The organism is Paraniabella aurantiaca (assembly GCF_050309965.1).
Classification (GTDB): domain Bacteria; phylum Bacteroidota; class Bacteroidia; order Chitinophagales; family Chitinophagaceae; genus Niabella.
Genome location: NZ_JBLOSY010000003.1, coordinates 57,672 through 115,342, shown reverse-complemented (window position 1 = coordinate 115,342; position 57,671 = coordinate 57,672). Strand labels below are relative to the sequence as shown.

52 protein-coding genes (2 of these 52 cut by a window edge) are annotated in these 57,671 nt (G+C 42.2%); 39 read left to right on the top strand and 13 right to left on the bottom strand.

Going from position 1 to position 57,671, the window contains the following annotated elements; translation table 11 throughout:
• The 6 genes from ACLOAU_RS23720 to ACLOAU_RS23695 all read left to right on the top strand — a co-directional run.
• A protein-coding gene (locus tag ACLOAU_RS23720) for a glycosyltransferase family 4 protein (RefSeq protein ID WP_427864411.1) crosses the window boundary here: on the top strand, positions 1-893 show its 3' portion. It extends 253 nt beyond the left edge of the window; 893 of the gene's 1,146 nt are visible here — the last part of the coding sequence; the start codon falls outside the window, past its left edge; it ends in the stop codon at positions 891-893.
• Between the two features lie 70 nt (positions 894-963).
• Positions 964-1,527: a ribosome recycling factor gene (gene frr / locus ACLOAU_RS23715; protein WP_427864410.1), complete on the top strand. Its 564-nt coding sequence runs from the start codon at positions 964-966 to the stop codon at positions 1,525-1,527.
• Between the two features lie 10 nt (positions 1,528-1,537).
• Positions 1,538-2,290 (top strand): PPK2 family polyphosphate kinase, encoded by a 753-nt coding sequence (locus ACLOAU_RS23710; protein ID WP_427864409.1) that lies wholly within the window; start codon positions 1,538-1,540, stop codon positions 2,288-2,290.
• A 61-nt stretch (positions 2,291-2,351) separates the two neighbouring features.
• Positions 2,352-2,729 (top strand): large conductance mechanosensitive channel protein MscL, encoded by a 378-nt coding sequence (gene mscL, locus ACLOAU_RS23705; RefSeq protein ID WP_427864408.1) that lies wholly within the window; start codon positions 2,352-2,354, stop codon positions 2,727-2,729.
• Between the two features lie 74 nt (positions 2,730-2,803).
• Positions 2,804-3,598 carry a segregation and condensation protein A gene (locus tag ACLOAU_RS23700; protein ID WP_427864407.1) on the top strand — a complete coding sequence of 265 codons (795 nt, stop codon included), beginning with the start codon at positions 2,804-2,806 and terminating at the stop codon, positions 3,596-3,598.
• Between the two features lie 68 nt (positions 3,599-3,666).
• Positions 3,667-4,080 carry an OsmC family protein gene (locus tag ACLOAU_RS23695; RefSeq protein ID WP_427864406.1) on the top strand — a complete coding sequence of 138 codons (414 nt, stop codon included), beginning with the start codon at positions 3,667-3,669 and terminating at the stop codon, positions 4,078-4,080.
• A gap of 76 nt (positions 4,081-4,156) precedes the next feature.
• Here ACLOAU_RS23695 and ACLOAU_RS23690 read toward each other — a convergent pair whose 3' ends face one another.
• Both ACLOAU_RS23690 and ACLOAU_RS23685 read right to left on the bottom strand, forming a co-directional pair.
• The gene (locus tag ACLOAU_RS23690) at positions 4,157-5,692 is read right to left on the bottom strand and encodes an OmpP1/FadL family transporter (RefSeq protein ID WP_427864405.1); all 1,536 of its coding nucleotides are present in this window, start codon (positions 5,690-5,692) and stop codon (positions 4,157-4,159) included.
• Between the two features lie 57 nt (positions 5,693-5,749).
• Positions 5,750-6,757: a hypothetical protein gene (locus ACLOAU_RS23685; RefSeq protein ID WP_427864404.1), complete on the bottom strand. Its 1,008-nt coding sequence runs from the start codon at positions 6,755-6,757 to the stop codon at positions 5,750-5,752.
• A gap of 281 nt (positions 6,758-7,038) precedes the next feature.
• Between ACLOAU_RS23685 and proS the strand changes: the two genes are divergently transcribed.
• Complete coding sequence (gene proS, locus ACLOAU_RS23680; RefSeq protein ID WP_427864403.1) at positions 7,039-8,517, top strand: proline--tRNA ligase; 1,479 nt, start codon at positions 7,039-7,041, stop codon at positions 8,515-8,517.
• 137 nt (positions 8,518-8,654) lie between these two features.
• Here proS and ACLOAU_RS23675 read toward each other — a convergent pair whose 3' ends face one another.
• Positions 8,655-9,479 (bottom strand): DUF3108 domain-containing protein, encoded by an 825-nt coding sequence (locus tag ACLOAU_RS23675; RefSeq protein ID WP_427864402.1) that lies wholly within the window; start codon positions 9,477-9,479, stop codon positions 8,655-8,657.
• Positions 9,466-10,461, bottom strand: a complete 996-nt coding sequence (locus tag ACLOAU_RS23670) for a lysylphosphatidylglycerol synthase transmembrane domain-containing protein (protein ID WP_427864401.1) — start codon at positions 10,459-10,461, stop codon at positions 9,466-9,468. The genes ACLOAU_RS23675 and ACLOAU_RS23670 overlap by 14 nt, the downstream gene beginning before the upstream one ends.
• 29 nt (positions 10,462-10,490) lie before the next feature.
• Here ACLOAU_RS23670 and ruvC point away from each other — a divergent pair, with 29 nt between their 5' ends.
• From ruvC to ACLOAU_RS23630, 8 genes are all read left to right on the top strand, one after another.
• The gene (gene ruvC, locus ACLOAU_RS23665) at positions 10,491-11,048 is read left to right on the top strand and encodes a crossover junction endodeoxyribonuclease RuvC (RefSeq protein WP_427864400.1); all 558 of its coding nucleotides are present in this window, start codon (positions 10,491-10,493) and stop codon (positions 11,046-11,048) included.
• A 45-nt stretch (positions 11,049-11,093) separates the two neighbouring features.
• A complete protein-coding gene (locus ACLOAU_RS23660; protein ID WP_427864399.1) occupies positions 11,094-11,318 on the top strand; it encodes a hypothetical protein in 225 nt (74 codons plus the stop codon).
• Between the two features lie 15 nt (positions 11,319-11,333).
• Positions 11,334-11,819, top strand: a complete 486-nt coding sequence (locus ACLOAU_RS23655; RefSeq protein WP_427864398.1) for a nucleotidyltransferase — start codon at positions 11,334-11,336, stop codon at positions 11,817-11,819.
• A gap of 99 nt (positions 11,820-11,918) precedes the next feature.
• On the top strand, positions 11,919-13,067 hold the full coding sequence (atpB, locus tag ACLOAU_RS23650) for a F0F1 ATP synthase subunit A (RefSeq protein ID WP_427864397.1): 1,149 nt from the start codon (positions 11,919-11,921) through the stop codon (positions 13,065-13,067).
• 39 nt (positions 13,068-13,106) lie between these two features.
• Positions 13,107-13,358: an ATP synthase F0 subunit C gene (gene atpE / locus ACLOAU_RS23645; RefSeq protein WP_114792401.1), complete on the top strand. Its 252-nt coding sequence runs from the start codon at positions 13,107-13,109 to the stop codon at positions 13,356-13,358.
• A gap of 214 nt (positions 13,359-13,572) precedes the next feature.
• Entirely contained in the window at positions 13,573-14,067 is a 495-nt protein-coding gene (atpF, locus tag ACLOAU_RS23640; RefSeq protein ID WP_427864396.1) for a F0F1 ATP synthase subunit B, read from the top strand.
• A gap of 68 nt (positions 14,068-14,135) precedes the next feature.
• Positions 14,136-14,699 carry an ATP synthase F1 subunit delta gene (gene atpH / locus ACLOAU_RS23635; protein WP_427864395.1) on the top strand — a complete coding sequence of 188 codons (564 nt, stop codon included), beginning with the start codon at positions 14,136-14,138 and terminating at the stop codon, positions 14,697-14,699.
• A 110-nt stretch (positions 14,700-14,809) separates the two neighbouring features.
• Positions 14,810-15,388: a hypothetical protein gene (locus tag ACLOAU_RS23630; protein ID WP_427864394.1), complete on the top strand. Its 579-nt coding sequence runs from the start codon at positions 14,810-14,812 to the stop codon at positions 15,386-15,388.
• A 4-nt stretch (positions 15,389-15,392) separates the two neighbouring features.
• Here the strand turns inward: ACLOAU_RS23630 and ACLOAU_RS23625 are convergent, their stop codons facing one another.
• From ACLOAU_RS23625 to hemH, 4 genes are all read right to left on the bottom strand, one after another.
• Positions 15,393-16,625, bottom strand: a complete 1,233-nt coding sequence (locus ACLOAU_RS23625) for a purple acid phosphatase family protein (RefSeq protein ID WP_427864393.1) — start codon at positions 16,623-16,625, stop codon at positions 15,393-15,395.
• A gap of 171 nt (positions 16,626-16,796) precedes the next feature.
• Positions 16,797-17,354, bottom strand: coding sequence for a CopD family protein (locus ACLOAU_RS23620; protein ID WP_427864392.1), 558 nt, complete (start codon positions 17,352-17,354; stop codon positions 16,797-16,799).
• Positions 17,347-17,823, bottom strand: a complete 477-nt coding sequence (locus ACLOAU_RS23615) for an OsmC family protein (protein WP_427864391.1) — start codon at positions 17,821-17,823, stop codon at positions 17,347-17,349. Before ACLOAU_RS23615 ends, ACLOAU_RS23620 begins: the two co-directional genes overlap by 8 nt.
• A gap of 30 nt (positions 17,824-17,853) precedes the next feature.
• A complete protein-coding gene (gene hemH, locus ACLOAU_RS23610) occupies positions 17,854-18,903 on the bottom strand; it encodes a ferrochelatase (RefSeq protein ID WP_427864390.1) in 1,050 nt (349 codons plus the stop codon).
• A gap of 313 nt (positions 18,904-19,216) precedes the next feature.
• Between hemH and hemA the strand changes: the two genes are divergently transcribed.
• The 21 genes from hemA to ACLOAU_RS23505 all read left to right on the top strand — a co-directional run bounded on the left by hemA (position 19,217) and on the right by ACLOAU_RS23505 (position 47,203).
• A complete protein-coding gene (hemA, locus tag ACLOAU_RS23605; protein ID WP_427864389.1) occupies positions 19,217-20,458 on the top strand; it encodes a glutamyl-tRNA reductase in 1,242 nt (413 codons plus the stop codon).
• Positions 20,458-21,396 carry a hydroxymethylbilane synthase gene (gene hemC / locus ACLOAU_RS23600; protein ID WP_427864388.1) on the top strand — a complete coding sequence of 313 codons (939 nt, stop codon included), beginning with the start codon at positions 20,458-20,460 and terminating at the stop codon, positions 21,394-21,396. The genes hemA and hemC overlap by 1 nt, the downstream gene beginning before the upstream one ends.
• Positions 21,386-22,081, top strand: a complete 696-nt coding sequence (locus ACLOAU_RS23595; RefSeq protein WP_427864387.1) for a uroporphyrinogen-III synthase — start codon at positions 21,386-21,388, stop codon at positions 22,079-22,081. The genes hemC and ACLOAU_RS23595 overlap by 11 nt, the downstream gene beginning before the upstream one ends.
• A 30-nt stretch (positions 22,082-22,111) precedes the next feature.
• Positions 22,112-23,152, top strand: a complete 1,041-nt coding sequence (hemE, locus tag ACLOAU_RS23590) for a uroporphyrinogen decarboxylase (RefSeq protein ID WP_427864386.1) — start codon at positions 22,112-22,114, stop codon at positions 23,150-23,152.
• A 68-nt stretch (positions 23,153-23,220) separates the two neighbouring features.
• Positions 23,221-25,077: a M1 family metallopeptidase gene (locus tag ACLOAU_RS23585; protein WP_427864385.1), complete on the top strand. Its 1,857-nt coding sequence runs from the start codon at positions 23,221-23,223 to the stop codon at positions 25,075-25,077.
• Between the two features lie 9 nt (positions 25,078-25,086).
• On the top strand, positions 25,087-26,049 hold the full coding sequence (hemF, locus tag ACLOAU_RS23580) for an oxygen-dependent coproporphyrinogen oxidase (protein WP_427864384.1): 963 nt from the start codon (positions 25,087-25,089) through the stop codon (positions 26,047-26,049).
• 28 nt (positions 26,050-26,077) lie between these two features.
• Entirely contained in the window at positions 26,078-26,947 is an 870-nt protein-coding gene (locus ACLOAU_RS23575; protein ID WP_427864383.1) for a hypothetical protein, read from the top strand.
• A gap of 136 nt (positions 26,948-27,083) precedes the next feature.
• Positions 27,084-27,434: a four helix bundle protein gene (locus ACLOAU_RS23570; RefSeq protein WP_427864382.1), complete on the top strand. Its 351-nt coding sequence runs from the start codon at positions 27,084-27,086 to the stop codon at positions 27,432-27,434.
• A 69-nt stretch (positions 27,435-27,503) separates the two neighbouring features.
• Complete coding sequence (hemB, locus tag ACLOAU_RS23565; protein ID WP_427864381.1) at positions 27,504-28,487, top strand: porphobilinogen synthase; 984 nt, start codon at positions 27,504-27,506, stop codon at positions 28,485-28,487.
• A complete protein-coding gene (hemN, locus tag ACLOAU_RS23560) occupies positions 28,487-29,845 on the top strand; it encodes an oxygen-independent coproporphyrinogen III oxidase (RefSeq protein WP_427864380.1) in 1,359 nt (452 codons plus the stop codon). The genes hemB and hemN overlap by 1 nt, the downstream gene beginning before the upstream one ends.
• 10 nt (positions 29,846-29,855) lie before the next feature.
• Positions 29,856-30,380, top strand: coding sequence for an STM3941 family protein (locus ACLOAU_RS23555; RefSeq protein ID WP_427864379.1), 525 nt, complete (start codon positions 29,856-29,858; stop codon positions 30,378-30,380).
• A gap of 47 nt (positions 30,381-30,427) precedes the next feature.
• On the top strand, positions 30,428-31,717 hold the full coding sequence (gene hemL / locus ACLOAU_RS23550) for a glutamate-1-semialdehyde 2,1-aminomutase (RefSeq protein WP_427864378.1): 1,290 nt from the start codon (positions 30,428-30,430) through the stop codon (positions 31,715-31,717).
• An 86-nt stretch (positions 31,718-31,803) separates the two neighbouring features.
• Positions 31,804-32,151, top strand: coding sequence for a hypothetical protein (locus ACLOAU_RS23545; RefSeq protein WP_427864377.1), 348 nt, complete (start codon positions 31,804-31,806; stop codon positions 32,149-32,151).
• Positions 32,152-32,266: 115 nt separating this feature from the next.
• On the top strand, positions 32,267-33,160 hold the full coding sequence (locus ACLOAU_RS23540; protein WP_427864376.1) for a hypothetical protein: 894 nt from the start codon (positions 32,267-32,269) through the stop codon (positions 33,158-33,160).
• Positions 33,161-33,560: 400 nt separating this feature from the next.
• Positions 33,561-36,356, top strand: coding sequence for a TonB-dependent receptor (locus ACLOAU_RS23535; RefSeq protein WP_427864375.1), 2,796 nt, complete (start codon positions 33,561-33,563; stop codon positions 36,354-36,356).
• A 452-nt stretch (positions 36,357-36,808) separates the two neighbouring features.
• Entirely contained in the window at positions 36,809-39,994 is a 3,186-nt protein-coding gene (locus ACLOAU_RS23530) for a SusC/RagA family TonB-linked outer membrane protein (RefSeq protein ID WP_427864374.1), read from the top strand.
• 10 nt (positions 39,995-40,004) lie between these two features.
• Positions 40,005-41,876: a RagB/SusD family nutrient uptake outer membrane protein gene (locus ACLOAU_RS23525; RefSeq protein ID WP_427864373.1), complete on the top strand. Its 1,872-nt coding sequence runs from the start codon at positions 40,005-40,007 to the stop codon at positions 41,874-41,876.
• A 267-nt stretch (positions 41,877-42,143) separates the two neighbouring features.
• A complete protein-coding gene (locus tag ACLOAU_RS23520; RefSeq protein ID WP_427864372.1) occupies positions 42,144-43,574 on the top strand; it encodes a Gfo/Idh/MocA family protein in 1,431 nt (476 codons plus the stop codon).
• Between the two features lies 1 nt (position 43,575).
• Positions 43,576-44,961 carry a putative oxidoreductase C-terminal domain-containing protein gene (locus tag ACLOAU_RS23515; RefSeq protein ID WP_427864371.1) on the top strand — a complete coding sequence of 462 codons (1,386 nt, stop codon included), beginning with the start codon at positions 43,576-43,578 and terminating at the stop codon, positions 44,959-44,961.
• A gap of 1 nt (position 44,962) precedes the next feature.
• Positions 44,963-46,231: a DUF6807 domain-containing protein gene (locus tag ACLOAU_RS23510; protein ID WP_427864370.1), complete on the top strand. Its 1,269-nt coding sequence runs from the start codon at positions 44,963-44,965 to the stop codon at positions 46,229-46,231.
• 135 nt (positions 46,232-46,366) lie between these two features.
• Positions 46,367-47,203, top strand: coding sequence for a ThuA domain-containing protein (locus tag ACLOAU_RS23505; RefSeq protein ID WP_427864369.1), 837 nt, complete (start codon positions 46,367-46,369; stop codon positions 47,201-47,203).
• Positions 47,204-47,213: 10 nt separating this feature from the next.
• Here ACLOAU_RS23505 and ACLOAU_RS23500 read toward each other — a convergent pair whose 3' ends face one another.
• On the bottom strand, positions 47,214-48,218 hold the full coding sequence (locus ACLOAU_RS23500) for a LacI family DNA-binding transcriptional regulator (protein WP_427864368.1): 1,005 nt from the start codon (positions 48,216-48,218) through the stop codon (positions 47,214-47,216).
• Positions 48,219-48,345: 127 nt separating this feature from the next.
• Here ACLOAU_RS23500 and flxA point away from each other — a divergent pair, with 127 nt between their 5' ends.
• Positions 48,346-49,893 (top strand): flexirubin biosynthesis tyrosine ammonia-lyase FlxA, encoded by a 1,548-nt coding sequence (flxA, locus tag ACLOAU_RS23495; protein ID WP_427864367.1) that lies wholly within the window; start codon positions 48,346-48,348, stop codon positions 49,891-49,893.
• A 122-nt stretch (positions 49,894-50,015) separates the two neighbouring features.
• Positions 50,016-50,744, top strand: a complete 729-nt coding sequence (gene flxB / locus ACLOAU_RS23490) for a flexirubin biosynthesis SDR family reductase FlxB (RefSeq protein WP_427864366.1) — start codon at positions 50,016-50,018, stop codon at positions 50,742-50,744.
• Positions 50,745-50,846: 102 nt separating this feature from the next.
• Here the strand turns inward: flxB and ACLOAU_RS23485 are convergent, their stop codons facing one another.
• The 4 genes from ACLOAU_RS23485 to ACLOAU_RS23470 form a co-directional block, all read right to left on the bottom strand.
• Positions 50,847-51,899 (bottom strand): 3-oxoacyl-ACP synthase III family protein, encoded by a 1,053-nt coding sequence (locus ACLOAU_RS23485; protein WP_427864365.1) that lies wholly within the window; start codon positions 51,897-51,899, stop codon positions 50,847-50,849.
• A gap of 89 nt (positions 51,900-51,988) precedes the next feature.
• Positions 51,989-52,648, bottom strand: coding sequence for a gluconate 2-dehydrogenase subunit 3 family protein (locus ACLOAU_RS23480; protein ID WP_427864364.1), 660 nt, complete (start codon positions 52,646-52,648; stop codon positions 51,989-51,991).
• A gap of 63 nt (positions 52,649-52,711) precedes the next feature.
• Complete coding sequence (locus ACLOAU_RS23475; RefSeq protein ID WP_427864895.1) at positions 52,712-54,391, bottom strand: GMC oxidoreductase; 1,680 nt, start codon at positions 54,389-54,391, stop codon at positions 52,712-52,714.
• A 206-nt stretch (positions 54,392-54,597) separates the two neighbouring features.
• On the bottom strand, positions 54,598-56,493 hold the full coding sequence (locus ACLOAU_RS23470) for a beta-N-acetylhexosaminidase (RefSeq protein ID WP_427864363.1): 1,896 nt from the start codon (positions 56,491-56,493) through the stop codon (positions 54,598-54,600).
• Positions 56,494-56,649: 156 nt separating this feature from the next.
• On the opposite strand from ACLOAU_RS23470, the gene ACLOAU_RS23465 reads away from it, so the two are divergent.
• Positions 56,650-57,671 carry the 5' portion of a TraB/GumN family protein gene (locus ACLOAU_RS23465; protein ID WP_427864362.1) on the top strand. It continues 262 nt past the right edge of the window, so 1,022 of the gene's 1,284 nt are visible here — the first part of the coding sequence; the start codon lies at positions 56,650-56,652; its stop codon lies beyond the right edge, outside the window.

Genomic DNA, 57,671 nt, shown 5'->3' with positions numbered 1-57,671 from the left:
TCATCGGGTTGAAAGATGATATCATCGCTTTATCAGCGTTTAAGAAATTTATCGTTCAGATTATTGCAGCAGCCATTATCATCCATCTTGGTGGAATTAGGATAGAAAGTTTATATGGCTTCCTGGGAATCGAAACGCTGGAGCCCATGTATGGCATACCGCTTACCTATATTGTAATTGTTTTACTGGTAAATGCTTTTAATCTTATTGACGGAATTGACGGACTTGCAGGTGGACTGGGTTTGATGGTTACTTTGCTGCTGGGTACTTATTTCTACCTGGCTGCCCTGCCGGCCTACGCCATGTTCTCTTTTGCCTTATCGGCCGCCTTGCTGGCATTTCTTATTTTTAATTTTCATCCTGCAAAAATCTTTATGGGTGATTCGGGATCTTTATTAATAGGAATGGTTGCGTCGATACTGGTGTTGAAATTTGTTTCGGTAGCGTCAAACCCTTCGGCTGTTTTACCTATTTCCTCTGCTGCGGCAATAGGAGTATCTATTTTATTGATACCTCTGGCAGATACGATCCGGGTTTTTGCAATAAGAATATTAAAAGGACGCTCACCGTTTTCACCCGATCGAAATCACATACACCATATATTATTAGATAAGGGATTGAATCACTCCTCTATAGTATTAGTTTGCGTGTCTGCCAATATTATTATTATAGGCGCTGTATATTTTGGCAGGGCCATGGGTAATACGGTCCTTTTACTATCTGTTTTTGGTTTAACCTTTTTAACAATGGGTGTGTTGTACATTACATTACCACGGAGGAAACTTGTACTTCAACGCCAGATTATCTCAAGTTTAAAGGCTAAAAAGGCTAATTCCAGGGTGATAGATCTTTCTACCAAGCAGCATATTCCTATTGAGAAAGTGCAAGGCTAATTATTCTGTTCTGCGGGCTTCTTAAATTTATTGCATTTTGTTAGCTTTGCCACACTTCAAAATATAATATATGCAAGATCAAATCGATAAGATTGTAGCCGCAGCGGAAGAGAGTATGAAAAAGGCCATTTCGCACCTGGAGTCCGAACTGGTAAAAATCCGTGCCGGAAAAGCTACCCCCCAGATAATTGATGGAATAGTAGTTGATTATTATGGATCTGCTGTACCTATCAGCCAGGTGGGTAATATCACGGTAATGGATGCCCGTACATTAAACATTCAGCCATGGGAGAAAAATATGCTGCAACCTATCGAAAGAGCCATTATTGCTGCCAATATTGGTATTAATCCACAAAATGATGGCATTAATATCCGTTTGTTTTTACCCCCATTAACCGAAGAAAGAAGAAGAGAGCTGGTAAAAAAGAGCCAGGGAGAGGGGGAGAACTCGAAGGTTGGAGTTAGAAGTGGCAGAAGGGATGCCATTGAAGCTATTAAAAAACTGCAAAAAGACGGCTTGAGCGAAGATGCCTCTAAAGACGCGGAAGCGAGTGTACAGCAACTTACAGATGGTTATATTGCATTAGTAGAAAAACATCTCGCAGCTAAAGAAAAAGAGATCATGTCCATTTAATTAATATTACATGAGTAATTACAATCTTGCTAAAATAAGTACAAGAGCCCCTGAAAATATCAGCAAGGAAGATTGTAAAAAGAAAACCCAGTTAATTGTGGAAGAGCTGGATGAGCTTCAGAACTTATTATTTGCCGAAGGCAAACATGCAGTGCTTATTATATTGCAGGGAATGGATGCCAGTGGTAAAGATGGTGCTATTAAGAATGTATTCGGTCGTATGAACCCGCAGGGCGTACAGGTTACTTCATTTAAAGTACCAACAGAGGAAGAGCTGGCTCATGATTTTTTATGGCGTATTCATAAAAATGTGCCGGCTAAGGGACATATTCAGGTCTTCAACCGGTCGCATTATGAAGATGTGCTCGTAACCCGGGTCCATGGCTGGTGTAGCGACAAATTAGCCAGGCAGCGTTTCGATGCGATTAATCATTTCGAAAAACTGCTACAGGAGCACAGTAGTACCAGCATTTTAAAATTCTATCTCCATGTTTCTGCTGAAGAGCAGGCCGAACGCTTGAATGAAAGAATGAGCAACCCGGCTAAGATGTGGAAATACAATAAAAAAGATTTTGAAGAAGCTGCACTACGGAATCGATATTACAAATATTATAAAGAATGTTTTGTAAATTGTAACCAGCCTGAGTGGCAGATTGTGCCTGCAGATCAGAATTGGTATAAGGAATATTGCATTGCAAAAGCGTTAAAAGAGCATTTGCAAAAACTGAAAATGAAATACCCTCTTCTAAACAGCGAAAGTTAAACCATGTATTACAGGGAGAAGATGGCGCTATATTTGTTTATATAAACTAAATTTATAAATTATGGGATTCTTAAAGGAGTTTAGAGAGTTTGCACTAAAAGGCAACGTAATAGACCTGGCTGTGGGTGTTATTATTGGTGCTGCTTTCGGAAAAATTGTAACATCTTTAGTGGAAGATGTGATCACCCCTTTGTTATTGAACCCGGCGCTAAAAGCTGTGGGGGCTGAAAATATTGCGCAACTTTCCTGGAACGGGGTAAAGTACGGTAATTTTCTATCTGCAACGATAAGCTTTATATGTATTGCATTGGTATTATTTATGATTATTAAGGGCGCCAATAAGCTGAAAAAGGCAGAAGCTCCGGCTCCTCCTGCAGGCCCATCATCAACAGACCAATTGTTGATTGAAATTCGCGATGAATTGAAAAAAAGACCCTGATTGTCTGTTTAAATATTAATTTCGTGAAGTCCTGCTTTTACGGCAGGACTTTATTATTCTAAAATAGAGAAGTTGTGACCAATTCCACTTACCAGATAAAGCTTTCTCAATTTGAAGGTCCTTTCGACCTTTTGCTTTTCTTTATTGAAAGGGATGAACTGGATATATATAATATACCCATTACTCAAATTACGAATGATTTTCTTGATTACATACATAACCAGGACGCGCTGAATATTGAATTGTCTAGCGAGTTTATATTGTTTGTGTCTACATTGATGCGTATTAAGGCTAAAATGCTGATACCGCGCAAAGAGCTTGATGCATTAGGTAATGAGATTGATCCGCGTGAAGAATTAGTAAGCAAATTACTGGAGTACAAGAAATTTAAAGAAGCCGCAGCTTTAATGGCAGAAAAGGAAGCCCTGCGCATGTTGATGATCAAGCGGGGTAATATTCAGAAAGAACTCTCGAATGTTGGGGAAGAAGCAGGCGAGGGTACTGAAATCCAGGCTTTGTCTCTTTTTAAATTAATGAAGGCTTTTGAAAAAGCTATGCAAAAATATAGCGATCGTGTCAATAAGCCTGTGCATACAGTAGTGCAATACAGCTATACCATGGAAACCAGTCGTGGCCAGGTCATTAGTTTAGCCCAGTCGGAAAAAAATATTTCTTTTGAGAAATTGTTTGAAATAGCCGAAAACCGGGTACAGGCTATCTTTATGTTTCTGTCGGTATTAGAGTTAGTGCAGCAAAGTTTTTTGAAAATCATGATAGGGGAGGGCAAGAATAATTTTATCCTGGAATTTGTGGAACCCGAAGACCGCGATCCGGATATCGAAGTAAGTGATGTTTCTTCTTTTGATTAACCGGAATAACTTTTAATTATCCAACGAACTAATTCTCTAAACATTATACAAAAATAAAATAGTAACAAATGAAACGCTTCGCAACAGCCAACTGGCAAGGATCAGGGAAAGAAGGTAAAGGAACCAATTCTACCCAATCGGGTGTGTTAAACAATGCCCAGTACTCTTTCAAAACCCGCTTCGAAGATGGAAATCCGGGAACTAATCCCGAAGAACTGGTAGCTGCCGCTCATGCCGGCTGTTTTACCATGAAGCTGAGTTTTGTATTAAACGAAGCAGGATTTACTGCCGATAATATTGATACCAAATGCACCATCGATTTCCAGGATGGGGCTATTGTTGAAAGTCATTTGGATATTACAGCTACTATTCCAGGCATTGATGATGCGCAATTCCAGGCAGCGGTAAAAAATGCAGAAGAAAACTGCCCGATCAGTAAGTTGCTGAATACAAAAATTACGTCAACAGCTTCTCTGGCTTAATATATTTTGCATACGGCATAAAAAAATCCCCCATCTTAATTAAGTGGGGGATTTTGGTATATAAATGTTTGATTGCCTAAATCTTGAAGCCCAGGGTCAACAATACTCTTGAGCCATTGGTTTTGATGCTCGCCGGATTGTTAACATAACCAGGACGCTGGCCTGCTCCGTAAAAGTCTGGGTTAACCCGGTAAGGGAAAAGCACATCTTTGCCAAAGCTTTGTACATAAGCTAAATCTATAAAAAAGCCTTTGTTACGATAGCCTAAACCACCGGTACCCTGAATGAGTTCACCCTTTTCGCCTGCAATATTTTTGTAAGGATTGCCATAGTAAGCGCCACCCAAACGTACTGCAATGGTATTGAACTTAAGTTCAGCTCCCAATCTGGCATTAACAGCGCCTTTATAGGCGGCATCAATGGCCTGGTTTAAACCCCGAAATTGGTTGTTATCCGCACCCCTGTTATCACGTGTAGTTCTAAAATTAGATGCCATATGGTTTACATATTCAACATCACCCGATATAAAGCCTTTCTGGCTGCTAACATCATTCACATTGCCAAACAACAATGAGAAGCTACCCATTAATTTGTAAGGGGTGTTAAGGTTATAATCATAAATCAGTTCAGAACTGGTGTTTTCCGCGTCAAAATCATCCAGGTTGGCTCCCGCTGTCGCTATATAGCTATCGCTTAAAGAATAAAAAGTAGGAGAGTGGGCTGCAAATCCAAGTCTCAGGTTATCTGTAGCTTTAAAAACAACACCCGCTTTTACATTAATACCAACCCCTTTTGTAACCAAATCATCATCAAACCAGGCAGCGTCAAAGCCATTAGCGGTAGTGCCCGGATCCTGCTCCGTATACTGCCGGGTTGCGCCATATCTCAACATTGGGATACCTATTGCTCCTCCTAAATACACTCTTTCATTTAAATTAGCGGCACCGGCAAAAGCTATCTCAGTGATGCCTCCATTTGTAACTATTGTCTGTTGTTGCTCAAGGCCTCCACCTGCATCGATCAAATCAACAGCGGGCGAGACAAGATCTATATTATTGTTAGTGCCATTAACTTCCTTAACCCAACCAGATTTTACCGCAAGATCAGACCCATGAGGATTACGGCCATTATTTGCCACTATATCCTCTATAAAATAATCTGCCATGGAGGTACGGCTCAGCTGCCCGCCTTTATTGCTGTAAAAAACACGATTATTAAAATCAGCTACCCGGTTAACTGCAATACCAAAGGCTGAGCTTTTCAAAGATCCTCCGCCATAGGAAGGTTTCCCTAAAACAAAACCGGTTGTGCCTAAAAAGCCCGCCGCTTTATTGTCTTTTTGAGAAACACCCAGGTAAGTACTGTTATTATTTAAAAAATTAGCGCCACCGGTTATAACAAAGTCACCGGTTTTATAAAAGCCAATATTGGCCGGGTTGGAGAAGATCGTTGATATCTCTCCACCAATAGCGCCGTTAGCGTTACCAATAGCCTGCGAGCGCGCGGTACCTGAAGCCTGAAGCCAGGAGTAACGCAATGCATCTTCAGGCGTTTGTGCCTGAGAAGCGCTATATATAGCTACAAGCGTTGCAGCCAGGAAAACTTTTTTCATGTATAAAATTTAATAGGTTTAAAGTAGTAATAACAGTCAATACATTAAGGCGCAATATTAAAATCTTCTGCCGCTTCCGCCGCCCCCACCAGCTCCACCGCCGCCGCCCCGGCTGCCACCACCGCCGCCACCTGAAGGCGCCGAATAAGATGGTGATGAGGACGGTTGAGAATAGCTGGGTTGGCTATTATTATTACTTCTCGGTGCTGAGTAGGTTTCGCGGCTATAAGTTTGCCCCTGGTTATAAGAGCGATTATAGCTGCCCGTATTTGTAGCACGCCCATAAGAGCCAGAGTTACTTGTATTAGTACTCACGCTGGCGTTGTTTCTTACCCCATAAGTACTTCTGTAGGTACCGCCTGTTGGATTAATATATCCTGGTGTGGTACCGCGACCACCAGTCACCGTACCGCCAACCATATTGCCTCTGCCATAACTATTTAAGTTACTGTTGGCTCTTGGTCCGTAATCAGCCCTGCGCCCTGCTATTACGCCACCGCCATACCAGCCGCCCCAGCCCCAACCGGGTCCATACCAGCCATTATACCAGGGGTCGTACCAGCCACCCCAGCCCCAGCCGGCGCCCATGCCCCAGCCGCCCCAGCCAGCATACCAGGGACTATTCCATCCCCAGCCCATACCCCAGCCGAATCCGCCGCCCCAGCCGGAATACCAAGGGTTATACCACATGTTCCAGTAGCTAACAGGGCTCCAGGGATTGTTCCAATACCAGGGGTCGTTCCAATAAGCCCAGTTATTGTAATAGCTGAAATTATACCGGTCACCATAATAATACCAGTCATTTAAGTCGCTCCAACGGTTACGATTGCGCACTTTCATACGCAGGTAGCGGTCATCATAGTCTTCATACTCCTCATCCGCATCATCGTAGGTGCGGTACCTTCTTTCATCGGTTTTCTTGATTTTTGCATACTCCTCCTGTGTAGGGGCGGGCGAACTGTACACATCATCCGGTGTTTGCCCGGTTCGGTAGGCAGTAGAACAGCTGGCTAGCGCCACCATTATACCTACCAGAAACAGTAAGGTTGTAGATTTTATTTTCATTTTGGCCATTTATATATTTAATAATTGTTTTAATTAGGCTTAAAATTTACATTTGCGATCCTTAAAATAGCAATTTGTAAAAATACATATTCTCCCTTAAATGGTGTGACGCTGAAATGTTATAAAAGGATGCACAATTTGCTTTTAATTCACAACATTTTTTGTTAAAAAAAGTTGGTGTTTGATAAAGGGGTATAAAAGAGGGGTAAAAAGTTGTTTAAACAAACAGAAATATATATAACCAACTTATTATTAGCAGGTTTTTAAAACATAATATAATTATGAGTAAAGAAATTACATCAAGACAACAGGATTACTCGCAATGGTACAACGACCTGGTTCTGAAAGGAGGGTTGGCCGATTACTCTGCAGTGAGAGGTTGTATGGTAATTAAGCCTTATGGATTTGCCCTTTGGGAGAATATGCGTGATACGTTGGATAAAATGTTTAAGGATACGGGGCACATGAATGCTTATTTCCCGTTATTTATACCTAAAAGTTTTTTAAGTAAAGAAGCTGCCCACGTAGAGGGTTTTGCGAAAGAATGTGCAGTAGTTACCCACTACCGTCTCAAAAATGATCCGGATGGAAAGGGAGTAATAGTAGATCCCGAAGCAAAACTTGAAGAGGAATTGATCGTGCGTCCTACCAGCGAAACAATTATCTGGAATACTTACAAGGACTGGATCCAGTCTTACCGTGACTTACCTATTCTGGTAAACCAGTGGGCCAATGTGGTAAGATGGGAAATGCGTACCCGCCTGTTTTTACGCACCGCCGAATTTTTATGGCAGGAAGGACATACAGCGCATGCAACACAGGAGGAAGCGGAAATTGAGGCAAGAAAAATGCTGGATGTTTATGCTGAGTTCGTAGAGGAATTTATGGCCGTTCCGGTAATAAAAGGTGTAAAAACTGAAAGCGAACGCTTCGCAGGCGCTGTAGATACCTATTGCATAGAGGCTTTGATGCAGGATGGTAAGGCCTTGCAGGCTGGCACCTCGCACTTTTTGGGACAGAATTTCGCCAAGGCATTTGATGTACAGTTTTTAAGCAAAGAAAATAAACAGGAATACGTTTGGGCTACCAGCTGGGGTGTGAGCACCAGGTTGGTGGGCGCATTGGTAATGGCGCATAGCGACGATGAGGGATTAGTGCTGCCTCCGAGAATTGCTCCATTACAGGTTGTAATTGTACCTATTTACAAAGGCGAGGAGCAAAAAGCATTGATTGATGCCAGGGCCAGTGAAATTCTGGCAAACCTTAAGGCCATGGGTATCAGGGCTAAATATGATGATAATGACAATAACAGGCCGGGATGGAAATTCGCCGAGTACGAATTAAAAGGGGTTCCCGTTAGGGTTACTTTGGGAGCGAGAGACCTGGCGAATAACCAGATTGAGATTGCACGCAGGGACACAAAGGTTAAAGAGCTGATTCATGCAGACGGCATAAGTCAGTATATCGATGGTCTTTTACTGGATATACAGAACAATATGTTTAAAAAGGCAAAAGCCTACCGCGATGAGCATATTACCAGGGCCGACTCATGGGATGAGTTTGTGCAGTTGCTGGATAATAAAGGCGGTTTTATATTAGCTCATTGGGATGGTACTGCTGAAACGGAGAACGAGATAAAGGAAAAAACGAAGGCAACTATTCGTTGTATCCCTATTGACGATATGGGATTGGAAGAAGGTGTGTGTATTTTGAGTGGCAAACCATCCACGCGTCGGGTGCTTTTTGCGAGGGCTTACTAACTTGTATCAAAAGCCTAATATACTTTGATGTATTTATTTAGCCGGGAAATTCAAATTTTCCCGGCTAAATTATTTTTAAGTGGGGTGCTAACAAAAAAAGATCCCCTAAAGGATCTTTTTTTTGGGGGATAGTACCCTTAATTCTTTTTGATTAAAGCAGTCATGGGATTACGAAGGTTTTCAAAGCTGGTCATGTCAATCCGCACTTTACCTACGATGATCGGACTTTCAATTCTCACCGGAACATGATTGGCATCGTCGGTTACCCAAACGGTCATTTGCTCACCTCCTTCAAAAATAGTTCCCTTAATAGTTAAAGGTTTGAATTTGATAGTATTGAATTTGCCATACTTGGTACTAAGCACTTCTTTACCCAGGTAGCGAACATACATTGAGTGCACCTCATTATCAAGAAAAACACTGAAGGGAATTCTGTCGTTTACTTTTAACCCGTTAAAATTGATGTTCCTGGCATAAAAAACAGCGCTTACTACATCATGTGCACAGGCCGGTATTTTAAAAACGCCCTCGCTGCTGACAGCGGTATTGGCAGCCCGGTTAAAGTTTACGTTCTGATATTTTTTATATCCACCCTCGTCTATGTTTCGTACAAATTTTAGTGGTAGCAAACTTTCTGCATCCATATAAGTCTCGTATGTATCTTTAGCTCTATAGGCCCATTCATAAGATGGTAATGTATGCCCTTCGCCAACCACATGAAACACGTTTTTGCCGTTTAGCTTTTCCAACGTTGTGGTAAAAGATCCGGCTCCGGCACTCACATTGATCAGCTTGGATGCTGTGTAGTAAACAACAAAGCCTACTTTTTCTCCGGCTTTAAAAGCCGTATTGGTAATGCCACATTTTTGAACAGGTTCGGTTTCTTTAACAGCAGGCAACTTCGTATTAGCCAAGGCGGCAATAGCGAACAGGGAGAGTACAGATAATTTAAGTGCTTTCATTTCTATTTTTAAAAATATTTTTAATACCCAGTATCAGCAAGCTCCCGATCAGGGCAGGAAACACCAGGTTTATTAACCATATACTTAACGAAGTTAAGCTTACACCCAAATGGTTGGTTGTAAATAATCCCATAAGCTGGATGCTCAATTCGTTTTTTAAGCCCATATCAGTAAAAAGTGCAACGGTAGGGATGATCGCCATCACTAAAAACATCACACTCATTCCCATCCAGCTTTGTAATACGCTGACATTTACATCAAACAGCTGAAACAGCAAAAAATACTGCAGGCTGAATATTGTAAAACGTAGTACAGACAAAGACAAGAACTTCACAAGTAACGTTGCATTGATGTGCTCAATAGCCTCAATGGCCCAGGCAAACTTACTGACCTGTGGCAATTTATCAATAATTTTTATTAGCCAGGGTAAACGGAAATAAAATAACAGTAGTGTAACAGTAACAATGGCCGAAACCCATATAAAAGCGTTCACAAATGCTTGTGTTGCAATACCCGCTAATACCAGATCCTGTCTGATAAATAACAGGGCTGCTAGTCCTGCAGCAAATGTGATGATCAATTGGCTCATATTGGCAACCACAGTTAGCGAAATTGCCTTGATCCTGTTGCCTTCACTCATGTAAAGTACCCTGCCAAAGTATTCCCCGATACTATTGGGGGTACTTATAGAAAATGAAATGCCGGAAAGAACCGCCTTAAATGCCCTGCCGAAGCTGATATCCTGTATACGTTTTACTGCAAGCATCCATTTGTATGCTTCCAGGCTCCAGTTTACCACCATCAGGGCAACAGTGATTACAAGAAACCATATGTTGGAGCTGGCCAGTGATAGTTTAATCCGTGAAAGTGATTCTTCCAGTCCTCTTTGGCTACTGATTTGGTTATAAATAGACCATGCCAGCCAAATAAACAGTACCGGACCTAAAAAATAGTTGATGAATATTTTGATATTTTTGTTCACCTTCACAAGGAGGTAAAAATAATATCTGTTTGCAAGAATCTTCCAAAATAATATTGGGTATCGATCCGGGAACCATTATAATGGGGTATGGTATCATTTCTTGTCATCGGCAAAAAGTAGAGCTTTTGGAGATGCATGCACTGAAGTTGCCGGCTAAAAAGAGCAATTACGAAAGACTAAATCTAATACATCAGAAGGTGACAGAATTGATTAAAACATACCGGCCTACCGAATTTGCTATTGAAGCCCCATTTTTTGGAAAGAACGTACAAAGTATGTTAAAGCTGGGTCGTGCACAGGGAGTAGCCATTGCTGCTGCCATGCATCACAACCTGCCAATAACTGAATATTCTCCCAAAAAAGTAAAGCTGGCCGTAACAGGCAATGGTAATGCCGATAAGGAACAGGTGTGGAAAATGCTGCAACAAACTATGAATATCAAAGAATTACCAAAATATTTTGATGCCACTGATGCCCTTGCTGTGGCCGTTTGTCATCATTACCAAATCTTATCACCTATTCCTGCTGCCGGGAACTTTAAAGGTTGGGATGATTTTATTAAGAAGAATCCTGAAAGGGTAAAGTAGCTTGCTGTACCAACTACCCGAAAAATTGAGTAAATTGCAGATGAGATGGTTGGTGACGAAAAAAAATATACAATAGAGGAAGAAGATGATTTGTCTTCGGTAGTAAATGAGCCTGAGGTAGAGTTTATGAAGTCTTTTTCATCTCAGGAGGAAGCTGAACGTTACAATTTAAAAAAACGCCTTGAAAAATCTGACATGGAACGTTTGCAAATCCTTTGCCGGCTAATACGCATTGGCCAAATGCTATCCGGGGCCAAAACTGTTAGATGACCTTAATATCTTACTATGGATCTATTAGATGAGGAGCTGATCAAGTTCTGGGATTTATTAAACCGGAATAATGTTTCTTATATTATGGTGGGAGGTTTCGCCGTAAACCTGCAGGGGTTTTCGAGAGCTACGGAAGATTCAGATCTATGGCTAATGGATGAATTGGGAAACAGAAAAAGCCTTCGAAAAGCATTTCGAGAACTGGGGTATGGAGATTACCCTTCCATTGAAACAATGCCATTTTTGCCCGGATGGACTCAGTTTTATATAGCAAAAGGATTAGTTTTGGATATTATGACCTCTATGAAGGGGCTAGAAAACTTTACTTTTGAAGAGTGCTTACAACGCGCCAAAATAGCTGAATTTAACGGAATAGAAGTGCCGTTCCTGAGTGTTGATGATTTGATAGCTAACAAAAAAGCAGTTGGCCGGCCCAAGGATCAGATAGATGTTATTGAGTTAGAAAAAATCAAAAGAATTCAGGAAGAGCAAGCTGAATAGTTAATGGCCCTGCAAAATGATCATTTCTTAACTTTTCGATCCTCAAACCAGCCAATTTCACCATACTCCCCTTATCTTTGCGCCAAATTTCACCGAATTATGGGTTCAAACGGCTTCAAATCCTTTCTAGTAGCGGCTTTCAGCCTGTTTTTAGTATTTGCAGGGCAATCGGCTTTTGCACAACATGAAGGAGGGCATGACGCTGCTCCGGCAGAACAACACGAGGCGGACGGACACGGTGCTGCTGCCGAGTCGGCTTTTAACCCGGGTGAAGCTATTTTACACCACATTGCAGACTCACATGAATTTCACTTTTTTAATTTTAAAAAGAGCGATGGTACGGAGTTTCATGCCACTTTACCTTTGCCGGTTTTAGTATACTCTCCACAGAGAGGTTTTTCCGCTTTTATGTCTTCTAACTTTCATCATGGACATGAAGCTTATAATGGTTATAAATTAGAGCATGATAAAATAGTGCCTGTTGACGCAAACGGGAATGTAGATGAGTCCGTAAAAGTTTTCGACTTCTCTATTACTAAAAACGTATCGCAAATGCTGTTAGCGCTGATCGTTTTAGTATTGATCTTAACCTCATTGGCTAAAAAATACCTGAAAGGCCAGGGCGTTACTTCTGCTCCCAAAGGTTTCCAGAACGCGGTGGAGCCGGTGATTACTTTTGTGCGTGATGATATTGCAAAACCTAACCTGGGACCCAAGTATAAAAAATACCTGCCTTACTTATTAACTGTATTTTTCTTTATCTTAATTAATAACATTTTTGGATTATTGCCAGGGGCCGCCAACGTAACGGGTAATATTGCCTTTACTGCGGTAATGGGTATTATATCATTCTTCGTGATCCTGTTCAGTACTAATAAGCATTATTGGGAGCACGTATTCTGGTTTCCCGGGGTGCCTCTTCCTGTTAAGATATTGATGATCCCTGTAGAGTTATTAGGTGTGTTTACAAAGCCTTTCGCCCTTATTGTGCGTTTGTTTGCGAACATGACGGCTGGTCACATTATTATCCTGAGCTTTATCAGCTTGATATTTATTTTCGGAGAAATGAGCAAAGGTGCAGGATATGCATTCTCTCCTGTTTCGATAGCGTTTGCCGTATTTATTTATGTAATTGAGATACTGGTAGCATTTATCCAGGCATACATTTTCACCAATCTTACTGCAGTATTTATCGGTGGCGCCATTGGTGATCATCATTATGAAGAAGATGTACACCCACATCATTAAAATAGTTTTTTATTTTTAATTATATATAAAATCACAATCATGGATTTATTAAACACTTTGTTGGAAGTAACTGGTAGCTGGTCACACGTAGGTGGTGCTATTGGCGCTGGTTTAGCAGCAATTGGTGCTGGTTTGGGTATTGGCCAAATCGGTAAAGGTGCTACCGAAGGTATCGCTCGTCAGCCAGAAGCAGCTAACGACATTCGTGGTGCTATGATCTTAACTGCAGCCTTTATTGAGGGTGTTGCCCTGTTTGCGGTAATCGCAGGTTTATTGGCTGTATTGAAGTAATAGCTTCATCAAAAATTTTACTGCATCTAAAGCAAAGGGCGGCGGATGCAGTATTAATTTAGTTCTTTATTATTGGGTATCAGTGCCTTGATCTTAGATTATATTTGTACTGGTGCATGTTATATCAACTTTAGTTTACATGTTTAAAAGTTGAAAGGTTTACAGGTAACTCCCTGTTAACTTATCAACTTACAACTTATCAACTTTATAAACAATGGGATTAGTTACTCCAGACCTCGGTTATTTTGTATGGGCGCTTGTAGCCTTTTTAGTGGTATTCCTGATACTGAAAAAGTTTGCCTGGAAGCCTATTCTGAAATCGTTAAATGAGCGTGAGCAAAATATTGCCGGCGCTATTGCTTCGGCTGAGAAGGTGAAAGCTGAAATGGCTCAGTTGCAAAATGAGAACGAAGCTTTATTAGCGAAAGCTCGTGAAGAAAGAGCTGCTTTATTGAAAGAAGCACGCGAAACAAAGGATAAGATCATTAACGAAGCAAAAGAGCAGGCTAAAACCGAAGCGTCTAAGATCATTGCTGATGCACAGCAGGCAATCAACGCTCAGAAAATGGCTGCATTAACTGAAGTTAAGAACGAAGTGGGTAAACTGGTGGTAGAAGTAAGTGAAAAAATTCTGAAACAGGAATTGAGTGGTCCTAACAAACAGGAAGCGCATATCAACGGTTTAGTTGACAGCATTAAGTTGAATTAATCAACTTGCGGAACGGGTTGGTGAGACAGGAAGTATATTAATTTGAAATATTAAATAGTAATTATAAAATGCTGAATCCTCGTTTAGCACATAGATACGCAAAAGCATTACTGGATATTGCGATAGAAAAAGGACAACTGGACCAGGTGTTCGCAGATATTCAGTGGTTACAGGCCGTATGTAAATCAAACAGCGACTTTGTGAGCTTGTTGCGTAGCCCGATCATTAAGGCAGACAAGAAGCAGAAAATTGTGGAAGCAGTAGCAAAAGGTAATATCGGAGAAATTACATCCGGCTTTATCCGTTTACTGATCAGCAAGGCGCGAGAATCGCATTTACCTGAAATGGTAACTGAGTTTATATCTTTATATAAAAGACACAATAATATTAATACCGTAAAATTGACAACAGCTGTGGCAATTAGTGAGGCTACTAAAAACGGTATAATTGCCCAGGTGAAAAAAGCGGCTGGTGTTGAGAAAGTTGAACTTGAGGAGACCGTAAACCCTGATATTATTGGAGGATTCGTGCTGGAAATGGGCGATAAAATGGTGGATGCCAGCATTGCTTATGACCTTCGCGAGGTAGCCAAACAGTTTAAGAATAATGATTTTATTTATAAAGTAAGATAAAGCATCTTGCAAAAAATAGTACAGGAAGTCTGCAAGTCGATTGCAGGCTTTTTTTGTGGATGCAACTGATAGCCAAATGTTTTCGTCTTATGCACTAACCAATTAGCTTTATGAGAATACCAACTTTTTTTATTTTTTTCCTGATTTACATTATAGGGCTGTCAGGAAATGCAGTTTGCCAGAATAATGCTGAGTTGCCACAGGTGCGGCAGCTGCACAAAATAAAAGTGTCTGTATTAGGTCTTACTTATCAATGGGAGAAGCCTGTAAGTCGTAAATCTGTACTAACGTTGGAAGGCGGTATTGCAGGTGGCATGTCTTTTAGTGCAGGCTCAATTAGCGGAACGGAGTTTCGTTATGCAATAGTACCTGAGGTAGGTTTGGGGTTTAAGAATTACTACAACCTGGACAAACGCTTTAAGAAGGGAAAGAACATTAATAATAATGCTGCCAATTTTATAGCAACCGATGTTTTTGTAAATGGCAATCCCATCCTTTCTTCGGGAAATATAACAGCGCGTGAAGCGGTTGGACTTACCGCTGCCTGGGGTATGCAGCGATTCTTATCTTCCAAAATAAATTTTGAGTGGCAGGGCGGAGTGATCGGTGGCACTGATTTTAGAGAGTGGGTAATTGCTCCCAACCTGAGAATCGCCTTTAGCCTTGTAGCCGGAAACAAGGGGAAGTAATTTGTTATTTTCTTTTTACAATATAGCTGCCTACTTGGCTACCATCATCTTTCAGCATTTTTAAAGAAAGTTCCTGCTGGTTGGCCTTTACCTTTATCAACGTTCTGTTGCCATCTTTTGGCCCTCCTCCAATAATCACAGGGTAGTTATGTTTGCTTTTTTCAGGTGGAAAGACACCGAATTTATGAGTATGCCCTGAGATCACCATGTCTACTTTATATTGATCAAAAAGAGGTGCAAATAATTCACGGCAATGCAAAGGTCCATGCCAGTCACCCGAGTAAAAATGAGGTATGTGCATCATCACCAACCTAAAGGGTGCTTTTTTAAAAGCAGGTGTTTGCATCTCTTTTTCAAGCCACGCAGCCTGTTCTCTGCGATAGGAATCAAAGTCAACAATACCTGCGTAAACCGGCGCATCATCCGGCTTGTCTTCTCCGGTGTCGAGCACTATATTATATACCGGTCCCCATTGGTAAGCATAATAATATTTGCCCGAAGGAGATGTGAAGTAATCCGCCAGTTCACGACTATACTTCCCTCTTGTTTCATGGTTGCCTCTTACAAACAAAAAAGGTTTATTGCCCGCAAAGCTTTCCAGGCAGGGTGCAAGCATGTGATCAATGATTTGCTTTTCGTCTGTTTGGTAGTCAAATATATCACCGTTAAAGAACACATAATCGTAGGCATCATTTCCATTGAGCTTCATCAGGTGAGATATAGATTGAGGGCGATCGTGAATATCATTCATGATCAGCCAGCTAACTTCCCGGGCTTTCGGTTCTATTGTTTTAAAGGTATGCGTATTGCTCGTGATGGTTGTTCCGTAAACCAGCTTGTAAGGTTGAAATTCGAGGATTTCTTTCGACACAACACGGTAGCTATAAGTTGTGTTTGGCTTTAGATTGTTTAACCGAACGGCATTTACACGGTTGTAAGCATTTACCAAACCATCTTTAATTTCATGCGCTTTTTGATCGAGCTGATCTCCTTCTCCGTACTCAACCCAGCTATAACAAAGTTTATTGGTGATCCACATAATACTCATGCTGTCCGGGGACGGAGCCTGTAAATAGGGCTGCGCCAAAAATATATGTCCTTCAGCCGGTCGGGCAGACAACTCATTTACATCTTGTATCAGGGGAGTGGCATTGCCAACGCCCAATACACCCAGCAGGCTGGCTTTGGATATATTTCCAATGAAATCGCGACGCTTTAATGATGACTTGTTATGCATACAAAAGTATTTAGTCAGATGGGTTAGTGCAATAAGTACTAACACACCTTTTGCAGGGCCAATAATTTTTTATAAAGATAGGAGAAGCCTCATGCTATTGGCAGCGCAAACGTTTGAACTAAATGTTATCTTTTGTTAGAGCTCTAAATTTGGTAATAGGTAATGATGCCGTTAATTTTTATTTCTAACACGTTTATAAATCCTGATAGCCAGCATCAAAATGATTACTAAAAGTACAGTGCCAACAAGCCCCCAAATCAGGCTGATCCCTTGCTTGACTACCACTAGCATAACAATGCTGATCAAAAGCAGCGTAGCTGCTTCATTCCACATCCTCAATTGCTGGGAGCTTAAGGTGAAAATGCCCTTTAACTGCTGTTTGAAAATGCGATGTGTGTATAAATGATAACCATAAAGAAATACAACTAAAATTAGTTTGAGCAGCAGCCATAAACCTTCTTTATGAAATAAAACAGATTGCCAGGAACCTTTGAAAAGAACTGAAAGTCCCAGGATCAATGTCAAGATCGCAGAGGGCCAGGTAATACCATACCAAAGCCTTTTCATCATAATGCTAAACTGTGCCTGCAACGCCTGTTTTACTAAAGGTTCTTTATCATTAGCCTCTACATTGTATATAAGGAGGCGGGGCATGTAAAACAAGCCGGCAAACCAGGTAACAACGAAGATGATGTGGACGGCCTTGATATATAGGTATGCGTTAGACATTATTTTCCTTAACGAGAGTATCCGGTTGATGATTTACAGCAAAGTTCAGGGAATTGGCAATAAAACAATACTTATTGGCTTCCGAATGCAGCTCTTCTGCTTTTGGGATCATTTCTTTTGACGAAACAGTGACAACGGGATGTAAGGTTACACCGGTGAATTTGCCGCTGCCATCGTTTTGTTCTTCCATGGTGCCTTGGGCATTGTCTTCATAACTGAGCACAATAACCCCGTTCACAGCACATAAATGCAAATACCAAAGCATATGGCAATTGGAAATAGAAGCCAGGAACAGCTCTTCCGGATTATACTTAGCTGGATTGCCTCTGAAAGACGGATCGGCACTTGCGTTTATTGCAGGTTTATCGGCAACGGAAATAATATGATCTCGTGAATAACTGGTATAGCCACTTGTTCCCTTATCATCGTGCCAGGAAACCGCTACTTTATAATGATGTTGTTTTGCCATAAGATGAAAAAAGCCGCAGAGCGGCTTAAATTATTTTTGAATGCTCATTCTTTCATAGGGCGCGTCCTTAGCCTCTTCTATGAGTTGCACCAACGCATTCACCCAAGGTTCGCTGGTATTAACGCAGGGAATGTATTCATACTTTTCTCCGCCATTTGCAATAAAGTCTTCTTTGCCTCTTTCTTCAATTTCTTCCAGGGTTTCCAGGCAGTCGCTGATGAAAGAAGGGCAAACTACTTTTATTTTCTTTACCCCTTCTTTAGGCAGGTTGGGCAGGCGCTCCTGTGTGCTGGGTAACAGCCAGGGATCACGCCCCAGGCGGCTTTGATAGCTTTGAGCCCATTGATTTTTCTTTAATCCTAATTTTTTAGCTACCAGTTCGCTGGTCATGGTTACCTGGTGCCTGTAACAGGTAGGATGAGAGTCGCTGGCTTTATAACAGCAATTGTCCACCTGCATACAGTGTTGTTTGGTCGGGTCGGTCTTTAATACATGACGCTCAGGAATACCATGATAGCTGAACAATAACTGGTCGTATTCATCCTGCAAATAAGGCTTCATACTTTCTGCCAAAGCATTGATGTAAGCAGGATGTTTATAAAAAGGCGGTACCGTTTTTAATTGGAAACTATAATTATATTTTTTGTGAATTTCCTTCATATATACTACGGCTGTTTCCCAGCTGCTCATTGCATAATGAGGGTACAGGGGAACCAGGATTACCTCTTCCAGGTCAGGCATTTTCTTCAGTAAATTATCGTAGGCTGTTTTGGGGTTAGGCTTACGATACCTCATCGCAATCTCAACGGGCTCGGTTACTTTTTCCTGAAGCGCTTTTTGCAGGCGTTCAGTAAGCACCACCAATGGAGATCCTTCTTCCCACCAGATGGTTTTATAAGCTTCAGCAGACTTAGGAGCCCGCGTAGGTACTATAATGCCTTTTACCAACAGGGTTCTTAACCAAAGTGGCTTATCAATCACCCGCTCATCCATCAAAAACTCTTTCAGATACACTTTCAGATCGGGTACACTGGTACTGTCGGGCGAACCTAAGTTCATTAATATAATTCCTGTTTTCATTATTCAGTTCAACGCAGGTTTTAATGGCTGCTGTGGGGTTATTTTTTGACAAAGCTCGCAATACCTGTATACCAATTTGCTATATACTGCATTTCAAGGTACGTTATTCAATCGCCTGTCCGGATGGAAAGGGACGCAGCATTCAATAGTTATCTTAAGCCTGATCAAAATTTTTGCAAAGGTAACAAATAGTTGTGGCGACACCTCTAAGTAAATATGATTTTGATCATATTATAGGATGATATCTTTTTTATCCAGATGACATTTTTATGACGCGCAGATGGGCAACCTTATATACATTTGCACCACTCAAATGTCTGCAGAAGATTTTCATATTTCAAAACAAGTACTCGACAGGTTTTGCGTTGCTGGAATCAACTACCACAAAGCAGATACCGCCACCCGGGGCCTGTTTTCTATTAATAATGACCAGTTTGCAAAGCTGGCATTAGCAGCCAAAGCGGCTGATCTTAAAAGTGTTTTTGTTGTTTCAACCTGTAATCGTACTGAAATTTACGGTTTTGCCGAGTCTGTAATGCAATTGGTAAATCTGTTGTTAGACGAATGCCGCGCTGATCGTAATACTTTCTTCGAGTATGCCTATTTGAAGAACGGTAACCCGGCATTGCAGCATTTATTTAATGTGGCTTCCGGTTTAGATTCACAAATATTGGGCGACTACGAAATATTGGGCCAGATTAAAAAAGCGATCGACCTGGCAAAGGCCAATGATGTAATTGGGCCGGTGATGGATCGTACGCTGAATTTTGTGTTCCAGGCTTCAAAAAAAGTAAAGACCGATACACAACTTAGTAACGGAACCGTTTCAGTGTCATTTGCGGCAATTGAATTGTTGCAAGCAATTCCCGACCTGGCGAGCAAAAAGATATTGGTGATAGGTGCCGGTAAATTCGGGGCCAATGTTTGTAAAAACCTGGTAACCTATTTTCCAGGTGTGAGTCTTACGGTAATGAACCGTACCGATGATACCGCTTATGCTTTATCGCAGGCCAACCGCATCTTATTTTCTGCCTATAAAAACAAAAGTGAAGCAATAGCAGAGGCCGATGTTGTCATTGTATGCACTAATGCTAATGAGCCCACCGTGTTGCCTTCGCATTTTAACGAGGTCGATGATAAACTGATCCTCGACCTGTCAGTTCCGGTAAATGTACACCCTGATGTAAAACAGATGAAGGGTAAACTGGTGATTGACGTAGATGAGATCTCAACTACTATTTTAGATAAAACCCTGGCTAAACGAAGAGATGAAGTGCCCAAAGCGGAAGCCATCATTGAGTATTACACCCGGGAGTTCTGGCAGTGGCTGAAAGATTATCGTTATGCCCTGCATTTAAAAACCTGGAAAAGTAAGCTCGAAGAAATTGACAAATTACAGTTACACCCTTGTGAGTTTGCCAGAGATGCCCAGTTAAAACAACAAACGGTAAAAGCGCAGAAAGCCGTAAAACAATTGGCTGTAAATCTGAAAACGAAAAATGATAAGGGCTGCCAGTTCATCAATTTGATCAATGATTACCTGCAAATGTCCTGATGCAAAATAATCCTATCCGAATCGGTACCAGGGAAAGTCAGCTGGCCGTATGGCAAGCCGACCTGGTAAAGCAACTACTCGAAGATAATGGCCACGCCGCAGAGCTGGTATTTATAAAAAGCGAAGGCGATATAGACCTGGTTACTCCTTTGTACGCAATGGGTGTACAGGGCGTATTTACCCGCAGCCTTGATGCCGCTTTACTGAACAACCGTATTGATATAGCCGTGCATAGTATGAAAGACGTTCCCGTGCAATTACCTCAAGGTATTGTGCAGGCCGCCGTATTGGAAAGAGCAAGCTATAAAGACGTGCTAGTAGTAAATGGTAAGTGGGGGATAGGAGGCGAAGACCTACTTACTACTCCCCATTCACCACTAACTATTGGCACCAGCAGCATTCGCCGTAAAGCACAATGGCTGAACCACTATCCCGGAACGGTAGTTGAAAACTTAAGAGGGAATATTAATACGCGTTTAAAGAAAGTAGAAGAAAGCAATTGGCATGGAGCTATTTTTGCCGCAGCAGGTTTGGAGCGCATTAATGTGAGGCCGGAGAACAGTGTTGACCTGGATTGGATGCTACCGGCTCCGGCACAGGGTGCTATTATGGTGGTAGCCCGAACGGACGATGATAAAGTACTGGACGCTTTTACACCTATCAATCATCACGATACGGCTATAGCCGTTAAAGTAGAACGGGATTTCCTGAGTGCATTAATGGGGGGATGTTCCACGCCCATAAGTGCGTTGGCTCAGGTTACTCCGGATGGCATCCTGTTTCAGGGGAATATTATATCGCCTGATGGCTTAAAGAAGGTAGCTGTAGAAAAAACATTTAGTAAGGAGGAAGCCAATGAGGCGGGAACACTGGCTGGCCAATATGTTTTAGAGCATGGCGGCCGGGAAATTGTGACCGCATTTAAAAATGCAAAATAAACGGATACAAATATTAAGCACCAAAGCCCTTCATGAGGCACTCTTAACAGAAGCGGCCAATCATGAAATAGATATTGATTGTCTTGCTTTCATCGAAACAATACCGGTGGTTAATAATGATATCACCGATGCTGTAAACCTCCTGAAAGATAAGTCTATTACTGCTATATTTACCAGTTCCAGATCGGTTACGGCAGTAGCCGAATTATTAGATAGAGATGTAAACTGGAATATATATTGTCTTTTTGGAGCTACAAAAGAGCAGGTGCAGATCCATTTTCCTCAATCAGCCGTTCACGCCACAGCTACTGACAGTGCTTCGTTGGCGGCCAAAATAATAGAAGCGGGCATTAAGAACGTATATTTTTTTTGTGGCGATAAAAGAATGGATACCATACCGGAAAAATTAGCAGGAAAAGCCAACTTAAAAGAGCTGGTTGTTTATACAACCCATGAGGTAACACATACGCTGGAACAGTCGTTCGATGGCCTGTTATTTTTTAGTCCCAGTGCCGTAAAAAGTTTTTGCAGTACGAACCATATTGATGCAGCAACTATTTGCTTTGCGGTTGGTAATACAACAGCCCGATCATTACAGCCATTTACAAAAAACATAATTACTGCAGCTACAGCAAGCGCAGAGGCGATGATAGATAAGGTGAAAGAGGCATTCAATAAAATATAAAGCAAAGAGATAATTTTAAGTAATAAGAAGATGAAAAGAGATACTACCATAAAAAATGATTTATTGATCAGGACATTACTGGGTGAACCGACAGAACGCACACCTGTATGGATGATGCGCCAGGCGGGACGCTATTTACCTGAGTATATAAGGTTAAGAGAGAAATATTCTTTTTTTGAAAGATGCCAGAACCCAGAGTTGGCTTGTGAAATTACTTTACAGCCGGTGGATATAGTGGGAGTGGACGCGGCTATTTTATTCTCCGATATATTGGTAGTACCTCAGGCTATGGGATTGGAAGTGCAGCTGATAGAAAAACAGGGGCCTTTACTCCCTGATCCTATAAAAACTCAAAGTGATCTGAACCGCATAAAAGTACCTGATGTGAACGATACTTTGCATTATGTATTTGATGCAATCAAATTGATAAAGCAAGAGCTGAATGGGAGGGTGCCCTTAATTGGTTTTGCCGGTGCGCCATGGACCTTGCTTTGTTACATGGTACAGGGGAAAGGCAGTAAAACCTTTGATGAAGCAAAAGGGTTTTGCTATCAGAATCCCGGTCTGGCGCATACCTTGTTACAAATGATCACCCATACCACTATACAATATTTAAAAGGGCAGATAGCCGCGGGCGCCGATACCGTGCAGCTATTCGATAGCTGGGGTGGCTTATTGAGTAAGCAGGATTTTGAAACATTCTCGTTGCAATATATCCGCCAGATAGTAGACGCGGTAAAAGAGGAAGCGCCTACTATTGTATTCGCGAAGGGAGCCTGGAGCTCTTTAGGTGAAATGGCAGCAACAGGAGCCCACGGATTAGGAATTGATTGGTGTATTGAAGCTCCGGTGGCCAGGCAATTTGCCGGTGCCGATGTAACTTTGCAGGGAAACTTTGATCCGGCGAAATTGTTATCACCCATACCGGTGATTCAAAAAGAAGTAACGCAAATGTTGCAGGCTTTCGGACCAGGAAGACATGTTGCTAATTTAGGGCATGGTATTTTGCCAAATGTACCGGTAGATCATGCCCGGGCTTTTGTAGATACTGTGAAGGAGTTTCGCTTTTAGACAATGGCCTGTTGGGTCAGGCAATGTGGATCGATACTTAAAGCTTTGTCCTATCAAAGAACATAGGTATGAAAAAAGTTGTTGGATTATTATTGCTGTTGGTTTTTGCTGCTTCGTTGGCTGCGCAGGGCTTATATATGCCCCGCAACATTAAAGCGGCCTACGATAAGGGAACCCGCTCTCTCAAAGGCGTACCCGGTGTAGGATACTGGCAGAACAAGGGCGTTTACGATATCAGTGTCCGGGTAGACCCTCTGTCCAAAATAGTTACGGGTAGCGAAACAATTGTATACACTAACAATAGCCCTGACACGCTAAAAGAGTTGGTGATCCGTTTTGTCAACAACCTGCATAAGCCCGAAGCACCCCGCTACGATTATTTTTCCAGTGATTTTTTAACGGAAGGACTAAAAATAAAAACGCTCTCCATTGATCGTTTTATTTATAAAACGGATGGGAGTAATTGGGGAACTGTAAGCCCGATCGAGCTGGCGAAGTCCATATTGCCAGGGCAGCAGGTACAGGTTAAAATAGAATGGAGTTATCCGCTATCCAAAGAAAGTGATCGGGAAGGACAGATAGATCCTCAAACTTTTTTTTGCGCCTACGCTTACCCCCGTATTTCAGTATATGATGACTATAACGGCTGGGATAAATTACAACACTTGGGCAGACAAGAGTTTTACAATGATTTTAATGATTACAACCTGAAGGTACAAGCACCTAAAAATTATGTAGTATGGGCTACGGGAACCTTACAAAATGCAGAAGAGGTATTGTCGGCCGATGCGCTTAAAAGATTTAAATCGTCGTTCACCGCGACAGAGATTGTTCCTGTTGCTACAGCTGATCAGATGAAGGAAGGATCCATTACTGCACAAACCGAATGGAATACCTGGCATTTTACCGCAGATAATATCACGGATGTGACTTTTGCGTTAAGCAGTCAATATGTGTGGGATGCGGGAAGTATCATGGTAGATTCTGTAAGCGGCAGGCGGGTAAGTATGCAGGCTGCTTATAAAGAGGGTGCGGCAGATTTTAAACAGTATGTGAACTGGGGCAAGTACTGCCTTCAATGGTTCTCATCCAAATGGCCGGGAGTTCCTTATCCTTATCCCACAATGACAGCCATACAGGGTTTTGCAGATATGGAGTACCCCATGATGGTCAATGATGCATCCATTGAAGACTTAAAAGATTCGCGTTTGACCTTGGATCATGAAGTGGCACATACCTATTTTCCTTTTTATATGGGCACGAACGAAACACGCTATGCCTTTATGGATGAAGGGTGGGCTACCGCTTTCGAATATCTTATAGGAATAGAAGAAAATGGCAAAACCTATGCTGATTCAGCATTCAAGGCGCTTCGCGTTGAACGTTACATCAATGATCCTTCAGCCGAACAGGATCAACCCATTATTTCGATGTCATCCCAGTTAAGTGGCGCGGGGTATGGCAATAATGCCTATGTAAAGCCTGCATTGGCTTATTTAGCGCTAAAGGATCTGCTGGGAGATGCTTTGTTTAAAAAGGCCTTACATCAATACATGACCAACTGGAATGGGAAGCATCCTATTCCCTGGGACTTTTTCTATTCGTTCAATACGGCTACGCAACAAAACCTTAACTGGTTTTGGAACAACTGGTTTTTTAGCAATCATTATATAGATCTGAAAGTAAAACAGATGGATGCCAATACGGTACAGGTAGAGAATGTGGGAGGATTTGCCATTCCCTTTAATGTGAAGATGGTATGGACCGATGGGAGTGAACGGAGCACACATTACAGTCCGGTTGTGTGGAAAGGAACTCAATCAATCAATATAAAAACGGCTACTAATAAAAAGATAAAAAGTATTGTAATAGACGGAGGCGTTTTTATGGACACCACTCCGGATGATAACCATCTTTTATTATAAAAGGGTATTATGAGTATTAAAGAACAATGGATTGAATTTATCCATGACCTGCAAAACCGCATTTGCACTGCGGTAGAGCAGGAAGATGGTAAGGCGCTGTTTGTGGAAGATCAATGGACGCGCGATGGCGGCGGCGGCGGAAAAACCCGCGTTATAACCAATGGAAATGTTTTCGAGAAGGGAGGTGTAAATACTTCTGTTGTGTACGGAAAGGTAACGGACACTATGCGAAAGGCATTAAACATTAACGGCGATCAATGGTTTGCGGCTGGCCTTAGCCTGGTAATCCATCCCTTTAATCCATTTGTACCTACCGTTCATTGTAATTATCGCATGTTTGAATTGTATAATGAACAAGGTGATACGATTGACCGGTGGTTTGGTGGCGGCACGGATCTGACACCTTACTATTTATTTGAAGAAGATGCGGTGCATTTTCACAGCACCTATAAAAATGTATGCGATGTCTTTGACAGCTCATTTTATCCCAGGTTCAAAAAGGTATGTGATGATTATTTTGTAAACACACATCGTGATAATGAACGCCGTGGTATCGGGGGGATATTTTATGACCACCAAAAAGCAGACGATACTAAGGACGTAGACTTTTGGATGAACTTTGGAAAAGCCTGTGGCAATGCATTTATACCGGCATACCTGCCTATTGTTGGCGAAAGAAAGCATACTGCATTTGAGCCACCGCATAAATACTGGCAGGAGATAAGGCGAGGCAGGTATGTTGAGTTTAACCTGGTACACGACAGGGGGACGATCTTTGGCCTGAAGACCAATGGCAGAACGGAGAGTATTTTGATGAGCTTACCCGCCACTGTTCGGTTCGACTATAACTACCAGCCCGTACCGGGAAGCGAGGAAGATCGATTATTGCAGGCCTGTAAACATCCAAGGGAATGGATCGCTACCACTGATATTACTGAAGAAGACTGGGCCTCACGCGTAAACAAGTGTTGATATGATTCATGTAAGTAAACACAGGGCTATGAAATATCTGCTCATTTTTGTTCTCCTGTTGCCTTTGATGGGCATCGCTCAAGTAAAGACCTGGTATAACTGGAAGGGTTTTTCATTAGGAATTTTTGAAAAGCCTGATATCAAAAGCCGGCAGATCGGCAGTCTTCCAGCAGGTAGTAAAGTGGATGTAGTAGCGTTTAACAAGGCTAAGTTCTTTCCTGTCTATTTGTGCTACTACGGCGATACAATAACTACCCGGCCCGAACAGTATACCAATAACGAGAAACACGTTTATACGCTACAATCTGATTGGGCTAAAGTGAGGTACAATAACAAAGAAGGCTATGTGCCTGCAGCATTCTTAGTACATATCCCCATCAAACCGATTCATAAGAAAAAGACATCAGATGAATATACTCCAGATCTACCCATCGTCGATGCGTTAAAAGGATATTTAGGCAAACCGCTCAGCTATAAAAAGCAACAATTAGAAAAGCAGGATAAAAACGAAATACATTTTAGCGAAACTTACACTTTTAACGCAGGGTATACGTACAAAGCTGTTCAACAGTATATGGAAGAGGGCGGTGCAGGAGGTGAGGTGCATACCATTTTTTTGCCCGGTTTCCAGTTGCATGAGGCAGTTTTATTTTTACTCGAATTGCAAAATGCTTCGAGCTACCGTCCCAAAGAGGTTAAAAGCTTCAACCAGCTAAAAAGCCAATACGATTATTTTAGTTGGTGGTACCAGCCTGTGAATTATGACGATGAGGGCAATGAGATCAAAACCTCCAATATTTATAATTTTCAATACAATAGCGAAGGTGGCGGCAGTGGTGTGAAGTTTACACAAACGAAGGGCGGAGTGGAAGTAGAGTATAGCTTCGGGGGATGCTAACCGGAGTCGGATAAGTTATTTTTGCGGTTACTGACAAGACGAATTGGATCAGCTGTTAAAAATGTCTGATGTAGGATGTCTGATCTCTGATATCTTGATAGAAAGAAGAGCAAAATGATTCTAAAAACTTTTAGCAATGGATAGGCAAGAGTTACAAAGCAGGACAAAGAAATTTCATGTAGACGTTATTAAACTTTGTGAAGACTTTCCAAGGAATGCAGCTGGTTTTGAAACAGCAAAACAGTTGATACGTTCTGCAGGGTCTAACTATAGAGCATCTGTAAGGGCAAAATCTCCTGCGGATTTTTTATATAAGATTGAAGTTGTGTTAGAAGAAGCAGACGAAAGTCATTATTGGCTCGAAGTGGTAAATGACGCCGGGTTAAGTCAAGGGCCTGAAGTTAACCGATTAATTAAGGAAGCAAATGAGCTGACAGCAATTTTTGCTGCTACAGATAAAACAAACAAATCAAAGATCAAAAGATAGGTGATCGTGTTTTAGGATTTAGATTTATATATCCTAAATCATACATCCTCCATCATAAATAATAAGATTATGTATTTACAACGTAGAAACCGTATTACACGCAGGTCAGGTGCTATCAGAAGTTTATTGGCTGAAACCGTATTGACTCCGAATGATTTTATTCTCCCGTTATTTATAACTGAAGGACAAGACATAATAGAAGAGATACCTTCCATGAAAGGATATTACAGGCGCTCGCTGAATAAGACCGTTGAAGAGGTGAAATTGATGTGGGCGCTGGGCATTAAAGCGGTATTGTTGTTTGTAAAAGCACTGGATGAAGTAAAGGATAATACAGGTAAAGAAGCCTGGAATGCGGATGGTTTAATGCAACGGAGTGTAAAAGCTATTAAGGACGCAGTGCCTGAAATGGTCGTAATGACAGATGTGGCTCTCGACCCTTATTCTATTTATGGACATGACGGTATTGTAGATATAGAAAAAGGTACGATCGTAAATGACCAGACGGTAGAAGCCTTGACCTTAATGAGCTTATCCCATGCAACTGCGGGGGCTGATTTTATCGCGCCCAGCGATATGATGGATGGCCGTATCGGTGCATTCAGGAAAGCACTCGAAGAAAATGGATTTACAGATGTGGGAATCATGAGCTATAGCGCTAAGTACGCGAGTTGTTTTTATGGACCTTTCAGAGATGCTCTGGACAGTGCTCCCGGCTTTGGCGATAAAAAAACCTACCAGATGAATTATGCCAATCGCCTGGAAGCCATTAATGAAACCTTACAGGATGTAGAACAAGGCGCCGATATTGTAATGGTGAAGCCCGCAATGGCTTACCTGGACATCATAAGGGAAATAAAAAATAATGTAACAGTGCCGGTAAGCGCCTATCATGTAAGTGGTGAATATGCCATGATCAAAGCCGCTGCTGAAAGAGGCTGGCTGGACGAAAACAAAGCGATCCTGGAAAGCCTGACCTCTATTAAAAGAGCCGGCGCCGATTTAATAGCTACTTATTTTGCTGCAGATGCAGTTAAGTTATTGAATAGTTAATGAGCCTGGTAACTAAATATAATATCCCTGGCCCCCGGTATACAAGCTACCCCACCGTTCCTTATTGGGACGAGGCGTCTTTCACCGCCGATCAATGGCTGTCGAGCCTTCGTAAAAGCTTCACCGAAAGTAATCTCACTGAGGGCATCAGCATCTATATTCATCTTCCGTTTTGCGAAAGTCTTTGTACATTTTGTGCCTGTCATAAACGTATTACCAAACGGCATGATGTAGAGAGTCCTTATATCGATACGTTGTTGAAGGAATGGGGAATGTATGTGGAGCTTCTGGGCGCGCGTCCACGTATTAAGGAACTACATCTGGGTGGTGGTACGCCTACTTTTTTTCAACCTCAAAACCTGCATCGTTTATTAAAAGGCATATTTGCCCTGGCAGATATCGATGAACAGCCGGAATTTAGTTTTGAAGGGCATCCCAACAACACAACTGTGCAGCATTTAGAAACCTTGTATGAGCTAGGTTTCAGACGGGTGAGCTTTGGCGTGCAGGATTATGATCTGAAGGTACAGCAAACGATCAATCGTATACAGCCTTTTGAGAGAGTAAGAAAGGTGACTGCTGATGCAAGGGCATTGGGGTATAAAAGTATTAGTCATGACCTTGTATTTGGTTTACCGCATCAGACATGGGAGCGCATGAAGGATACTATTGAAAAAACTATTTCTCTTAAACCCGATCGTATTGCTTTTTATTCATACGCACATGTGCCCTGGGTGAAAGGAGTGGGGCAAAGAGGCTTTGATGAACAAGACCTGCCTGATGCTGAATCAAAAAGAATCTTGTATGAGAACGGTAAGCAGTTACTCGTGGACCTGGGATATGTTGAAATTGGTATGGATCATTTCTCCTTACCTACAGATGGTTTATATCAATCAGTATTGGATAAAACCATCCACCGTAATTTTATGGGCTATTCTTCTTCATCCACTCAGCTGATGATAGGCTTGGGTATGTCGGCTATAAGCGATAGCTGGTATGCATTTGCGCAAAATGATAAATCGGTTGAAGAATATACTGAAAGAGTTAACAAAGGAGAACTGCCTGTTTTCAGGGGACATATATTGAATGAGGAAGATCTTGTTGTAAGAAAACACATTCTGAACCTGATGTGTAATTTAGAAACCTCCTGGCAGGCAGAAAGCGTGAAACTACCCGAACTGCCTGAGATTCTGGACCGTTTGCAGGAAATGCAGCTGGATGGCTTAATTGAAATAAAAGATAATCATTTGCTGGTAACAGAAAAAGGCCGCACTTTCGCACGCAATATTGCCATGGCGTTCGATCTTAGGCTGATACGCAGGCAACCCAAGACAAGAATATTTTCAATGACCGTATAAAAACCGCATCATGGTTATAAAAGTGCCGATTGATAAATCAAAAGCCATTAAAAGATTTGCATTTTTTGTGATACTGCTTTTGGTATTTACTTTAATGGTTATACAGCCACAATTGTTTACAAAGAGTAGCAGCACGGGTTTTATAAAAGTTGCCGGCTTTATCGGCTCTTTTATTTTCATTATTGGTGCCGCTTTTATAGCTCAAAAAGTATTCAATAAAAAACCGGGACTGGTTATAGATAATGAAGGCATAGCAGATGGCTCTTTAGGAGTAATGTTCCCAAAACTAAGCTGGGCGCAGGTTACGGAGATCAGGCACCTGGAGAGTAATGGCGATCACTTTATAAAGGTGACAATCAAAGATCCGGAGAAGTATATGGCAACAGAGTTGAACCCGCTCAAAAGAAAAATGCTGGAAATGAATTATAATACCCTGCGTACGCCCGTTAACATTGCGGCCAGTCGCTTAAAAATAGATTTCCAGGAACTATATACACTTATAAAAAGCAAACGCGAGGAGTTTAAGAATAACTGATACAATGAGTGTATAACATCATGAATTAATTAAAGGGATAACCAATTATGTATAGTTACCAGTCAAGTAAGGCTTTATTTGAGAGAGCACAACAAAGTATTCCGGGAGGCGTTAACTCGCCGGTACGTGCATTTAAGAGTGTGGGCGGTACGCCTTTGTTCATTAAAAAAGCCAAGGGCGCTTATTTGTATGATGCAGATGATAATCAGTATATAGATTACATCGCATCATGGGGCCCCATGATCCTGGGGCATGCTTATGAGCCGGTGGTTAAAGCTATTTGCGAAAGAGCTCAGTACTCCACCTCCTTTGGGGCGCCAACCGAACTGGAAATTGAGATGGCGGAGTTGATAAAGTCTATTACACCTAATGTAGATTTGATAAGGATGGTGAGCAGTGGTACAGAAGCCTGTATGAGTGCGCTACGTGTTGCAAGGGGCTATACCGGCCGTAATAAGTTTATCAAATTTGAAGGCTGCTATCACGGGCATGCCGATGCTTTTTTAGTAAAAGCCGGAAGTGGCGTTGCTACTTTTAATATACAAACGGTGCCAGGCGTAACAGCTGCGATCGCTAATGATACGCTCACCTGTGCTTATAATGATCTGGATGCGGTTAAGAAGCTGGTTGCAGAAAACCAGGATGAGGTAGCGGCTATTATAGTGGAACCTGTAGCGGGTAATATGGGCTGTATTCTGCCCCAACCAGGTTTCCTGGAAGGTTTGCGGCAGGTTTGTGATGATAATGGTATTGTATTGATCTTTGATGAGGTGATGACCGGTTTTCGCCTGGCTCTGGGTGGTGCACAGGAGAAGCTGGGAGTAGCAGCAGACCTGGTAACTTATGGTAAGGTAATAGGTGCGGGTATGCCGGTAGGTGCTTTTGGGGGTAAACGCGAGATCATGGAAGTGGTAGCCCCGCTGGGGAATGTTTACCAGGCTGGTACGCTCAGTGGCAACCCTATCGCCATGATCGCCGGTTTTACATTATTGAGCGAAATGAAAGCAAACCCGTCATTGTTGCAGGAGTTAGATAGTAAAACCCTGTATCTGAAAGAGGGATTGGAAAAGGCATTAGGCAAATGGGGCCAGGCTTATTCTATCAATCATTTGGGTAGTATGATCAGTGTGCATTTTGGTGACAACCCGGTAACTGATTTTGCCAGTGCAGCGGCCTGCGACATAGAACGTTTTAAACAGTTTTTCCATGCCATGTTGAAACGCGGTATTTACCTGCCTCCGTCTGCTTACGAAAGCTGGTTTTTAAACAATGCGTTAAGCTATGAAGACCTTGATAAAACAATAAAAGCTGTGGAAGAAAGTCTGTCTGAATTGTAATACCAAAGATAAAATTAGGGATGGGGCAATTTGATCGGATTGTCCCATTTTTTATTATATTCGGTAATAGAAATCGAAACAACCTGTTGCGCAACCTTTTATTGATATTATACTTTGTACCGTTCTTCGTAGCGCAGGACGTACACTATTTGAACTACCTGCATTGCCGGTTGGTAAATATTGCGCAGCCTGTTAGTCAACAATGCGATTGCGAACAGCTTTTAGCATCTTCAAAAAAATACCAGATGCCACCGGCAGACCAATCCACAACCCATGTACATGCACACCTCGATGTTTATTTTCATCATGCAAAATTTTTAAAAGCAGACGAGCTACCTATCAGTTACCATAAGTTCAACTATCCCCTGATGCAGGCTCAGGTTTGCGAAGGGATTTATATACGCCCCTGGAGACCTCCTGCATTGCAATCTTAAATAGTAACGGGTACAATCGATGACGAAAGTGCTAATAATGGCTTTCGTGTAATGTTGCGTGGGTAACTATGCCCTGCACATGCTATTTCTATTTATTCATTTCAAATTATTTAAGATGCGAAAAATAATCAGTTCAACCATATTATTCCTATGTGTTCTTTGGGTAAATGCCCAGGAAAAACCAACGCCTGATAAAATTATCTATGGGCAATGTTTGATCAATGATTTAAAACAAGCACCCTATGCAAGCTGGTTTACTACCGGGTTTGATTCTTATATTCCGGATCAGCCAGCAATCGACCAGCTAAAAAAGGTGGGTTATAAGGATCTCTCTATAGAAATATTCTTTGGCTCCTGGTGTGGCGATTCCAAAAGGGAAGTGCCCAGGGCGCTCAAAGTATTGTCGGCTGCTGCTTTTCCCGAAAAACAAATAAGGCTTATTGGTCTCGGAGCCACCGACTCCCTTTATAAACGAAGTCCTGTGGGAGAAGAAAAGGGAAAAGGTATTTACAGGGTGCCCACATTTATTATTTACAAAAATGGAAAGGAGCTGGGCCGTATTAATGAATTCCCGGTGTACACATTTGAAAGAGATCTTTTTACTATCCTCACAAATAAAAATTATACCCCCAATTATGCCAGCTTTACTTTGATTCATCAGTGGGAAACAGAACAGGTGTTAACGCATTCGCATACAAATGTGCGAAGCCTGGCTGCTATGCTCAAATCCTTTGTGGACAATGAACACTTATTGAATAGCGTGGGTAATCTTTTTATAACGCAAGGAAAGTTAAAAGAAGCATTAGCCATTTATAAGGCCAACTACCTGTTATATCCGGAGTCTGGCATCGCCAGTTCTGGCTTGGGTAAAGGCTTCCTGAGAAATGGTGAAGTTAAAACTGCGGTAGAATACCTTGAGTATGCCTTACAGGTAAATAAAAAGCCTGAGCATGTAAAAGATATTCTACAGATACTTTATGAAGCGAAGGAAGCCGAACGGGGTAAATAGGAGATTAAACAAAGAAAAGCTGTTCTTTAAAGGCAGCTTTTCTATTGATAGTACATAACCATAGCTGCAGCATGTAAAGGCGTCATTTTTAAATATTAGTCTATTTGTAAAGTAGACTAATATTTTTTTATATATTTGCTGCGGAAAACAACCCTGGTTGTTTGGATAAAATATATCTGATCAATTTTTATGGAAAAAACTGTCTTTGCAAATAGTTGGAATGCCGGTAATCAATTACCTGCGTTTTCTGCTTTAAAGCCGGTTTGCCAATGTAACATTCTTATCGCAATATGTCCATATTGTTGTTGTTGAATGTAGAGCGCTAATAACTAATCAAATTCTTTCAATAGTTAATAATCACACTTTAAGTGTGGTGTTTTTATTTTTTAATTAAACAATTATGAGAATTATCTTGAAAAAGGTGTCTTTGTTTTTTTTGGCACTTTTCGTTTTCAACATCATACATGCACAGGGAGTAAAGGGCAAGGTAACCGATAAAAGCGGGCAACCTATATCCGGAGCTACAGTAAGCGCTACCGCTAGTGCTGCCACTACTACCGACGCAGACGGTAATTATACGCTTACGCTGCAAGAAGGCAGTTATCAAATTACTTATAGCTTTGTTGGTTATGAACCGCAAACACTAAAAACAGCTGTTGCAGCTGGTTTTACAGATCAGAATGTTATACTGGAGCTTAGCAGTACTTCTCTCGGGGAAATTATTGTTACCGGTACCCGGGCATTAGGCCGTTCTAAACTCGCGTCTTTGTCGCCGGTAGATGTTATCCCGGTTGCACAGGTAACAAATAATATCGGGCAGGTAGACCTTAACCAGATACTGAATTACATTGCTCCGTCTTTCCAGTCGTCAAGGCAAACAGTAACCGACGGTTCAGACCATATTGATCCGGCGCAATTAAGAGGGATGGGAGCCGACCAGGTATTGGTTTTAGTTAATGGCAAGCGGCGCCACCAAACAGCTCTGGTAAATGTAAACGGAACAGTTAACAAGGGAACCGTAAGTACTGATTTGAACTCTATTCCTGCGGGCTCTGTAGAACGTATCGAAATTTTAAGAGACGGTGCCGCAGCCCAATACGGATCGGATGCCATTGCCGGTGTGATTAATGTCATCATTAAAAAGAATACCGGTTTAACAGGAAGTATTTCTTACGGTAGTAACGTGACCGAGTACGAAAAAGATTATTTTGCCAACAAAGCGCTGGGTACTAACAATGGTAAAGCAAGCGTGACAGATGGAGGGACTTTCCAGGCAGGGCTTAATTACGGTACGAAGCTGCTCAAAAAAGGATATGTAAATCTTACTGCCGAATTTACACAGCGCGATGCCTCCAACAGGGCTGGTACCTATTACGGCCAGATTTACCCTTATACAGCTGGCGGTACGCCTACTTCGCAGCAAATCATCGATAATGATAATGCTATTCTCGCTTCCAACGGTTTAACGAGGAGCGATTTTGACCTGAGATTCGGTAATGCCAAGGTGAAAGGAATCGGAACCTTTGTTAATGCTGCCCTTCCGGTAAACGACCAGGTAGAAGCCTATCTTTTTGGAGGTTATAGTAGCAAGCATGGTGAGGCAGGCGGTTTCTACAGGTATCCCAATGCGGTACCTGCAGCAATAAGAAGTAATGTGCTACAGGTTTATCCCAATGGATTTTTACCGCTCATTGAGAGTGATGTACAGGATTTTTCTTTAGCCGGTGGTTTCCGGGGAAACCTGGCTGGCTGGAATTACGATCTGAGTTTTACACATGGCCAAAATAGTTTTGGTTTTACCGTTTCTAACTCAGCCAACTATACGCAGGCCATCACTTCAGCTACATTCCCAACTACTTTTGATGCCGGGCAATTACGCTTTGCGCAGAACACCATCAACTTCGATGTAAACAGGAGATTTGATGTACTATCGGGTTTAAATTTTGCATGGGGAGGCGAGTCAAGGGTAGAGACATTTGCTGTTACTGCAGGGGAAGAATCTTCTTACAGGAACTATAGTCCCACATCAGGTATTACCGGCGGAGCTCAGGTTTTTGCGGGCTTCCAGCCTACTAATGCAGGCAAGAACAGCAGAAGCAGCTACGCAGCTTATATTGACCTGGAGCAGGATTTTACCGAAGCCTTTACTGTAGGTGCAGCTTTGCGCTTTGAAAACTATACTGATTTTGGAAGTACATTAAATTATAAACTTGCTGCCCGTTATAAAATAACCGACAATATCGCTTTGCGCGGAGCCATTAGTACCGGATTCAGGGCGCCATCGCTTCAGCAACGCTATTATGCCAAAACCAATACCCTGGTAAATAACGGCGTATTTTATGAAGCCGGCACGTTTACAAATGATAGCAAATTAGCCCAGGGCTTTGGTATACCAACCTTAAAAGAAGAAACCTCTCAGAACTTCTCTGTAGGTACTACGGCGAAGATTGCAAAAGGACTGGAACTCACTGTAGATGCGTTCAGCATTAAGGTGGATAACAGGATCATATTAACCAACCTGTTTAGTGCGAATGGCAATACCTACCTGGACTCCATTTTAAAAGCCAACAATGCGAATAGCGCCAACTTCTTTGCTAATGCCATCAATACCAAAACGCAGGGAATTGAAGCAGTGCTTTCTTACAATACCAATTTTGGTATACATGCTTTGCGATTAACAGCTTCTGGCGCTTTCTTGAAAAATGAGGTTGAGAAAAACGATGATGGGTCGGTGCGCATCAATGCTACTCCGATCTTAGTAGAGTCGGGACAGTTGGGGAATTATTTCAACCGTGCTGATCAAAGCCGTATTGAATTAGGAACCCCCCAGAATAAGGTTACCTTTATTGCAGATTATAAAGTAAAGAAATTTTCTGTTTTTTTACGCGCCACCAATTTTGGTCGTGTTACAAGCTGGAGTACCGTTACTACACCTTCTCTTAACATCATCAGCGGTGCACAGGAAACACTGGATCAGACATTTACCTCCAAACTGATTACCGACCTGGCGGTTTCGTATGATATTATCAGGAATTTAAAATTTACGCTGGGAGCTAATAATCTGTTGGACATATATCCCGATAAATTCAACCATTCGGGCAACAGTTCCAGCGGGAGATTTGTGTATCCTAACCTGGTACAACAACATGGGTTTAATGGACGATATGTTTTTGGGAGACTGAGTTTCAAACTCTAATTAATATGTAGTTTTACGATACTTAGCTAAAGCAGCTGCCTTAAAAGGGCAGCTTTTTTTTGCATATTACTACCGTTGTGCAGTATCTTTTTTTTAACACGGTATTGCAGCGTTGGTGTCGCTTCTGGGCAATCTCAACAGGCCTGTCGCACAACTCATCTTTAATGAATACGAATGATCTTACATGGCTCAACAATTTCAAACGTTGTAATTAATTATTTGTTGTAATCTATAAGTAAAAAGATTATTTTAGTTAACGTATTAACGATGCCATAAACCACAAATAATTTTACGGACTTCTGAACTTGTTTTACACTGATCATTAGAGGCTGTGTTTATAACGATTGGGCACAACTTCAAGAATAAATATTTTTTTGATAAACCTAAACCGATGCTGATGATAGCAGGGATGCTATTGTCTGTATCTATTTAACGATTAAAGCTTTATTAGTATGAGAAAAAAAAACCAGGAATTCTCCAGGGCAGGACTATGCCTGTTATTTTGCTTCTGTATCTCATTGGTTTCTTTTGCGCAGAATGCGAGGCCGGTATCGGGTACTGTCAGGAATGATAAGCAGCAGCCGCTTCCATTAGTATCCATAATGGTAAAAGACTCAAAGCTAGGCACCGTAACTGATGAGTCGGGTAACTATTCGCTTCAGAATGTACCATCAGGCGCTACATTAGTATTTAGCTATACGGGGTATCCGTCCCAGGAGGTCAGGTTAACAAACCAGTCTACTATTGATGTAGTAATGACAGCTACTTCTTCCGACATGAATGAGGTCGTTGTAATTGGTTATGGTACCGCCCGGCGTAAAGATCTCACAGGCGCAGTAGCATCCGTTCAGGCCACTAAGCTTGAGAAGGAAGCGCCGAGATCGGTACAGGATCTTTTGCGGGGAAATGCCGCCGGTATGATTATCGGCCAAAGTAATCCCGGCAACACTGCGCGTGGCGACGCAGATATATTGGTGCGGGGATCTGGTACGCTCAAGGCAGGAAGTAATCCGTTAAACGTAGTAGACGGTGTTATTTTTGATGGAACATTCGCTGATATCAACCCCAACGATATTCAATCTATCGACATCCTTAAAGATGCGAGCGCTACGGCTGTATTTGGAGCAAAAGCAGCTAATGGCGTAGTATTGATTACCACTAAAAAGGGTGCGGCTGGTAAACCCAGGATTTCACTTAACGCGAATTTGGGATTTGTAGAAGCTGCGGGTATGCCCCGTGTAATGAATGGGGAAGAGTTTTTAGCCTGGCGATATGATTATGAGATTGGAAGAAGAACCCAGACTTTTCACAATCAGTATCCTGAAATGTTTATTGATCCGCGAAAATTAAGTAGTAACATCAATCAGTTGACCTGGTATAATTATGATAAGACCACCCCGGCTACTTCCGTGGCCGAAGAAGATCTGATCCGCACCTGGTTGACCCGACTTGAACTAAGAACGCCAGAAATAGACAACTACCTGGTTGACAAAGTAACAAACTGGCAAGACCTGGTTTTCCGGAAAGGTTTTCAACAAGATTATACTGCTGCTGTATCCAATAGAAATGACAATTCTAATTATTATTTATCTCTTAACTATGTAGACAGGGAAGGAATTGTTGTTGGCAATCGCTTCACCAATTTTAGAACCCGTTTAAATCTTGAATCCAAGATTACTTCATTTTTGAAAGTAGGCGCCAATACCAATTTCGCGGTTAGAGATGAAGGATTTCTTCAGGCAGACTGGGGACAATCCGCAATTATTTCTCCTTACGGATCTAATAATCTTGACGATCCGAACAGCCTTTACAGAAGGCTCCCAACCGGAGATGCAACACCTGTAAATCCATTCCATGACAACTTGTACAGAGATCGAAAGGATGCTTACAATACACTCAACTCAAGTATTTATGGCGTTATTACCTTGCCCCTGGGATTCGAGTTTCAAAGTAATTTTACTCCATCATTTACCTGGCGTGAATATTATAACCATGAGTCGTCTAAGAATCCTCAATGGGCTGCCAATGGAGGTAGCAGCGAACGCACCTTTGAGAAGACCTATAATTGGCAAATCGATAATGTGCTCCGATGGAAAAAGCAATTTGGCGATCATAAATTAGAGGTGACTCTCTTACAGAACGCGGAAAAAGGACAGTTTTGGAGAACGAAAGCTACGGCCTCAAAATATACGCCAAGCGATATTCTAGGGTATCATCGTTTGCAGGCGGGGTCCGTACCGTTAAATGAAAGTAATGATACCTACCGTACAGGAGACGCTTTAATGGGCCGCTTGTTTTATTCTTTCAAAGATAAATATATGTTGACCGGTTCTGTAAGAAGAGACGGTTTCTCTGCCTTTGGTGCTCAAAATCCACGTGCAACTTTTCCAGCACTTGCTTTTGCATGGGATTTCTCTGAAGAAGCATTTATGAAATCGACATCTACCTGGTTGGACTATGGTAAGCTGCGCCTTTCGTGGGGCAAAAACGGGAACCGGGATATTGGACAGTACGAGGCTTTATCAGATATGACATCTGGGTTGCACCCGTATATTGACCAGACGGGTAAAGTGTACCTCTCCTCTCAATTGTATGTAAACAGGATGGCTAACCTTGGTTTAAAGTGGGAAAGTAAATCATCCTACAACGTTGGGTTGGATTTTTCTATATTCAAAAGCAGGTTAACTGCAACAATTGATGCATATACAGCTACAACTATTGATCTGTTAGTAGATCGTGCCTTACCGGAAATTATAGGCTTCAACAGTGTAGCAGCCAATCTCGGACAATTAAATAACAAGGGACTAGAGTTCTCTTTGAATGGTAAGATCCTTGAAAAAAAAGAATTTAGTTGGAATTCAGGATTCATTTTTATGATAAACCGGAGAAAAATAGTTAAGCTGTATGGTGATATGGTTGATGTGAAAGACGCCGATGGGAACATCATTGGCCAGAAGGAAGCTGATGATATTAAAAACAGATGGTTTATCGGCCGCGATCCGGATCAATTTTGGGATTACGAACGTGTGGGTGTTTGGCAGGTGGGAGAAGCGATTCCCGCTGCTAAGTACGGAAATCAGCCCGGAGATTTCAAATATAAAGATCAGAATGGCGATAGCGTGATGACGGATGCTGACAGGGTTTTCCTGGGTTATAAAAGCCCCCGTTTTCGCTGGACGTGGAGAAACGATTTCGATTATAAGGCATTTACTTTCTCCGTTTTCATTTACTCCAACTGGGGACAAAGAGAGCAATTTAACAGATCTGCCAACAATAACAGTTTCCCAGACCGCGCAACTGATTATGTGCAGCCCAGGTGGACACCCGACAACCCGATTAATGACTACGCAAGAATCGGCTCCAGAAATATTGGTACCAACTATGTTGAAAGATCTTTTATAAGATTAGACAACGTTTCGTTGTCCTACGGTCTGCCACAGTCTTTTCTAAAAAAGATCAGCATTCAAAGTGCCCGCGTTTCTGCCGCCGTACGAAATGTGGCATTTTGGGCACCTCACTGGAAGTACGGCGACCCTGAATCGGGAGGGTTTCGTACCCGTAACCCGGATGGCAATGAGTACACACCGGGCCAGCCCACACCGCGTACGTATAATTTGAGCATCAATTTAACACTTTAATTTTCCTGTTATGAAAAGGATTCTACTGATAAAAATTTTTATATTTTCTCTAACGACCCTATTGCTGGTCGCCTGTAACAAAGAATGGCTTAAGCCCAAACCGCTTTCCTTTTATGAGCCGGGTGTTGCTTTATCTGATGCGCAGGGTATGTATTCGGCTATTACTGCCTGTGAAAGAAATATGCGGCACGAATATTTTGGCGATGCAGCCCCTGCTATTACCGAGATTATACAATCGGAGGTGGCCGTTGAAGGAACCACAGATAAGGCCGGCCCGCAGATGAATATGGATATTTCCTTATTGCCTGACGCGCAACTGAATCACAATGATTATACAAAAGTGGGTTGGTACTGGTACGAGGGATACAAGGGTATTAAATATGCCAACCTCGTAATTGCGCGAATTAATGATGCTACATTTAAAGATGAAAACGAAAAAAATGCGGTGCTCGGGGCTGCCTATTTTCACAGGGCATACAGGTATTTTAAATTAACACATCAGTTTGGAGATGTACCGTATATCGCCGATGAAATCAATGAGCCCAAGTATGATTTTTATTCTTATGATAGATGGAGCATTTTGGAGCAAATGAAAAAAGACATGGAATTTGCCTACCAGTGGGTTCCTGAAAAAGTTGATCGGGGCCGCACATCAAAATCGGCATGCGGTGTTTTACTAATGAAAATTTGTATGTCCCTGGCCGACTTTGATCGTGCCATTACAGTAGGAAAAGAAATTGTGACGCTTCATCCTTTGATGAAAAACAGGTTTACAGTTAATGCCACAAAACCCAACACCAATTTGATGTTTGACCTGCATAGTGTAGAGGCAAAATTAGACATGTCAAATACGGAAGGTTTAATGTATGTAGTATCTTATCCGCTGGTGGACGGTTCCGATCGGATTCAAACTATGCGAAACGCTGTTCCTTTCTGGAATAGCGGCGCTATCATTACACCCGATGGAAGAACGGGTACGAGTGTTGACCTCGCAGCGAATGAAACCGACCTTTCACTGAATTTAAATAAAGCCTATGGGAGGGGTATCGGCAGGTTGAGATCTACCTGGTATTTCACCAATGAAATATGGCGTGCCGATAAGGAGGCGAATGACACGCGAGGCATATTAAACAAGGATAGCTGGAGAAAAATGACAGATCTGCGATACAATCACCCGTCTTTAAAATCTGGTAACAACCCATGGTATGCAAAGAACTTTGTAAAGCCGGCAGCGATGAGCGTAGAAGATACTATACGAGCCTGGTATTCATGGCCACATTACAAGGTTTTTGTTCCTGATCCCACACAAAGTGGAAACTGGGCTGGTGGCGAAACGCCCTGGTACATTTATCGCTCTGCAGAGGTTTACCTGATGCTCGCAGAATGTTATTATTGGAAGAACGATCCGGCAGAAGCTGCCATTAATCTTAATGAAGTACGCACAAGGGCCGGCGCATCGCCCCTGACAGCTTCTGATGTAAACATAGGAGAGATACTGGATGAAAGAGCCCGGGAATTGTATTATGAGGAGAACCGGCATATAGAGCTGGTGAGGATCGCCTATATCTATGCTAAAACAAAGAAGCCTTGTGAGATATTTGGAGGCCGGGTATACCAACTGGAAAATATAAGTGGTCCTGGTGGAACTAATTCCAATGTAAAACAAATGGGTGTCAATTTCTGGTATGATAGAGTGGTAAGTAAAAGCAATTTTTATAATAAAGGGCTAAGACACAGGTGGGCTGAGTATAAAGTGAGCGTGCATCACCTGTTGTGGCCTGTACCGGCTAACGCTATTAACACCAACTTAAAGGGTGTTATCAATCAAAATATAGGTTACCCGGGTGCGGAAAAAAATGTAACACCTTTAAAGGTAGAATAGGTTTTTAGGATGAAGAGTTGCTGCAATTTTATAAGATCAGGATAACTGATGGTTTTCGGTATTAAGGCTTCTGGAAAGGAGCCTTAATTATAGACTCCTGTTGATTTCAAACGTTGTAATTTTAATAGATACTTGCGTTCCGGTTTCGAACCTTTATCTTAGTACTCTTACAGGTACTAAAATGATTTTGCTTGCCTGGCGATTGATATTTGAATAAGAACAAAGCCAGCTTTAACCATAATATCTTACGATAGTAAATTTAAAAAAATGTCGTCCAACACAAAAAAAGGAAGAAGGAGTTTTTTGAAGAATTCTTTTACACTTACTGCCGGTGGAATACTCTTACAGGGAGCGCCAACTATTGTGCCCTCAACGGTGTTTGGGAAAAATGCACCTAGTAATAAAATCAATATTGCGCAAATCGGTTGCGGACGTATTGCACGTACACATGATCTGCCGGAAACTTTTAAAAATGATATCGCCAGAATTATAGCTATAGCCGACGTAGATAAATACCGGCAGCAAAAAGGAAAGGAATTAATTGAAGGCTGGTACGCCAAAAAAAAAGGTCAGGCTAATTATATCAATGTAAAACTATATGATGATTATCACGAGCTGCTGGCCAATAAGGATATAGATGCAGTTATCATTAGTACGCCCGATCATTGGCATGCGCAACCAGCCATGGAAGCAGCTATGGCTGGCAAACATATCTATCTTCAAAAGCCAACTTCGCTTACGATAGAAGAGGGGCGACACATGAGTGATGTAGTAAGAGCCAAAGGTGTGGTTTTTCAGTTAGGTAGTCAGCAGCGATCGGTTAATCCCTGGCCGCAATTTAAAAAGGCTTGTGAACTGGTTCGTAATGGCCGAATAGGAAAATTGAAAGAAGTTCATGTTGGTTTGCCCGCCGACCCTCCCGGAGGTAATACAGCAGAGATGCCTATTCCTAAAGAATTGAATTATGATATGTGGCTGGGATCTACACCGTATATCTACTACACGCAGGATAGAGTGCACCATCCGACTGATTTGGATTCCAGACCGGGTTGGTTGAGGCAGGAGCAATTTGGAGCTGGAATGATAACGGGTTGGGGCGTACATCATATCGACATTGCTCATTGGGGCATGAATACCGAGCTGACGGGCCCTGTTGAAGTAAGCGGCTCTGCGCAGTTTCCTAAAGCAGGTTTGTGGAATGTACACGGTGATTATGAAGTAGAAGCCAAATATGCCAATGGTGTAACGATGCATGTGAATAGTAAAAACCCCAATGGTGTAAAATTTGTTGGTACAGATGGGTGGATATTTGTATCCCGCGGCAATGTGGGTGTTACTGCTACGGATCCTACCAGTGGCGATAAATCGCAACCCAAGGCCTTTAATGCGAGTAACCCGGCAATACTGGATTCTGTGATCAAACCGAATGAAATACATTTGTATGAAAGTCCTGAGCAACACCGGAACTGGCTGGAATGTATCCACAATAAAAAAGCTACAATCAGTCCCGCAGAGATTGCGCATCGCTCCTGCAGCGCCTGCCTGGTGGCTTTTGCCGCGATGAAAATGGGTACTAAATTGTATTGGGATCCTGTTAAGGAGGTATTTAAAAACAACACGGAAGCGAACAAGCTCCTGAGCAGGCCTCAACGACATCCTTACGGTACCAGTTATGTTTATAATAAATTTAAAAAATAGTATGATCCGCAGCGCGTTTATTTTATTGTCAATTGGAACTATAATGGCTTGTAATTCCAATGAAACCCAAAAGGAAAATAAGGGTTCCGATATTACCCTGGTAACATTGGATCCCGGCCATTTTCATGCAGCCCTGGTTCAAAAAACAATGTATCCCGGCGTAGATAGTAATGTTTATGTGTATGCCCCGGAAGGACCGGATCTGAATTTGCACCTGGACAGGATCAAGGCGTACAATACACGCGCTGATCAGCCTACTCATTGGAATGAACAGGTATACACCGGTGCAGATTTTTTTCAAAAAATGATTGCCGAAAAAAAAGGAAATATTGTAGTAATGGCCGGTAATAATCAAAAGAAAACAGAGTATATTTTTAACACGGTAGATGCAGGTATGAATGTATTGGCCGATAAGCCGATGGTGATCAACAGCGAAGGATTTGACCTGCTCAAAAAAGCTTTCGCTAAAGCTGCTGAAAAAAAAGTATTGCTGTATGATATCATGACCGAACGTTTCGAAATTAATACCATGCTGCAAAGAGAATTTTCTCAGGCTAAAAAACTCTTCGGCGAATTGGAAAAAGGAACACCCGATAATCCTGCAGTGACCAAGGAAAGCGTTCACTATTTTTATAAGTTCGTTTCAGGTAATGTGTTACAGCGACCTTCCTGGTTCATGGATGTAATGCAACAAGGAGAAGGGATTGTAGATGTAACTACCCATCTGGTTGACCTGGTTCAATGGGAAAGCTTCCCGGGCCAGGTATTGGATTATAACAAAGATGTAGCACTGATTTCCGCAAAGCGCTGGCCTACTAATATGACGTTAAGTCAGTTTAACGCTATCACCAAACAAAGTGCGTTTCCTGAATACCTCAAAAAAGATCTGACTAATGATTCTACATTAAGTGTATATAGTAATGGAGAAATTAACTACACCTTGCGTGGGGTTCATGCTAAAGTTTCTGTTACCTGGGGATATAAAGCACCGGAGGGAACCGGTGATACCCATTATTCTATCATGAGGGGAACCCGCACCAATCTTATTATAAAACAGGGAAAGGAAGAGAGCTATAAGCCTGTTTTATATATAGAACCGGTTAATAAAAAAGATGCAGATTTTGAAAAAGATTTAAACGAAGCAGTACAAACGGTACAGGCTAAATTTCCTGGAACAGGCATTGAAAAAACGGCAAAGGGATGGAAGGCAGTTATACCTGAAAAGTACAATACAGGCCATGAGGCGCATTTTGGCCAGGTAACAGAGAGCTACCTGAAATATTTAAAAGAAGGAAAGCTGCCTGATTGGGAAGTGCCGAATATGATCACCAAATACTACATCACTACATCGGCATTGGCGCTGGCCAAAAAAGCTTCCGCAAAATAAAATGAAATTAAAAGACCGGGTACATAATCGGATGAGGCGAACAGGCTGTGTATTGCTGCTCTGTACAGCTGTTGTGGCAAGTGTAAATGCGCAACGTGTTGCTACGCTGCGGGCTACCACAACAGGCAAAGAACAATTGAGTATTCCTATGCAAACAGCATTGGATGTAATTACAACATTACCGGATAGCAATTTGCAATTAGTGGAAATCCGGAATGGTAAAAAAGTCAATATCCCTTTCCAGATCAGCTCATCCGCTAACGGAAGAGATTTGTACTGGCAGATAACCCCTTCTGTAAAAACAAACCATGTTTTTGAACTGGTACGTGTTGCCGCCCCTAATAATTTTCCTGTTATGCAGGCAGGTAAAAATAAAGGCGCATTAACCATCGGGGATAACGGGAAGGAGTTGCTGCAGTATCATTTTGAAACAGTGTATCCGCCTAAAGGTATTGATACGGCTTATAAACGCAGCGGATTCATACACCCGTTAAATACACCATCGGGGCATGCTTTAACACGCATTAATGCTCCCGATCATTATCATCACTGGGGATTGTGGAACCCCTGGACACATGTGCTTTTTGAAAATGATACGGTCGATTTCTGGAATCTTAAAGACAGGAAGGGGACGGTTAGGTTTTCGGGGTTTAATACCGTAGAGGCAGGCACTGTTTACTCAGGGTTTAGTGCATTGCATGAACATGTAGTCTTCCAGAAAAATGGTACCGAAAAAACGGCTATTAATGAAATACAGACGGTAAAAATTTATAAGGCTCAGCCGGGCGATGCTTATTATATTATGGATATCAGTTCACAACTCAGTTGCGCCGGCTCCAGCCCTGTATTGTTGTTGGAGTATAGGTATGGTGGCCTGGGTATCCGTGCTACAGAGCAGTGGGACAATAAAAACAGCACTACCTTAACTTCAGAAGGAAAAGATCGTAAAGGGGCAGATGGCAGCACGGCCCGCTGGTGCCTGACACAGGGCCGTTTGGGCAATGAGTACGGCGGGCTTGAAATGATGAGCCATCCTGTCAATTACAACCATCCTGAACCATTGAGGGTATGGCCCGAAAACATGAATGGTCGCGGCGATGTCTTTTTGAATTTTTCGCCAACCAAAAACAAGAACTGGTTACTGGAGCCGGGCAGAAGCTATCTTTTAAAGTATAGATTTTTGGTTTTTGATAATAAGCTTACCGGAGTTCAGGCCGAAGAAGCATGGCAGTCTTTTGCCCGTCCTCCAAAACTTATTATTCAAAAATAAATGATCCTGTAAAGACCCAACAACGATGTTTAAAAAAATGATGCAGATGAAACGCCCATGTAAAATTTTTCACACACAGGGCAATGTATGTTAAGGCGTTCCATTCGACCATTAAAAACAATAAAAAACATACGAATGAAATATATTTTAATGCTGGTATTGCTGTTAATGGCTGGCTCCATTTCGTCAGAGGCGCAAATACCGGTTAACTGGAAGTCCGTAAAGGTGCTGGTATACAAAAAAAATGGTAAGGGCTTTGTACATGATAATATCCCGTACGCAGCACAGGCAATTATAGACCTGGGAAAAAAGCATGGTTTTAAAGTAGACACTTCTTCACTTCCGTCGGTAATGACTGAAGAAAATTTAAAGCAGTACCGGATACTGATTTTTACAAGTACCAATAACGATGTTTTTGATACAGATGCTCAACGCCTGGCTTTTAGAAGATATATTGAAGCGGGTGGCGGCTTTGTGGGAATTCATTCGGTTACTGGAACGGAAAGAAACTGGGACTGGTTTAAAATGTTGTTAGGCGGTACTTTTGCCTGGCACGATAAATTTCAGAAGTTCAAAATACAGGTAATACACCCGCAGCACCCGTCTATGAAAGGTACGCCCAAAGTATGGTACAAAGAAGATGAATGTTATTTTGCCAAAGAGTTGTATCCGGGTACGCATGTTGTAATGGTCAATGATTTTTCAGGTTTAGATACCAGTAATGCGAAGCTCAACGAAACGCGTGCAAAAAATGCCGGTCATCTAAAACAGTATGTTCCCAGCGCCTGGTATCACGACTTTGATGGAGGCACCACCTGGTGTACTACACTGGGGCATGATAAAAAAGATTATGCGGATCCCGTATATTTAAAGCATATTATGGGAGGCATTGAATATGTAGCCCGAACAGTGAAGAGAATTGATTTTTCAAAATCGTATGCGGTTTCCTCCAATGAGCCGGTCAAATATTAGCACCGGCGGATCAATGTATAATCAGCTCGCAGGGTATCTTAATAGATACTGGTGGCGCCGATTCCGTGGGGTTGTTAATCAGCTTCATTAATAAGGATGCCGCCTTTAAGCCCATTTCATAAGAGTTCTCTTCCAGCGAAGCCTTGGGTTTGATATCAAGGTATTTAATAAGGGGGAGATTGCCGAAACCGATAATATCTATTTTATGTAGTAGTTTGGGGTGGTGGATCTTTATATAATTGATCGCATCCAGGCTTACATAGGTTTTGAATACAAAAAATGCGGTAGGAGGATTTTTTACTTTTAGCAATTCTTTCATTGCCCGATGGGTTTTCTCTTCAGAAAAGTCTACTTCCCGAAGCAATTGCGGATCAAAATCAATTTTCAGTTTTTCCAGTGCTTTCTTATACGCTTCCAGTCTTTGATGGCTGGTGCTCAGCATTTTAGGCCCCATCAGGTGGGCAATGCGGCGGTGCCCGAGTCGGTACAGGTAATCGATGGCTAATGAGCCTGCATGTATATTATCTGCAGTTACATTGTTAAAAGCAGGCTGACCAAAAGAACGGGTAAGAAATACTACCGGTATTCCATTTTGTTCGAGCTGTGTAAATAGATCAGATTTGTTGGTACTCTTGGAAATAGTAATGATAACGCCATCTACCCGGTTGCTGATGAGGTTTTTTATGATCTGTTCTTCCTTGTCTGCGTCTTCATGCGACTGAGCAATAATTACCTGGTACTTATGTTTACCTGCTATTTCCTCTACGCCGCGTATAGCGGCTACAAAAAACTGGTCAATCAGGTCGGGAATAACTACTCCCAGCGTGAAAGACTTACTCTGTTTAAAATGCCTTGCCGCTTCATTGGGAATATAGTTCCAATCCTTGGCCAGCCGGCGCACCCGCTCCTTCGTTAAATCACTTATATTGGCATGATTGCTTAGCGCTTTAGAAACTGTTGATACGGACATATTCAGTTTCTTCGCTATGTCTTTTATAGTGACCCCTTTTTTCACAGGCAAAATATACAAACAATTTTTAACAGTTCACCTGAATTAGTGAACAGGGCTCTCAAAGGATATTTTTGGCTACGATTTATATATTTTGTTCTTTTGCTACCTTGTTTAATCAATTCTACATATAATGATACAGGTGGGCGGTACAAAACTGTCTTTGAAAGATTTCGAGGAAATTCTTCTTTATAAAAAGCCGATTGCCCTGGATAAGGCTGCTATTGAAAGAGTACAGGCATCCTTTGATTTTTTAAAGCAATTCTCAAATCATAAACTTATTTACGGCATCAATACCGGGTTTGGGCCCATGGCTCAATACAAGGTAAGCGATGATAATATTCTTCAGTTACAATACAATCTTATCCGTAGCCACAGCAGTGGTGGTGGTACTGTATTAAACCCTTTATTAGGAAGGGCGGTAATGATTGCCAGGCTGAACAACCATTTACAAGGCTACTCCGGAGTGCACTTAGAGTTGGTTGAATTAATGGCCGCCATGATTAATGCCGATCTGGTTCCCTGCATTTATGAACATGGAGGTGTTGGCGCCAGTGGCGACCTCGTGCAGTTGGCGCATCTTGCTTTAGGAGTAATTGGAGAAGGGGAAGTGTGGTACCAGGGGCAATTAATGCCCGCCGCGCAGGGATTTGAACTGGCTGGTTTAAAACCTTTGCAGGTTCATATAAGAGAAGGACTCTCGCTAATCAACGGTACTTCTGCCATGACGGGCGTAGGGCTATTAAATATTATCCGTGCACATAAGCTGGTAGATTGGTCTGTAACACTTTCGGCAATTACCAATGAGCTGATGGAAGTATATGACGATCATTTTTCTCATGAACTGAATATTGTTAAACATCATAAAGGACAGAATTATATCGCGGCGGCGTTCAGGGATGTTTTGGCCGGTAGCCAGATGATCCGCAGCCGCTCCGAGCATTTATATAACCCCGAGAATATTCAGCATGATGTATTTGAAGATAAGGTACAGGAATATTATTCCCTGCGTTGTGTAACACAGGTGCTTGGTCCTGTATACGATGCGCTGGTGCAGGCTGAAAATACGGTAGTAAACGAACTCAATTCGGTGAACGACAATCCGGTAGTGGATGTTGCCAATCAGAATATATTTCATGGTGGTAATTTCCATGGAGATTATGTTTCGTTCGAAATGGATAAGCTTAAGATTGCGATCACCAAGCTCACTATGTTAAGTGAGCGTCAGCTTAACTATTTCCTGAATAGCAGGCTAAATCAAAAATTTCCTCCGTTTGTAAACTTAGGAGTGCTTGGGTTTAATTTCGGAATGCAGGGCATACAGTTTACAGCCACTTCTACAACGGCTGAAAACCAAACGCTTTCGTTCCCAATGTATGTACATAGTATACCTAATAATAACGATAACCAGGATATCGTAAGCATGGGCTTTAACGCTGCTCAGCTTACGAAAAAAGTGATCGATAATGCGTATGAGGTTGTTGCCATACAGGCCATGACACTGTTGCAGGCCGTAGATTACCTGGAGTGCCAGGAAAAAATGTCGCCTAAAACAAAAGCGGTATATGATGCCCTTCGGAACATCTTTCCAAAATTTGTGGAAGACAGTCCGCTGTATAAAAGCCTGGCTAAAGTACGTACCTGGCTGGAAGCTAATGCGCCGGCAACTATTTATGGCTAGTTTTTTGTCGCTGTATGCATAAGGTATTAACCTTGCTGTTCGCTGGGGCGGGCTGTTGCATACTTCGGCCATTCGCCAATGAACATCACTAATAACTATTACCTATCAACAATCAACAAAATATGAATTGTGCTCTTGTAACCGGTGGCTCGCGTGGTATTGGTAAAGCTATTTGCATAAAGCTGGCTACCATGGGCTTTTACGTTTTAATTAACTACAAAGGCAACCAGCAGAAAGCAGAAGAAACACTGGCTGAAGTAAGGGCTGCAGGTAGCGATGGCGAATTATTGCAGTTTGATGTGGCCAATCGCGAAGAAGTGCAAACCGTGTTAAATGGCTGGATGGAAGCTAATACCGGTAAAGTAATTGAAGTGTTGGTGAATAATGCCGGTATTAAAGATGATGTGCTGCTGATGTGGATGAAGGATGAGCAGTGGGATAGTGTGCTGGATACAAGTCTGGGTGGCTTTTTTAATGTAACACGTATCGTAGTAAACAGCATGTTGCGTCAACGGTACGGGCGCATAGTGAATGTGGTTTCACTGAGTGGTTTAAAAGGCCTGGCAGGGCAAACGAATTACTCCGCTGCAAAAGGCGGGGTAATAGCTGCAACCAAGGCATTGGCACAGGAGGCTGGTAAACGCAATATTACAGTGAACGCAGTGGCGCCGGGCTTTATTAAAACCGATATGACGGTTGATATTGATGAAGCACAAATGAAACAGCTGATCCCGGTCAACCGTTTTGGTACACCCGAAGAAGTAGCACATGCCGTAGGATTTTTTGTAACAAAGGATGCAGGCTATATCACCGGGCAGGTATTATCCGTAAACGGTGGACTATACACTTAGATCGGTACGGGCTATACGTATAGCTTCGAACTTACTAACACCAATAACCTGTCATCTAATATCTGATATCTATCATCTAATATCTAACATCGGCCATACATCTCACCACTTCATTAGAGCGCTGGCCCAGGTAAAGCCGCTTCCAAATGCAGATAAACAAACCAGGTCGCCTTCTTTCACCTTGCCGGCCTCCCATGCTTCACAAAGTGCCAGGGGTACAGAAGCCGCAGTAGTGTTGCCATATTTCTGGATATTATTAAATACCTGGTCGTCTCGTAAACGAAGTTGCTGTTGTATAAACTGCGCTATACGCAGGTTAGCCTGATGGGGAACCAATAACTTCAGGTCTTCCGGTTGGTAACCATTTTGGTTTAGGGCTTCGTATATTACTTCAGGCATTTTTATAACAGCCCTTTTAAACACAGCTTGCCCATCCATATAGGGGAAAATATCTTCTTTATCTACCAGTTTTTGATTAATAAATAGATTAGCATAAGGATCCTGTTCATCTACCTGCGGTTTCCATTGGCTATTATGAACACCTGCATGAAAGCCAGGATTGGGCATACTTAATATTTCAGCGTCGGCCCCATCGCTGTGTAAGTGAGTACTCAATATACCGCGGTCGGGTGTAGGAGAGGCCTGTAACACCACTGCACCGGCGCCATCACCAAAAATTACCGACACATTACGACCACGTGTACTAAAATCCAGCGCATAGGAATGTACTTCTGCGCCAATAACCAATATGTTTTTATACATACCTGTTTTGATAAACTGGTCGCCAATGCTTAAAGCATATACAAACCCACTGCATTGATTACGTACATCCAAAGCCCCTATCTCTCTCAGGCCCAATAAGCGTTGCACCAAAACTCCGCAACCGGGAAAGAAATAGTCCGGGCTCAAAGTGGCAAAAATTAAAAAATCAATATCATTTGCGGTAACGCCTGCACGTTCCATGGCCAGCCTTGCCGCATTTGCTCCTATAGTAGCGGTGCTTTCTTCGAAGCGCTTTGCATAATGACGTTCACGAATACCTGTACGCTCTTGTATCCATGCATCTGTTGTATCCATTACCCTCGTCAGGTCTTCGTTGGTAACTACACGCTCCGGTACGTATTTTCCTATCCCGGCAATAATCGTCGAATTCATACTAACAAGTGTTATTCACAGCAAGATAATAAATACCTGCAATTTGCAACAGTTGTAGGACGAAATAATTAAAGTACGTAAGGTAGGTGTTAAAGCGCCCAGGCTTTATCTCCTTTTTTATAAGGGAATGCCCCATCGTAGCGACCGGGTGTTTCAACATAACGCAACGCTTTAGTCATGCCTTCTTTAGAAGAAAAATAGCCCCATAAAGTTAGCTGCCGCATCATGGCAAAGTAATGAGGTGGATAGTTTTGTTTGATATAGCCGGCACCAAAATTGTGTTTGGCCTTTTCAGCCTTAACCCAATCTTCCTGTTGTTGGTTAAACAACTCTTTTTCTTTTTTATAAGCATCGGTTTCCTGGTATGCTTTAGCTTCTTTATGAAGGCTGGTTAAAAATGCTTCTTTTTCATTAACTGATAAATTGGCGAAGTCTTTTTTGTATTGCTCTTTACAGGCATTTTTGAATGTAGAAATGCCTTTTACAAAATGATCCTGTTCCATCGGTGTATAACAGTCTGTAACGATCTGCTTCATAAATGCGCCTACCTGGGCTGCCTTGCCTCCGCCTGAATCAGCTGTGGTGGGGATAATTGTTTCAGCAATATCATCCAGTAGTGCAATATCATCGGTACTAAACAAGCCTGCTGAAGCGGCTTTGTTTTTACATCCCGATAAAAATACTTCTGCGCCTATAATGGCTCCCCCCAGTAAAATGGAAACGCTGGCTAAAGCTTCTCTTCTGTTCATAATTTTTTAGTAGTTAGATTTTAGACGATAGATGATAGACCATGAATAATTAACTTGTAACTATCACAGATTGCCTTTCTTAAGTTCAGTTACGGCGTAGTCTGCGGCACGGGCGGTAAAAGCCATGTAGGTTAAGGATGGGTTCACGCATCCTGCCGATGTCATAAACGAGCCATCTGTTACAAACACGTTGGGCGCATCCCATACCTGGTTCCATTTGTTGAGCACCGAAGTTTTAGGATCATTGCCCATACGAGCCGTACCCATTTCGTGTATACCCTGTCCCATCACCCCATCGTTGTCAAATCCGTATACGTCCTTTACGCCCGCCTTTTCGAGCATTTCCTTTCCATCCTCAACAATATCCCTGCGCATCTTTTTTTCATTGTCTTTTAATTCTGCATCTATCGCAAGTATATTAAGTCCCCATTTGTCTTTTCGGCTTTTATCAAGTGTTACCACATTATCATAATAGGGGAGCACTTCTCCAAAGCCACCCATCCATACGCCCCAGTTGCCGGGCTCGGTAAGCGCTTCTTTCAGGGCCACACCTACCGCTATTTCCTCCGCTGCTTTAGCGCCCCTGTTTCTTGCGGCGCCACCCTGGTAACCAAAGCCCCTGATATAATCCCTTTTTTCATTATTCAGGTTACGGTAACGCGGAATATAAACACCGTTAGGGCGGCGGCCATAAACATAATGCTCCTCATAGCCTTCCATTCTTCCCCCGGCGCCTGAACCCAGGTGATGATCCATTAGGTAATGACCCAGGGTGCCACTGCTGCTGCCCAGACCATCTGGCCATATATCAGTAGCTGAATTGAGCAACAGCCAGGTGCTGTTAAGGGTAGAAGCGTTGACAAACACTATTTTGGATTTGTAAGTATAGGTTTGGTTGGTTTCAGCATCCAGCACTTCCACACCCGTTGCCTTTTTTTTATCCTTATCGTATAGTATTTGTGTAACAATGCTCATGGGACGAAGCGTAAGATTACCGGTTTTAACGGCTGCCGGAAGCGTTGAAGACTGTGTGCTGAAATAACCTCCGAATGGACACCCCAAATCACATTTATTACGATACTGGCATTTGGTTCTGCCCGGCAGTGCTTCTGTTAAGTGCGCGCACCGGCCAATGATCAGCCGCCGCTGATCGTTATACTCTTTTTTGATACGCGCGGCTATATCCTTTTCAACAATATTCATATCCATCGGCGGTAAAAACTGCCCGTCGGGTAATTGGGGGAGGTTCTCGACACTGCCGCTTACACCAATGAACTTCTCCACATGATCGTACCAGGGCGCTATTTCTTTGTAACGAACGGGCCAGTCTATTTCGATTCCTTCTTTTGCGTTAGCTTCGAAATCAATATCACTCCACCGGTAGGTTTGCTTTCCCCATAATAAAGAACGGCCACCTACCTGGTAGCCCCGGAACCAGTTGAATTGTTTAACTTCAGTATAAGGGGTTTCTGCATCATTTGCCCACCAATCCAGGTTTTTTTCGTTAGGACCAAATCCTCTTATGCGATTTACATAGAGTTCCTTCTGGGCCAAGGTAAGGCTCCCGTGATGTGGAAACTCCCAGGGACCTTTAGCAGTGTTCTTGTAGTCTTTGATGTGCTCAACATTCTTGCCCCGTTCGAGCATCAATACTTTTAGTCCTTTCTCGCAGAGTTCTTTGGCAGCCCATCCACCGCTGATACCGGACCCGATAACAATGGCATCAAAATACTGTTCCTTCATAAATTCAATCGTTTTAATTTTATTGCGCTCAACGGAAGGCATAGCTTGAATCGCTTTCATGAAATAAAGGCAAGTTCTCCCGAGCAAGACGAAAATATAATTTTTTTTCCAATTGAAACCGATTTCATTTTAACTTAAACCAATGAAAAAAGCCGGATCAGGATTATCCGGGCTTCTTATCAGGAAAATGAATATCGTCAGGATTGCTACTTCACACGCTTTTGCAGTTCATCTACTTTCAGGTTCATCATACGTCCTATTTTTTCTTTATTACGGTAGGTGATGACGCGCAGTTGTGAAGCTCCTTTAGGGATGATCAACGGCTCTTTGTAAGCAGGGTAAAAATGATCGGGAGGGGAATTGTCAAAGCTATAATGCATCGTCAATCCGCTGATCTCAGGAGTGAGCTCAACAGCATATTGTCCACCCGGTAATTTTTTAACGGTTACAGCCGGATCGTACATAGCAGGTGAATAGTTGGTTTCAGCATACTGAAATCTTTTAAAATGATCCTCGGTTTTGGCAACAAATCCTTCCCAGTTCTTTTTCTCCTCGGGAGACCACAGAGACTCCGAAATAGCAAAGCCGCGTGGCCAGGTCATATATTCAGCATAACGAATATTGGATATCTGCTCTGTCCATAGATTGGCTTGTCCACCCAAAATATACTTAGCGTTGGCTCCTTTAGGAAGCGGATTAAACTTGTAGGATTGGTTCAACAGTAACTTGGCATAAACAGGAGATTCTACAGCTACATCCCCCTGCATATAATCGATATAGGCGAAGGTTGTAGGACTCATTACCACGTAATGGCCTTTTTGTGACGCTTCGATACCAGCTTTCTCTCCCCGCCAGCTCATGATAGCAGTAGAAGATGATACACCTCCCTCAAGCACTTCATCCCACCCCATCATTTTTTTACCTTTAGCTTTTACGATGGTTTCTACCCTTTTTTCAAAATAAGCCTGCACTTGTGGAATGGTCTTTAAACCTTCCCGTTTCATTAATGCCTGTACCTGCGCATTCTTTTCCCAAAAATTATGAGGCGCTTCATCGCCACCCAAATGTATATATTCAAACGGGAAAAGTTGAGCTACTTCAGTAAGCACTTTGTCCATAAAGCCGTATACTTTTTCGTTAGCGGGACATAGTGTGTTGTCGAGGAGTGCAATGGGCGGCGCACCGCGCGACCAATCCATTATGGGTTGCCCATAGCGAGGCTGGTATTTGTCAGCTCCGGGTGTGCACGACAATTCAGGATAGGCCGCTATAGCCGCAAGGCTGTGGCCCGGTACATCGATCTCAGGGATAATATTAACGAAACGTTCGCCGGCATAATGAACCAGTTCTTTGATGTCTTCATGGGTATAAAAGCCGCCGTAGGTTCTCGGTTCGTTGGGTTCAGCGGCGCCAAAACTATTAAAAGTTCCTGTTCGGTTGATCCTCCAGGCGCCAACCTCGGTGAGTTTCGGCAGGCTTTTAATTTCCAGGCGCCAGCCTTCATCATCTGTTAAGTGAAAATGAAGGATATTATATTTATACCGAACCATGGCGTCAATATATTGCTTTACCTCATCCACTGTAAAAAAATGCCGGGACACATCCAGCATTAAACCACGCCAGTGGAGTTTGGGCTGATCTTTAATCTCCACTACAGGGATTTCCCATTTTACATTTTGTACCGGTTGCCTGCTTTCAATAGCCGGAGGCAACAATTGCAGCAAACTTTGAACGCCATAAAATATACCAGCCGGCTCATTAGCTTTTATAGAAATTTTAGCAGGCGTAACAGATAGTGTATAACCTTCCTGGCCTAACTGCTCTCCGGGTACTAACTCCAATGAAATGTGAGCCTTATTAGCATCACTTGTTATGGTAGCAGCATTACCCGTAGCAATAGTTAATTTCTGTTCTAAGAATTTAAGCGTTGATGCCAGTTCTGTTGATGCAGGTGCTGATATCCTGGTCTCCTTAGGCAGTTCAAAACTTCCCGATCCCCTGATAACAGAAACCGGCTCAGGGATAATTTTTACAGACTGTTGGGATCGGGCCGTCAGAAATGTAAAAATGAATAGCAGCAGCGTAATCAAATTTTTTGTCATGCAGAATGTTTTTAAGAGCAAAAGCAATGGGGTCTAAGATACGCAAACTGTGTAAATCACAAAGCTTGTACCGGCAAACGGGGTGAGATTTTCTATTACGTTTTTTTAGCATTTGTTTATCTTCGCTGCCTTTTTAATACACATTAACATAGCTAAATGAGAAAAGTAGGGTTGTTATTAGCAATGATGTACGGCTGCGTGAGTACTTTTAGTCAAACAAGTCTTGAAACTTATTTGAAGGAAAATAATAGTGAGCTCAACTCCGAATTGAAGTCAGGTAAACTAACCGGGGCCGATTTTAGCGGAAGCCAGTATGTGTTGTTGGGAGAAGTACATGGTTTCTCTGATGTACAGGATGTGGACCTGGAATTATTAAAGCTTTTAAATGGCAGGTACCAATTCAAGCATTATATAGCGGAGATAGATGACGCTAAAGCGTGGTTACTCAACAAATATCTTTCTACCGGTGACGAATCGTTACTGCACAATATTTTCAAAAGTTGGGAGCGGGATACCGCGCAATGGGCTAATTTACCTTACTTTAATAAATTCAAAAAGCTATATGAGTATCAAAAGCAACTACCTAACAATAAAAAAATAGTAGTTGTTGGAATAGATCAACCCCACGATTACAGTATTGTAAAAGAATACATGGCTTTTCTCACTCAATCCGTTAAGGGACAACAGTTCGGGTCGCAGTTGGAGAAACTAAGAAATGCAATTGATGAAAGAAATAAAAGTGCCATACAGGCATCGGCAACTGACCTGCTTAAAAATATCAATAATGAAAAGGATAAAGGTGCCAGGGCCTTAGGAAGTAATCGTCAGCCGATCTTACTCTTATTAAATAACCTCAGTGCCATTAGTAAAACACGCGACGGAGTTATGTTTGATAACCTCGAACGTTATATTAATACCTATCAGTTACAAAAAGCTAAAATGTATGGCTTCCTCGGCTTCTTCCATTGCTTACAGGCGTCCTATAATCAAAATAGTCCTTTTGCTTACCTGCTAAAGAAAACAATGAAGAATGCTAAAGTAACCAGCATTGTTTGCTATTACAAAGATGGAATGATCATGATGCCCTATAATGCACAAATGAAACAGATGATACCCGTAACGGTGGCGACACAGTTTTGGAGTCAGTATCCCGACTTTGCTAACAGTAAAAAATATAT

Bases quoted from the DNA above. Each gene is read 5' to 3' on its own strand.
- ACLOAU_RS23535 (WP_427864375.1), top strand. From the start codon at position 33,561: ATGAGAATTATCTTGAAAAAGGTGTCTTTGTTTTTTTTGGCACTTTTC.
- ACLOAU_RS23515 (WP_427864371.1), top strand. From the start codon at position 43,576: ATGATCCGCAGCGCGTTTATTTTATTGTCAATTGGAACTATAATGGCT.
- atpB (WP_427864397.1), top strand. From the start codon at position 11,919: ATGGGTTCAAACGGCTTCAAATCCTTTCTAGTAGCGGCTTTCAGCCTG.
- ACLOAU_RS23655 (WP_427864398.1), top strand. From the start codon at position 11,334: ATGGATCTATTAGATGAGGAGCTGATCAAGTTCTGGGATTTATTAAAC.
- hemH (WP_427864390.1), bottom strand. From the start codon at position 18,903: ATGAAAACAGGAATTATATTAATGAACTTAGGTTCGCCCGACAGTACC.
- frr (WP_427864410.1), top strand. From the start codon at position 964: ATGCAAGATCAAATCGATAAGATTGTAGCCGCAGCGGAAGAGAGTATG.
- ACLOAU_RS23530 (WP_427864374.1), top strand. From the start codon at position 36,809: ATGAGAAAAAAAAACCAGGAATTCTCCAGGGCAGGACTATGCCTGTTA.
- hemB (WP_427864381.1), top strand. From the start codon at position 27,504: ATGTATTTACAACGTAGAAACCGTATTACACGCAGGTCAGGTGCTATC.
- ACLOAU_RS23575 (WP_427864383.1), top strand. From the start codon at position 26,078: ATGAAATATCTGCTCATTTTTGTTCTCCTGTTGCCTTTGATGGGCATC.
- ACLOAU_RS23475 (WP_427864895.1), bottom strand. From the start codon at position 54,391: ATGAAGGAACAGTATTTTGATGCCATTGTTATCGGGTCCGGTATCAGC.
- ACLOAU_RS23710 (WP_427864409.1), top strand. From the start codon at position 1,538: ATGAGTAATTACAATCTTGCTAAAATAAGTACAAGAGCCCCTGAAAAT.
- ACLOAU_RS23675 (WP_427864402.1), bottom strand. From the start codon at position 9,479: ATGAAAGCACTTAAATTATCTGTACTCTCCCTGTTCGCTATTGCCGCC.
- ACLOAU_RS23485 (WP_427864365.1), bottom strand. From the start codon at position 51,899: ATGAATTCGACGATTATTGCCGGGATAGGAAAATACGTACCGGAGCGT.
- atpF (WP_427864396.1), top strand. From the start codon at position 13,573: ATGGGATTAGTTACTCCAGACCTCGGTTATTTTGTATGGGCGCTTGTA.
- ACLOAU_RS23510 (WP_427864370.1), top strand. From the start codon at position 44,963: ATGAAATTAAAAGACCGGGTACATAATCGGATGAGGCGAACAGGCTGT.
- atpH (WP_427864395.1), top strand. From the start codon at position 14,136: ATGCTGAATCCTCGTTTAGCACATAGATACGCAAAAGCATTACTGGAT.
- ACLOAU_RS23630 (WP_427864394.1), top strand. From the start codon at position 14,810: ATGAGAATACCAACTTTTTTTATTTTTTTCCTGATTTACATTATAGGG.
- atpE (WP_114792401.1), top strand. From the start codon at position 13,107: ATGGATTTATTAAACACTTTGTTGGAAGTAACTGGTAGCTGGTCACAC.
- ACLOAU_RS23520 (WP_427864372.1), top strand. From the start codon at position 42,144: ATGTCGTCCAACACAAAAAAAGGAAGAAGGAGTTTTTTGAAGAATTCT.
- ACLOAU_RS23625 (WP_427864393.1), bottom strand. From the start codon at position 16,625: ATGCATAACAAGTCATCATTAAAGCGTCGCGATTTCATTGGAAATATA.
- flxB (WP_427864366.1), top strand. From the start codon at position 50,016: ATGAATTGTGCTCTTGTAACCGGTGGCTCGCGTGGTATTGGTAAAGCT.
- ACLOAU_RS23470 (WP_427864363.1), bottom strand. From the start codon at position 56,493: ATGACAAAAAATTTGATTACGCTGCTGCTATTCATTTTTACATTTCTG.
- hemA (WP_427864389.1), top strand. From the start codon at position 19,217: ATGTCTGCAGAAGATTTTCATATTTCAAAACAAGTACTCGACAGGTTT.
- flxA (WP_427864367.1), top strand. From the start codon at position 48,346: ATGATACAGGTGGGCGGTACAAAACTGTCTTTGAAAGATTTCGAGGAA.
- hemC (WP_427864388.1), top strand. From the start codon at position 20,458: ATGCAAAATAATCCTATCCGAATCGGTACCAGGGAAAGTCAGCTGGCC.
- hemE (WP_427864386.1), top strand. From the start codon at position 22,112: ATGAAAAGAGATACTACCATAAAAAATGATTTATTGATCAGGACATTA.
- ACLOAU_RS23505 (WP_427864369.1), top strand. From the start codon at position 46,367: ATGAAATATATTTTAATGCTGGTATTGCTGTTAATGGCTGGCTCCATT.
- ACLOAU_RS23555 (WP_427864379.1), top strand. From the start codon at position 29,856: ATGGTTATAAAAGTGCCGATTGATAAATCAAAAGCCATTAAAAGATTT.
- ACLOAU_RS23615 (WP_427864391.1), bottom strand. From the start codon at position 17,823: ATGGCAAAACAACATCATTATAAAGTAGCGGTTTCCTGGCACGATGAT.
- ACLOAU_RS23690 (WP_427864405.1), bottom strand. From the start codon at position 5,692: ATGAAAAAAGTTTTCCTGGCTGCAACGCTTGTAGCTATATATAGCGCT.
- ACLOAU_RS23585 (WP_427864385.1), top strand. From the start codon at position 23,221: ATGAAAAAAGTTGTTGGATTATTATTGCTGTTGGTTTTTGCTGCTTCG.
- ACLOAU_RS23525 (WP_427864373.1), top strand. From the start codon at position 40,005: ATGAAAAGGATTCTACTGATAAAAATTTTTATATTTTCTCTAACGACC.
- ACLOAU_RS23695 (WP_427864406.1), top strand. From the start codon at position 3,667: ATGAAACGCTTCGCAACAGCCAACTGGCAAGGATCAGGGAAAGAAGGT.
- hemL (WP_427864378.1), top strand. From the start codon at position 30,428: ATGTATAGTTACCAGTCAAGTAAGGCTTTATTTGAGAGAGCACAACAA.
- ACLOAU_RS23540 (WP_427864376.1), top strand. From the start codon at position 32,267: ATGCGAAAAATAATCAGTTCAACCATATTATTCCTATGTGTTCTTTGG.
- ACLOAU_RS23660 (WP_427864399.1), top strand. From the start codon at position 11,094: ATGGTTGGTGACGAAAAAAAATATACAATAGAGGAAGAAGATGATTTG.
- hemN (WP_427864380.1), top strand. From the start codon at position 28,487: ATGAGCCTGGTAACTAAATATAATATCCCTGGCCCCCGGTATACAAGC.
- ACLOAU_RS23620 (WP_427864392.1), bottom strand. From the start codon at position 17,354: ATGTCTAACGCATACCTATATATCAAGGCCGTCCACATCATCTTCGTT.
- ACLOAU_RS23685 (WP_427864404.1), bottom strand. From the start codon at position 6,757: ATGAAAATAAAATCTACAACCTTACTGTTTCTGGTAGGTATAATGGTG.
- hemF (WP_427864384.1), top strand. From the start codon at position 25,087: ATGAGTATTAAAGAACAATGGATTGAATTTATCCATGACCTGCAAAAC.
- mscL (WP_427864408.1), top strand. From the start codon at position 2,352: ATGGGATTCTTAAAGGAGTTTAGAGAGTTTGCACTAAAAGGCAACGTA.
- proS (WP_427864403.1), top strand. From the start codon at position 7,039: ATGAGTAAAGAAATTACATCAAGACAACAGGATTACTCGCAATGGTAC.
- ACLOAU_RS23570 (WP_427864382.1), top strand. From the start codon at position 27,084: ATGGATAGGCAAGAGTTACAAAGCAGGACAAAGAAATTTCATGTAGAC.
- ACLOAU_RS23480 (WP_427864364.1), bottom strand. From the start codon at position 52,648: ATGAACAGAAGAGAAGCTTTAGCCAGCGTTTCCATTTTACTGGGGGGA.
- ACLOAU_RS23595 (WP_427864387.1), top strand. From the start codon at position 21,386: ATGCAAAATAAACGGATACAAATATTAAGCACCAAAGCCCTTCATGAG.